This window comes from Paramagnetospirillum marisnigri (assembly GCF_001650715.1).
GTDB lineage: Bacteria > Pseudomonadota > Alphaproteobacteria > Rhodospirillales > Magnetospirillaceae > Phaeospirillum > Phaeospirillum marisnigri.
The window spans coordinates 1-50,567 of record NZ_LWQT01000050.1; the positions used below are offsets into that span (position 1 = coordinate 1).

At 65.2% G+C, this 50,567-nt stretch carries 45 protein-coding genes; 30 read left to right on the forward strand and 15 right to left on the reverse strand.

All coding sequences use genetic code 11. From position 1 onward, the window contains the following. Positions 1–371: 371 nt before the first annotated feature. A complete protein-coding gene (locus A6A04_RS08825) occupies positions 372–1,385 on the forward strand; it encodes a class 1 fructose-bisphosphatase (RefSeq protein WP_068492004.1) in 1,014 nt (337 codons plus the stop codon). 41 nt (positions 1,386–1,426) lie between these two features. Here A6A04_RS08825 and nudC read toward each other — a convergent pair whose 3' ends face one another. Continuing rightward, entirely contained in the window at positions 1,427–2,338 is a 912-nt protein-coding gene (gene nudC / locus A6A04_RS08830; RefSeq protein WP_245651136.1) for an NAD(+) diphosphatase, read from the reverse strand. Between the two features lie 196 nt (positions 2,339–2,534). Between nudC and A6A04_RS08835 the strand changes: the two genes are divergently transcribed. From A6A04_RS08835 to A6A04_RS08880, 10 genes are all read left to right on the forward strand, one after another. Then, on the forward strand, positions 2,535–4,196 hold the full coding sequence (locus A6A04_RS08835) for a putative bifunctional diguanylate cyclase/phosphodiesterase (RefSeq protein WP_068492006.1): 1,662 nt from the start codon (positions 2,535–2,537) through the stop codon (positions 4,194–4,196). Between the two features lie 162 nt (positions 4,197–4,358). Beyond that, positions 4,359–4,643: a 4Fe-4S binding protein gene (locus A6A04_RS21615; RefSeq protein ID WP_245651137.1), complete on the forward strand. Its 285-nt coding sequence runs from the start codon at positions 4,359–4,361 to the stop codon at positions 4,641–4,643. 10 nt (positions 4,644–4,653) lie between these two features. Further along, a complete protein-coding gene (locus A6A04_RS08845) occupies positions 4,654–4,962 on the forward strand; it encodes a chaperone NapD (RefSeq protein ID WP_068492007.1) in 309 nt (102 codons plus the stop codon). Beyond that, the gene (napA, locus tag A6A04_RS08850; RefSeq protein WP_068492009.1) at positions 4,959–7,442 is read left to right on the forward strand and encodes a nitrate reductase catalytic subunit NapA; all 2,484 of its coding nucleotides are present in this window, start codon (positions 4,959–4,961) and stop codon (positions 7,440–7,442) included. Before A6A04_RS08845 ends, napA begins: the two co-directional genes overlap by 4 nt. Positions 7,443–7,560: 118 nt before the next feature. Further along, a complete protein-coding gene (gene napG / locus A6A04_RS08855; protein ID WP_068492011.1) occupies positions 7,561–8,379 on the forward strand; it encodes a ferredoxin-type protein NapG in 819 nt (272 codons plus the stop codon). Further along, a complete protein-coding gene (napH, locus tag A6A04_RS08860; protein WP_068492013.1) occupies positions 8,376–9,314 on the forward strand; it encodes a quinol dehydrogenase ferredoxin subunit NapH in 939 nt (312 codons plus the stop codon). Before napG ends, napH begins: the two co-directional genes overlap by 4 nt. Positions 9,315–9,381: 67 nt before the next feature. Next, complete coding sequence (locus A6A04_RS08865) at positions 9,382–9,837, forward strand: nitrate reductase cytochrome c-type subunit (RefSeq protein ID WP_068492014.1); 456 nt, start codon at positions 9,382–9,384, stop codon at positions 9,835–9,837. A gap of 20 nt (positions 9,838–9,857) precedes the next feature. Continuing rightward, positions 9,858–10,502 (forward strand): NapC/NirT family cytochrome c, encoded by a 645-nt coding sequence (locus A6A04_RS08870; RefSeq protein WP_068492016.1) that lies wholly within the window; start codon positions 9,858–9,860, stop codon positions 10,500–10,502. A gap of 310 nt (positions 10,503–10,812) precedes the next feature. Further along, the gene (locus A6A04_RS08875) at positions 10,813–11,082 is read left to right on the forward strand and encodes a hypothetical protein (protein WP_068492017.1); all 270 of its coding nucleotides are present in this window, start codon (positions 10,813–10,815) and stop codon (positions 11,080–11,082) included. Positions 11,083–11,200: 118 nt separating this feature from the next. Continuing rightward, positions 11,201–12,880: a methyl-accepting chemotaxis protein gene (locus A6A04_RS08880; RefSeq protein ID WP_068492019.1), complete on the forward strand. Its 1,680-nt coding sequence runs from the start codon at positions 11,201–11,203 to the stop codon at positions 12,878–12,880. A 29-nt stretch (positions 12,881–12,909) separates the two neighbouring features. Here the strand turns inward: A6A04_RS08880 and A6A04_RS08885 are convergent, their stop codons facing one another. Beyond that, a complete protein-coding gene (locus A6A04_RS08885; RefSeq protein ID WP_068492021.1) occupies positions 12,910–18,285 on the reverse strand; it encodes a diguanylate cyclase in 5,376 nt (1,791 codons plus the stop codon). 148 nt (positions 18,286–18,433) lie between these two features. On the opposite strand from A6A04_RS08885, the gene A6A04_RS08890 reads away from it, so the two are divergent. The 3 genes from A6A04_RS08890 to A6A04_RS08900 are packed head-to-tail and all read left to right on the forward strand — an operon-like array spanning position 18,434 to position 21,473. Beyond that, positions 18,434–19,387, forward strand: coding sequence for an HlyD family secretion protein (locus A6A04_RS08890; protein ID WP_068492023.1), 954 nt, complete (start codon positions 18,434–18,436; stop codon positions 19,385–19,387). Beyond that, positions 19,384–20,337, forward strand: a complete 954-nt coding sequence (locus tag A6A04_RS08895; RefSeq protein WP_068492025.1) for an ABC transporter ATP-binding protein — start codon at positions 19,384–19,386, stop codon at positions 20,335–20,337. The genes A6A04_RS08890 and A6A04_RS08895 overlap by 4 nt, the downstream gene beginning before the upstream one ends. Then, a complete protein-coding gene (locus tag A6A04_RS08900) occupies positions 20,334–21,473 on the forward strand; it encodes an ABC transporter permease (RefSeq protein WP_068492026.1) in 1,140 nt (379 codons plus the stop codon). Before A6A04_RS08895 ends, A6A04_RS08900 begins: the two co-directional genes overlap by 4 nt. On the opposite strand, the gene A6A04_RS08905 is transcribed toward A6A04_RS08900, so the two are convergent. From A6A04_RS08905 to A6A04_RS08920, 4 genes are all read right to left on the reverse strand, one after another. Continuing rightward, positions 21,474–21,767, reverse strand: a complete 294-nt coding sequence (locus A6A04_RS08905; RefSeq protein ID WP_068492028.1) for a hypothetical protein — start codon at positions 21,765–21,767, stop codon at positions 21,474–21,476. 73 nt (positions 21,768–21,840) lie between these two features. After that, positions 21,841–22,257, reverse strand: coding sequence for a dihydroneopterin aldolase (locus A6A04_RS08910; RefSeq protein ID WP_322096816.1), 417 nt, complete (start codon positions 22,255–22,257; stop codon positions 21,841–21,843). A gap of 61 nt (positions 22,258–22,318) precedes the next feature. Next, the gene (folK, locus tag A6A04_RS08915; protein ID WP_068492030.1) at positions 22,319–22,804 is read right to left on the reverse strand and encodes a 2-amino-4-hydroxy-6-hydroxymethyldihydropteridine diphosphokinase; all 486 of its coding nucleotides are present in this window, start codon (positions 22,802–22,804) and stop codon (positions 22,319–22,321) included. Then, a complete protein-coding gene (locus tag A6A04_RS08920) occupies positions 22,804–23,010 on the reverse strand; it encodes a YdcH family protein (RefSeq protein ID WP_068492032.1) in 207 nt (68 codons plus the stop codon). The genes folK and A6A04_RS08920 overlap by 1 nt, the downstream gene beginning before the upstream one ends. 90 nt (positions 23,011–23,100) lie before the next feature. On the opposite strand from A6A04_RS08920, the gene A6A04_RS08925 reads away from it, so the two are divergent. From A6A04_RS08925 to A6A04_RS08945, 5 genes are all read left to right on the forward strand, one after another. Further along, the gene (locus A6A04_RS08925; RefSeq protein ID WP_156612538.1) at positions 23,101–24,186 is read left to right on the forward strand and encodes an ATP-dependent 6-phosphofructokinase; all 1,086 of its coding nucleotides are present in this window, start codon (positions 23,101–23,103) and stop codon (positions 24,184–24,186) included. A gap of 14 nt (positions 24,187–24,200) precedes the next feature. Then, a complete protein-coding gene (gene msrA, locus A6A04_RS08930; protein WP_068492036.1) occupies positions 24,201–24,836 on the forward strand; it encodes a peptide-methionine (S)-S-oxide reductase MsrA in 636 nt (211 codons plus the stop codon). Positions 24,837–24,936: 100 nt separating this feature from the next. Then, on the forward strand, positions 24,937–26,061 hold the full coding sequence (locus A6A04_RS08935; protein ID WP_068492038.1) for a patatin-like phospholipase family protein: 1,125 nt from the start codon (positions 24,937–24,939) through the stop codon (positions 26,059–26,061). A gap of 136 nt (positions 26,062–26,197) precedes the next feature. Next, on the forward strand, positions 26,198–27,898 hold the full coding sequence (locus tag A6A04_RS08940) for a methyl-accepting chemotaxis protein (RefSeq protein WP_082914817.1): 1,701 nt from the start codon (positions 26,198–26,200) through the stop codon (positions 27,896–27,898). 22 nt (positions 27,899–27,920) lie between these two features. Continuing rightward, positions 27,921–28,388: a cache domain-containing protein gene (locus A6A04_RS08945; RefSeq protein ID WP_068492041.1), complete on the forward strand. Its 468-nt coding sequence runs from the start codon at positions 27,921–27,923 to the stop codon at positions 28,386–28,388. 295 nt (positions 28,389–28,683) lie between these two features. On the opposite strand, the gene A6A04_RS08950 is transcribed toward A6A04_RS08945, so the two are convergent. The 5 genes from A6A04_RS08950 to purM form a co-directional block, all read right to left on the reverse strand. Next, a complete protein-coding gene (locus tag A6A04_RS08950; protein ID WP_068492044.1) occupies positions 28,684–30,693 on the reverse strand; it encodes a sensor histidine kinase in 2,010 nt (669 codons plus the stop codon). Between the two features lie 23 nt (positions 30,694–30,716). Then, positions 30,717–31,013: a type I phosphoribosyltransferase gene (locus tag A6A04_RS08955; RefSeq protein ID WP_068492045.1), complete on the reverse strand. Its 297-nt coding sequence runs from the start codon at positions 31,011–31,013 to the stop codon at positions 30,717–30,719. A gap of 55 nt (positions 31,014–31,068) precedes the next feature. After that, positions 31,069–32,010 (reverse strand): glycosyltransferase family 9 protein, encoded by a 942-nt coding sequence (locus A6A04_RS08960; protein ID WP_245651138.1) that lies wholly within the window; start codon positions 32,008–32,010, stop codon positions 31,069–31,071. A 118-nt stretch (positions 32,011–32,128) separates the two neighbouring features. After that, positions 32,129–32,743, reverse strand: a complete 615-nt coding sequence (gene purN / locus A6A04_RS08965; RefSeq protein WP_068492048.1) for a phosphoribosylglycinamide formyltransferase — start codon at positions 32,741–32,743, stop codon at positions 32,129–32,131. Beyond that, a complete protein-coding gene (gene purM, locus A6A04_RS08970; RefSeq protein WP_068492081.1) occupies positions 32,740–33,789 on the reverse strand; it encodes a phosphoribosylformylglycinamidine cyclo-ligase in 1,050 nt (349 codons plus the stop codon). Before purM ends, purN begins: the two co-directional genes overlap by 4 nt. 105 nt (positions 33,790–33,894) lie before the next feature. Between purM and A6A04_RS08975 the strand changes: the two genes are divergently transcribed. From A6A04_RS08975 to A6A04_RS08990, 4 genes are read left to right on the forward strand one after another with little or no spacing between them, the layout of a single operon-like run. After that, on the forward strand, positions 33,895–34,959 hold the full coding sequence (locus tag A6A04_RS08975) for a DUF2066 domain-containing protein (protein WP_068492050.1): 1,065 nt from the start codon (positions 33,895–33,897) through the stop codon (positions 34,957–34,959). After that, positions 34,956–36,047, forward strand: a complete 1,092-nt coding sequence (locus tag A6A04_RS08980) for an AI-2E family transporter (protein WP_245651140.1) — start codon at positions 34,956–34,958, stop codon at positions 36,045–36,047. The genes A6A04_RS08975 and A6A04_RS08980 overlap by 4 nt, the downstream gene beginning before the upstream one ends. Next, positions 36,044–36,742, forward strand: a complete 699-nt coding sequence (locus A6A04_RS08985) for an HdaA/DnaA family protein (protein WP_068492052.1) — start codon at positions 36,044–36,046, stop codon at positions 36,740–36,742. Before A6A04_RS08980 ends, A6A04_RS08985 begins: the two co-directional genes overlap by 4 nt. Then, complete coding sequence (locus A6A04_RS08990; RefSeq protein ID WP_068492053.1) at positions 36,717–37,496, forward strand: SDR family oxidoreductase; 780 nt, start codon at positions 36,717–36,719, stop codon at positions 37,494–37,496. The genes A6A04_RS08985 and A6A04_RS08990 overlap by 26 nt, the downstream gene beginning before the upstream one ends. Positions 37,497–37,778: 282 nt before the next feature. Here the strand turns inward: A6A04_RS08990 and A6A04_RS08995 are convergent, their stop codons facing one another. Beyond that, complete coding sequence (locus A6A04_RS08995) at positions 37,779–38,300, reverse strand: SixA phosphatase family protein (RefSeq protein WP_068492056.1); 522 nt, start codon at positions 38,298–38,300, stop codon at positions 37,779–37,781. Positions 38,301–38,389: 89 nt separating this feature from the next. Here A6A04_RS08995 and A6A04_RS09000 point away from each other — a divergent pair, with 89 nt between their 5' ends. The 4 genes from A6A04_RS09000 to A6A04_RS09015 all read left to right on the forward strand — a co-directional run bounded on the left by A6A04_RS09000 (position 38,390) and on the right by A6A04_RS09015 (position 43,528). Further along, on the forward strand, positions 38,390–40,534 hold the full coding sequence (locus A6A04_RS09000) for an RNA degradosome polyphosphate kinase (protein ID WP_068492057.1): 2,145 nt from the start codon (positions 38,390–38,392) through the stop codon (positions 40,532–40,534). 6 nt (positions 40,535–40,540) lie between these two features. Beyond that, the gene (locus A6A04_RS09005) at positions 40,541–42,025 is read left to right on the forward strand and encodes a Ppx/GppA family phosphatase (RefSeq protein WP_068492059.1); all 1,485 of its coding nucleotides are present in this window, start codon (positions 40,541–40,543) and stop codon (positions 42,023–42,025) included. Between the two features lie 2 nt (positions 42,026–42,027). Further along, the gene (locus A6A04_RS09010) at positions 42,028–42,480 is read left to right on the forward strand and encodes a YaiI/YqxD family protein (RefSeq protein ID WP_216636088.1); all 453 of its coding nucleotides are present in this window, start codon (positions 42,028–42,030) and stop codon (positions 42,478–42,480) included. Positions 42,481–42,712: 232 nt separating this feature from the next. Then, entirely contained in the window at positions 42,713–43,528 is an 816-nt protein-coding gene (locus tag A6A04_RS09015) for a YoaK family protein (RefSeq protein WP_068492061.1), read from the forward strand. On the opposite strand, the gene A6A04_RS09020 is transcribed toward A6A04_RS09015, so the two are convergent. Further along, the gene (locus tag A6A04_RS09020) at positions 43,500–44,831 is read right to left on the reverse strand and encodes a sensor histidine kinase (RefSeq protein WP_068492063.1); all 1,332 of its coding nucleotides are present in this window, start codon (positions 44,829–44,831) and stop codon (positions 43,500–43,502) included. The genes A6A04_RS09015 and A6A04_RS09020 overlap by 29 nt on opposite strands. 269 nt (positions 44,832–45,100) lie before the next feature. Then, on the reverse strand, positions 45,101–46,525 hold the full coding sequence (locus A6A04_RS09030) for a sigma-54-dependent transcriptional regulator (protein WP_068492067.1): 1,425 nt from the start codon (positions 46,523–46,525) through the stop codon (positions 45,101–45,103). 62 nt (positions 46,526–46,587) lie between these two features. Here A6A04_RS09030 and A6A04_RS09035 point away from each other — a divergent pair, with 62 nt between their 5' ends. The 3 genes from A6A04_RS09035 to A6A04_RS09045 all read left to right on the forward strand — a co-directional run bounded on the left by A6A04_RS09035 (position 46,588) and on the right by A6A04_RS09045 (position 49,870). Next, positions 46,588–47,379 (forward strand): MBL fold metallo-hydrolase, encoded by a 792-nt coding sequence (locus tag A6A04_RS09035; protein WP_068492069.1) that lies wholly within the window; start codon positions 46,588–46,590, stop codon positions 47,377–47,379. A 5-nt stretch (positions 47,380–47,384) separates the two neighbouring features. Next, a complete protein-coding gene (locus A6A04_RS09040; protein WP_068492071.1) occupies positions 47,385–48,497 on the forward strand; it encodes an alpha/beta hydrolase family protein in 1,113 nt (370 codons plus the stop codon). A gap of 260 nt (positions 48,498–48,757) precedes the next feature. Then, on the forward strand, positions 48,758–49,870 hold the full coding sequence (locus A6A04_RS09045; RefSeq protein WP_068492073.1) for a hypothetical protein: 1,113 nt from the start codon (positions 48,758–48,760) through the stop codon (positions 49,868–49,870). 318 nt (positions 49,871–50,188) lie between these two features. On the opposite strand, the gene A6A04_RS09050 is transcribed toward A6A04_RS09045, so the two are convergent. After that, on the reverse strand, positions 50,189–50,567 hold a 379-nt coding region (locus tag A6A04_RS09050), incomplete at its 5' end, for an integrase core domain-containing protein (RefSeq protein ID WP_156612540.1).

Consider the following 50,567-nt stretch of genomic DNA (forward strand, 5'->3'; position numbering starts at 1 on the left):
TGACGCCTCCGGGCGCTACGCACCCTACGCCATCATCCCCAGGCAAAAGCTGCTACACCACTCGACGGGACATGACCGCAACAGGGCAATCGGGTGAAGGAAACATATCCGCTTTCCCCCCTCTCCCGCTTGCGGGAGAGGGGGGGTGAGGGCTTGGTGGCCGCTCGAATAGATGTGGGTTGGCGCGCCGACGCGCGCGCCCTCACCCGTCTCGGCTTCGCCTCGCCACCCTCTCCCGCAAGCGGGAGAGGGAACATTCTCCTTCAAGCGATTGCCCTGCTCATTGCAATTCCATGTCGGGAGGACTAACACTTTCCCACCCATAATGACGGGAAAAATCCCGCCGCCGCCACGCCACCGAGAGGGACGACATGCCGTATACGAGGATAACGCTCACCCATTTCCTGTTGCAGGAACAGCGCCGCCTGGGCGGCTCGGGCTCGTTCACCGCGCTGATGACCGACATCATCTTCGCCTGCAAGATGATCTCCCACGAGGTCAACCGTGGCGCCCTGGCGGGCAATCTGGGGGTCGCCGGGTCCGAGAATGTCCAGGGCGAGGAGCAGAAGAAGCTCGACGTGCTGGCCAATGACATCTTCCTGCACATGAACGCCCTGGGCGGGTCCTATGCGGGCATGGCGTCCGAGGAGCTGGAGGACGTGCACGCGGTGCACGGCGCCGCCGACGGCAAGTATCTGCTGTTGTTCGATCCGCTGGACGGTTCGTCCAATATCGACGTCAACATCTCGGTGGGCAGCATCTTCTCCATCCTGAAGCTGCCCGATGGCGCCAATCCCCACCAGGAAGGCGCCTTCCTGCAGCCCGGCGTCAAGCAGGTGGCGGCGGGGTATGCGCTCTACGGCTCGTCCACCATGATGGTGCTGACCACCGGCAACGGGGTCAACGGCTTCACGCTCGACAACAATGTCGGCATGTTCCTGCTGACCCATCCCAACATGACCATTCCGGCCGAGACCAAGGAATTCGCCATCAATGCCAGCCGCGCCCGTTTCTGGGAACCGCCGGTCAGGCGCTATGTGGAGGAATGCCAGGCGGGCAAGGACGGCCCCCGGGGCAAGGACTTCAACATGCGCTGGGTCGCCTCCATGGTGGCCGAGGTCCATCGCATCCTGTGTCGCGGCGGCGTGTTCCTCTATCCGGCGGATTCCGAGAACATCAAGAAGGGCGGCAAGCTGCGGCTGATGTACGAGGCCAATCCCATGGCCTTCATCGTCGAGCAGGCGGGCGGCGCCGCCACCAGCGGTCGTGGCCGCACCATGGAGGTCCAGCCCACCAGCCTGCATCAGCGGGTGCCGGTGATCCTGGGCTCCAAGGCCGAAGTCGAGCGCATCGACGCCTATCACGCCGAATACGACGGCAAATAAGGCTCAGGCGGAGCGCGGGCGTCCTCGCCCGCCTCTTGCCGTCAGCCCTCCAGCCAGTGCTGGATCAGGGCACGGGAAATGGAATCGCGGCTGGGCAGGAACCGGCCGTGTTCCCCCGGCGCGCTGGCCTCGCCGAAGCGGCTCACCTCGGCGCGGGTGAACCAGCGGGCATCCTCGATCTCGGTGCGGTCTGGATTGGGCTCCTCGCCATCGGCCGTGGCCATGAAACCGATCATCAGCGATGACGGAAACGGCCAGGGCTGGCTGGCGACATAGCGGGCCGAGCGCACCCGGATGCCCGCTTCCTCCCAGACCTCGCGGGCCACCGCCTCCTCCAGGGTCTCGCCGGGCTCGACGAACCCCGCCAGGCAGGAATACATGCCGGGGGCCCAGACCGGCTGGCGCCCCAGCAGGGCGCGGCCCTGGGGGTCGGTCACCAGCACGATGATGGCGGAATCGGTGCGGGGGAAATGCGGGGCGCCGCAGGTGTCATCCGAGCATTTGCCGCAATGGCCGGCATCGGCGACGGTCAGGGGCTGGCCGCAGACCGAGCAAAAGCGGGTGCGCTCGCGCCAGATCAGGATGCCGCGGGCATAGGCCAGCAGGGCCGCATCCTGGCGGGGCAGGGTGCCGCCCGCCGAGCGCAGCATCACCCAGCGCCCCAGGCCCAGGTCGGGGCCATCCTCGGGGGCCTCCAGGCCGGAGATGTCGGCGGCGACCACCGGGGCCTCGCCATCCTGGCCCAGCAGCACCAGGGGCGCCGCCAAGCTGTCGATCAGGCTGCCGACGCTGGCCCAATCGGTCAGCGCGGCCACGGGCGGCTCGCCCGTCACCGGCTGGCGGCCTCGCCAGTACAGGCAGATGCGGGCACCTGGGTGTCGTGCCAGGGCCAGGGGATCGGAAGCGTGGCGGAGCCCATGGGCGCGGTCCAGCTCCAGTCCACCGTAAAGCATGGGATGTCTCATGGCGGGAACCATGACATAACCCCTTGTCCCAAGACCAGAAGAGGATTGCGCTTTGTGTCGCGATGGCGACAATGGCTCAGTGGTCCGATCCCGACGCTTGATTCCCCAAGCATCGGGTGAATCGGCCCACCAATGGATTGAATCGCGGAAACAAATCCAGGATTTGTTTCCACCAGGGTGATGAATGAGTGACGCGCAGTTCATAGTCGATAGCTTGCTGGAGTGCCTCCGCGACGCGGTGATCATCGCGTCGCCGGATGGGGGCGTGCTCCGTCTGGGCAAGGCTTTCGCGACCCTGACCTGTTTCGATGGCGTTGATCCCGATGGTGGGGCCGTTGCCCTGGCCGAGAGCTTGATGCGTGATGCCATGGCGCCAGGTTCGGGCGGGCGCTGGCAGGGCCATGTGCTCTGCGGTGACGGGCGCGAGCGGCCTCTGGAAGTGGTGGTCCTGGCCGTCAACGGGTCGAATGCTTTTCCCAGCCAGTATATCGGTCTGGTGCGCCCCGCCCTGTCCGATCCCATCCTGGCGCCCGCGGTGTCGGAAGCGGCATCCTTCGGCTATGACACGCTGACCGGATTGCCGAATCGCGACCTGTTCATTGATCGCGTGTCGCAGGCTGTTCTGATGGCCAATCGCGTCGGAGGCACCGTCGCCTTGATGCTGATGGGGCTGGATCGGTTTTCCCTGGTCAACGACGCCTTGGGCCATTCGGCGGGCGATCGCCTTCTGGTCGAGGTGGCGCGCCGTCTTCGGACCTGCGTGCGCGAAACCGACACGGCGGTGCGGCTGGACGGGGACAAATTCGCCCTGGTGATGTCCATCGCCGATGTGGATGACAGTGTCATCGTCGCCGAGAAGGTGCTGACTTCGGTCAAGGAGCCATTTCTGCTCGATGGCCAGGAGGTGGTCGCCACCTTCTCCATCGGCATCAGCGTCCTGCCGCTCGATGCCGAGAACGGCGCCCAGCTGACCAATCATGCCGAACATGCCCTGCACCACGCCAAGGTGTCGGGGCGCAACCAGTACCAGTTCTTCTCCAAGGACATGAACCGCAAGGCCAAGTCGCGGCTGGAGCTGGAAACCCGCATGCGCCGTGCCCTGGCCCAGGACGAATTCGTGGTCTACTACCAGCCCAAGGTCTCGGCGGATGCCGACACCATCGTGGGCGCCGAGGCCCTGATCCGCTGGATGGATCCCGAGCGCGGCATGGTCTCGCCCGGCGAATTCATTCCCGTCGCCGAGGAAAGCGGCCAGATCGAGGCCATCGGCAATTGGGTGTTGCTGCATTCCTGCCTGCAGAACAAGGCGTGGCAGGAAGCCGGGCTTACCCCCATCAAGGTGTCGGTCAACGTCTCGGCGCGGCAGTTCCATTCCCGCGCCCTGCTGGATTCGGTGGTCCAGGTGCTCGAACAAACCGGCCTTGACCCCAAATGGCTGGAGCTGGAAATCACCGAAAGCATGCTGATGAACGACGTGGACACGGCGGTGCGGAAAATGAAGGCACTGCGTGACCTGGGGATTGGCCTGTCCATCGACGATTTCGGTACCGGCTATTCGTCCTTGTCCTATCTGGGACGCTTTCCCATCACCACCTTGAAAATTGACCGCGCCTTCATCGCCGACGTTGACACCAACCCCAAGACCGCCGAGATCGCCCGGGCCATCATCGGCCTGTCACGCGGGCTCAATCTGGAAGTGGTGGCCGAGGGCGCCGAGATCGAGGCGCACATTTCCTTCTTGCGCGACAACGGATGTGATACGGTTCAGGGGTTCTATTACTCACGACCGGTTGCCGCCGGGGAGTTCGAGAAGATGATGCGCCAGAAGGTCATGGCGCACGCCTGAGAGCGAAAATACCCCTTGAAGCCAAGGGGCATTTGACCAACGTCAAAGTGACTTTTCATATGCAGTGACACCTTTCATGCCATGGATGACGACGGTGGGGGAGCCGGAGTCAGGCCAAGGAGGGCGTGTCCGATGTCTGGGCCTGTGTCCCGACGTGCATTGTTGACCGGTCGTTCGGCCAAGGCCGAACCCGCACCCGTCGGCGTATCCGAAGATGGAACTCCGCTGGCCCTGGTGGCCGAGCTTGGCGGGGCCTGCATCTCGGTGCAGGGCGTGACCTGCCGTTTGTGCGGCGATCCGTGCGAGCCCGACGCCATTCGCTTCCGCCCGCTGCTGGGGGGGCGCGCCTTGCCTGAGATTTCGAATGAACGCTGCACCGGCTGTGGTGTCTGCGTGTCCGCCTGTCCTGTCGGCGCCCTGTCCATGGCGCCCAGGCCGAGTGCGTGAGAGGAACACCATGCGACTTTCGACATTTGTGAATACCGAGCACGCCAAGCCCAGGGAGCAGATCGAGAACATCTGCGGCGTGCTGGTCCATGTCAAACCCGAGCGCCGACAGTCGGTTCATGACGCCCTTGCCGCCATTTCCGGCGTCGAGATTCACGCCATGACCGATGACGGCAGGATGGTTCTGACCGTCGAGGATGCCGAGGGCATCTGGGCGGGAGCGAAGATCACCAGTTTCCACGACATACCGGGCGTCCTCAGCGTCGCCCTTACCTATCACCATTTTGATTCTGATCTGGAAGGGGAGAGCGTTCCATGAGCCTTACCAGGCGCGACTTCATCAAGGCGAACGCCGTCGCGGCCACTGCCGCCGCCGCCGGTATCGCCATGCCGGCCGTGGCCCAACCAGCCAAGGCCAATATCCGTTGGGACAAGGGTGTCTGTCGCTTCTGCGGCACCGGCTGTGCCGTGCTGGTGGGCGTTCAGGACGGCCGGGTGGTTGCCACCCAGGGCGACCCCGACTCGCCGGTCAACCGTGGCCTCAACTGCATCAAGGGCTACTTCCTGTCCAAGATCATGTATGGCGAGGACCGGCTGACCAAGCCGCTGCTGCGCATGAAGAACGGCAAGTTCGACAAGAACGGCGAATTCACGCCGATCTCGTGGGACCAAGCCTTCGACATCATGGCGGAGAAGTGGAAGGAACAGTTGAAGAAGCCGGACGGCGTCACCCGCGTCGGCATGTTCGGCTCCGGCCAGTGGACCATCTGGGAGGGCTATGCCGCTTCCAAGCTGTACAAGGCCGGTTTCCGCTCCAACAACCTGGACCCCAACGCGCGCCATTGCATGGCCTCGGCGGTGACCGGCTTCATGCGGACCTTCGGCATCGACGAGCCCATGGGCTGCTACGACGATATCGAGCAGACCGACGCCTTCGTGCTGTGGGGCTCGAACATGGCGGAGATGCACCCGATCCTGTGGTCGCGCGTCACCGACCGCCGCCTGACCCACGAGGGTTGCAAGGTCGCGGTGCTGTCCACTTTCGAGCACCGCTCGTTCGAATTGGCCGACCTGCCGGTGGTGTTCACTCCCCAGGGCGATCTGGCGATCCTGAACTACATCTGCAACTACATCATCTCGAAGGGCGCCTATAACAAGGAGTTCATCGAGAAGCACGTGAACTTCAAGAAGGGCGTGACCGATGTGGGCTATGGCCTGCGTCCGACCCACGCGCTGGAAAAGGACCAGGCCAACGCCGCGACGCCGGACAAGTCCGACCCCATCACCTTCGACGAGTTCAAGTCCTTCGTTGCCGAGTACACCGCCGAAAAGGTGTCGAAGATTTCTGGCGTGCCGGTGGAGAAGCTGGAAGCCCTGGCCAAGATCTACGCCGATCCCAAGGTCAAGGTGGTCTCGTTCTGGACCATGGGCTTCAACCAGCACACGCGCGGCACCTGGGTCAATAACATGATCTACAACGTGCACCTGCTGATGGGGAAGATCTCCGAGCCGGGCAACAGCCCGTTCTCGCTGACCGGCCAGCCCTCGGCCTGCGGCACGGCGCGCGAGGTGGGCACCTTCGCCCATCGCCTGCCCGCCGACATGGTGGTCATGAACGACAAGCACCGCCAGATCACCGAGGAGATCTGGAAGGTTCCCGCCGGGACCATCAATCCCAAGATCGGCTATCACGCCGTGTTGCAGCACCGCATGCTGAAGGACGGCAAGCTCAACGCCTATTGGGTGATGTGCACCAACAACATGCAGACCGCCCCCAACATGAACGAGGAGGGATATCCGGGCTACCGCAATCCCGCCAATTTCGTGGTGGTGTCCGATCCCTATCCTACCGTCACCGCCTTGTCGGCAGACCTGATCCTGCCCACCGCCATGTGGATGGAAAAGGAAGGCGCCTATGGCAATGCCGAACGCCGGACCCAGTTCTGGCGCCAGCAGGTCAAGGCTCCGGGCGAGGCCCGCTCCGATCTGTGGCAGCTGATGGAATTCTCCAAGCGCTTCAAGATCGAGGAAGTGTGGCCGGAGGAACTGATCGCCAAGAAGCCGGAAGTCAGGGGCAAGACCCTGTTCGATGTGCTGTTCAAGAACGGCCAGGTGGACAAGTTCCCGCTGGCCGAGCTTCAGGCCGGGTTCGAGAACGACGAGTCCAAGGCCTTCGGCTTCTATGCCCAGAAGGGCCTGTTCGAGGAATACGCCGCCTTCGGCCGCGGCCATGCCCACGATCTGGCGCCGTTCGAAGTCTATCACAAGGCCCGCGGCTTGCGCTGGCCGGTGGTGGACGGCAAGGAGACCCTGTGGCGCTTCCGCGAGGGCTATGACCCCTATGTGAAGGCGGGCGAGGGCGTGAAGTTCTATGGCAAGCCCGATGGCAAGGCCTGGATTTTCGCGCTGCCCTACCAGCCCGCCGCCGAAAGCCCGGACAAGGACTACGACCTGTGGCTGTCCACCGGCCGTGTCCTGGAACACTGGCATTCCGGCTCCATGACCCGACGCGTGCCCGAACTGCACAAGTCGGTGCCTAACGCCGTGCTCTACATGCACCCCAATGACGCCGCCAAGCGTGGTCTGCGCAACGGCGACGTGGTCAAGGTGGCGAGCCGGCGCGGCGAGGTGACCACCCGCATCGACACCCGTGGCCGCAACAAGCCGCCGGAAGGGCTGGTGTTCATGCCGTTCTTCGACGAAAGCCAGTTGGTCAACAAGCTGACCCTCGACGCCACTTGCCCGATCTCGAAAGAGACCGACTACAAGAAGTGCGCCGTCAAGGTGATGAAGGCTTAAGGCAGCTCTCTCGTCTCGTCATTCCCGCGCAAGCGGGAATCCATGTCGGCCGCATTCCGGTGATGTCGACATGGACCCCCGCCTTCGCGGGGGTGACGAGGGAGGAAAGGGAATTTAGATGGCGACGCAACGCGACAGCGCACAGACACCGAACCGGCGGGCGATGCTCACCGGTGCGGTTCGGGGTGCCTGCGCGTTGGGCGTTTTGGGCAGCCTGTTGGCCTTGCCCTCGCGCAAGAAGGCCGAGGCGGTGGCGCTGCGCCCGCCCGGCGCCATCGCCGAGAAGGATTTCGCCGCCGCCTGCGTGCGCTGCGGCTTGTGCGTCAAGGATTGCCCCTATGACACGCTGAAATTGTCGGATAGGGGCGACGGCCCGACCCTGGGCACGCCGTTCTTCAACGCTCGGGCGGTGCCCTGCGAGATGTGCGAGCGGATTCCCTGTGTCGCCGCCTGCCCGACCGGGGCGCTGGACAAGGGCCTGACCGATATCAACAACGCCAAGATGGGCGTGGCGGTGCTGGTGGGCCAGGAGACCTGCCTGAACTTCCTCGGCCTGCGCTGCGATGTCTGCTACCGGGTCTGTCCGCGCATCGGCGAGGCCATCACCCTGGAGCTGTCCCACAACGCGCGCACCGCCAAGCACGCCTTTTTCATTCCCACCGTCCACTCGGCCAAATGCACCGGCTGCGGCAAGTGCGAGAAGGCCTGCGTGCTGGACGAGGCCGCCATCAAGGTGCTGCCCCATGCCCTGGCCTCCGGGCAGTTGGGCAAGCATTACCGGCTGGGCTGGGAAGAGAAGAAGAAGGCGGGCGGCTCGCTGGTGGAGCCCAGCCCCGAGGTCCAGGTGCGTGGCATGGAAGGGGTCGAGATGACCCCCGGCGGCACCTACAAGCTTGAAAAGCGTCCCGATGGCGGCTTGAAGGAGTTCAAGCCATGAGCCGCCCCGGCATCCATCATCCCGGCGCTTCCGCCGTGGCCGCCAAGGGCTGGGTCCAGGCCAACAAATGGCTGCTGGCCCGTCGGCTGTCCCAGGCGCTGGTGGTGGCGGTGTTCCTGACCGGGCCGCTGTGGGGCGTGTGGATCGCCAAGGGCACCCTGGCGTCGAGCCTGACCCTCGGCATCCTGCCGCTGACCGATCCGCTGATGGTGCTGCAGGGCCTGTTGGCGGGTCATCTCATGACCGCGACGGCCCTGCTGGGCGCCGCCATCGTGCTGGGCTTCTATGTCCTGGTGGGCGGGCGGGTCTATTGTTCCTGGGTCTGCCCGGTCAATGCCGTCACCGATCTCGCCCACTGGCTGCGCCTGCGCCTCGGCATCGAAAAGGGCCTCAACCTCAACCGCGACACCCGTTTCTGGCTGCTGGGCGGCGTGCTGGTCGCCGCGGCTGCCACCGGCACCATCGCCTGGGAGGCGATCAACCCGGTGACCGTGCTCCATCGCGGGCTGGTGACCGGTTCCATCCTCGGCCTGGGTTCTGCGGCGCTGGTGACGGCGGCGGTGTTCCTGTTCGACCTGGGCGTGGCCGCGCGCGGCTGGTGCACCCATCTCTGCCCGGTCGGCGCCTTCTATGGCCTGATCGGCCGTGCCGCCGTTTTGCGCGTCACTGCCGTGGACCGCGCCGCCTGTGACGATTGCATGGACTGCTTTTCCGTCTGCCCCGAACGCCATGTGATCGCCCCCGCCTTGCGCGGCGCGGCCAAGGGGGTGGGGCCGGTGATCCTGTCGGCGGACTGCACCAATTGCGGCCGCTGCATCGATGTGTGTTCCAAGACCGTGTTCCGGTTCGGCACCCGTTTCCGCAACGCTCCCACCGATGCCCCGACGGGCTCGGCCGAGGCGGATGCGGCGGCGCCCCCGGCCAAGGTCGCGTGATGATATCGACGAGCCGATGACGCGGCTTGCCGAATTGAAATTGAGTTCTGGAAGGGGAGTGACCGCAGTGAAGACAAAGATCAAGGCAATCGCCCTCGCGCTGGCCCTGGCGCTTGGATTTGGTGTCCTGGGATCGGCCGTGGTGGCCAGCGAGGTCAAGTCGCTGAGGCCGACCGAGGCCAGCCAGCCCGACGCGCCGCCCGCCATCTACAAGGTGATGGAGGGGACCAAGCACGACCGCGCCTATCGCCAGCAGCCGCCGCTGGTGCCGCATCAGACCGACAAATACGAGATCGACCTCAAGGTCAACCAGTGCCTGCGCTGCCACGAATGGCCCTATAGCGACCAGGAAAAGGCGCCGAAAATCTCCGACCTGCATTATCTCGACCGCAACGGCGTCCGCCAGGACACCGTCAACGGCAACCGCTATTTCTGCAAGCAGTGCCATGTGCCGCAGGCCGAAGCCAAGCCGTTGGTGGAAAACAAGTTCCAGCCCGCCACGCTGAACACCAATCTCCGCTAGAGGCAGGGAAGGAACGGGTCATGAGCAACGATAACTCGGCCGAGGGCAAAGGCCTGCTGCGCGGCTTGTGGGCGACGCTCTCCAAGCCCACGTCGAAATGGTCGCTGGGCGCGCTGCTGGTGGTGGGCTTCGTGGGCGGCGTCGTCTTCTGGGGCGGTTTCAATACCGTCCTGGAACTGACCAATACCGAGACCTTCTGCCTCAGCTGCCACGAGATGGAGCAGAACGTCTATCGCGAGTACCGGGGCACCATCCACGATTCCAACCGCTCGGGCGTGCGGGCCACCTGCCCGGATTGCCATGTGCCGCGTCCGTGGATCTACAAGATCCAGCGCAAGATCCAGGCCTCGAACGAGGTGTGGCACAAGCTGCTGGGCACCATCGACACCCGCGAGAAGTTCGAGGCCAAGCGCCTGGAACTGGCCAAGCACGAATGGGCCCGGATGAAGGAAACCGATTCCCGCGAGTGCCGCAACTGCCACAATTTCAGCGCCTTCGACCTGACCCGGCAGCAGGCCCGCGCCCGCAACCGCCATGCCGAAGCCGAGCAACAGGGCAAGACCTGCATCGATTGCCACAAGGGCATCGCGCACCAACTGCCCGCCGGGGCCTTCAAGGCCGAGCGCGAACTGAACGAATCCCTAGGGAGCCCGCCCAAGCCTTAGGGACCAAGGTTTGGGCAACCCTGCCACACTGGGCCTCCCGCGACTCCCCGGGAGGCCCATCTTTTTTCCGTGAAATATTTGTTGCGGCAGGCGCGTTCGCGATATCGTGGCGATATCGGATTTATTCAGCTATTTCATGGATGTCCCCGGTCCTGGGTCTTGGGAACCGACTGATTTCAAGGGGATTTTATCAAATATCCCAACAAATCCGGGCCGAACGTCATTTGACCTTCCTCCCGGGCGGTCGCATGATTCCGCCATCGCGAGCGTAGGGCGAACCGTCCTTCGCTTCATCGTCAGGAGGGATACCATGGACAGGCTCGCCAATACCGTGATTCCGTTTCCGGCCGGATCGCATCATGGGCTGCGCTGGCTGGCCCTCAGCCTCGGCAATGGAGCGCGGCTGGCCGAGGACGCCCTCAGCGGTGTTGCCCGCGACAGCAACGAGATTTCTGATCATGGCGAGAGCCTTGGCGGCCTTGCCGCCGATCTTGACGCGTTGGTCCAACGCATGGCCAGCCTGGAACATCGCATCGGTGTCGTCGCCGATCTGGCCGCGCGCATGGCCCTGGCTAAGTAGCACCGCCATGCTGCATCGCAGCAAATTCACTGTTTCTTAATCTCCTTCCGGGGGCGGGTTTGGCATCATGCCGGTTCCGGCTGTGTGCCGAAGCTTCACCCGCTCCCCGGAGGATGCGATGTTCACCCAGTTGCGTATCGGTCCCAGGCTTGCCGTTCTCGTCGCCACGATGATCCTGGTGCTGGTGGTTTGTGTCGGCATCGGCCACTGGGCCATGGGGCGGATCAACCACAGCCTCGGAACCGTCTATGACGACCGGACCGTGCCGCTGGTTCAGTTGGGGAATATCGAGCGTGCCCTGTTCACGATCCAGACCAGCCTTCCCAGGGCATGGCGGCAGGACGGGAGCGATATCGCCGGGCTCAAGCGTGAAATCGCTGAAAAGGACCAGGCCATCGACGCCGAGTGGAAGGCGTATATGGCCACCTATCTGACGCCCGAGGAAAAGGGTATTGCCGCGGATATCGAACACAGGCTGGCGACCTATCGCGGCGAGAAGCAGCGGGTGATGGCCATGATCGAGGCGGGCGACATGGCGGCGGCTCGGGCCCAGGCTATTGGCCCCGCCACCGAGGCCTTCAATCTGCTCGACAAGGCCCTGGTCGCGGATATCGCCCTGCAGGACAGGGTGGCCCGCGAGGAGCACGACAATGGCGAGCAACTGTTCATCGCCGCCTCCACGGCCAATCTGATCATCGCCGGCTTGGGCTTGGCTCTTTCCTTGGTTCTGGCCCTGTCCATCGTCCGCTCCATCACAGTCCCTGTCCGCACCATGGTCGCGGCGATGACGGAACTGGCTGGCGGCAATACCAATGTCGAGGTCCCGGGCAGCGACCGGGTCGACGAGATTGGCGACATGGCCAAGTCCGTCGATGTGTTCAAGCGCAACGCCATCGAGCGCAACCGGCTTGAAGCCGAGGAACTGGCTTCCCGCCGTCGCCGCGAGGCCAGGCAGGTCGCCATGGAGACCATGTCGCGGGATTTCGACAAGGCGGTTTCGGACCTGCTGAAGGATGTGTCCGAGGCAGCCCGACACATGCGCGACACCGCGCGGGCCATGACGGCGAATGCCGAGGAAACCCAGCGCCAGAGCGCGGCTGTCTCCGCCGCCACCGGGCAGGCCAGTGCCAATGTCAGCACCATCGCGGCCGCCAGCAACCAATTGGTGGCCTCCATCAACGAAATCAGCATTCAGGTCAGTCGGGCCGCCGCCATTTCCTCGACAGCTGCCTCGGATGCCACCGCCACCAACGACAAGATGTCGAGTCTGGCCGACGCCGCCAGCAGGATCGGAGAAGTGGTCCGTCTGATCTCCGATATCGCCAGCCAGACCAATCTGCTGGCCTTGAACGCCACCATCGAGGCGGCGCGGGCTGGGGATGCGGGCAAGGGCTTCGCGGTGGTGGCCAACGAGGTCAAGCACCTGGCCAATCAGACCGCCAAGGCCACGGAAGAGATTGCCAACCAGATCGGGGCGATCCAGACCGAAACCATCGAGGCGGTGGACTCCATTCGCCGGATTACATCGGTGATCGGCGAGATCAGTGAAATGTCCTCGGCCATCGCCGGGGCGGTGGAGGAACAGGGCGCGGCCATGCAGGAGGTGGTCCGCAATGTCGAGCAGGCCGCCATCGGCACTGAGGAAGTGGCTCGCAACATCACCCAGGTGGTCGATGCCGCCGACAATACCGGACGGATGGCGGCGGGGGTCGAGGCGGCCGCCGGAACACTGTCCGGTCAGAGCGAGACCCTGCGCGGCTCGGTCGAGACCTTCCTGTCCGGTGTCAAGGCCGCCTGATCAGATTCTGGGTCACTCGGCCCGGGGGGTCACTCGGCCCGGGTGACCCGGTCGCGCCCGGCATCCTTGGATGCGTATAGCGCGTGGTCGGCGCGGGCAAACAACTGGTCGATGGTTTCGTCGCCACGACACTCGGCCACGCCGAAACTGGCGCTCAGGTGAATGTCTTGGCCACCCATCCGTGGCGGCCGCAGGGCGGCCACGGCCTGGCGCAAGCGCTCGGCCAGCGCCAGCGCGGCGGTGAGGCCGGTTTCGGGCAGCAGGATGCCGAATTCCTCTCCGCCCATGCGGCCGATCATGTCCTCGGACCTGACCATTTCGGCGCAGGCCTTGGCCGTCAGCCGCAGGACCTCGTCGCCCATGGCGTGCCCATGGCGGTCGTTGACCGCCTTGAAATGGTCGATATCCATCATGATCAGCGAAAAGACGGTGCCATGCCGGCGCATGCGGGCCAGTTCAGCCTCGCACCGGGTCATGAACTGGCGGCGGTTGGCGACACCGGTCAAATAATCGGTGGTGGCCATATGCGCCAGGGTGATCTCCAGATCCTTGCGCGCGGTGATGTCGACGATGGTGGCGAGGTCCGACGGGTCGCCGTTATAGGTGACGGGTACCATGGATACCAGGACCCACAGGATACGGCCGTCGCGGGTCCGCAACCGGACTTCATGATCCTTCAGGGTTCCCTGGGCGTGATAGGCCTCCTGCAGGCGGGTGCGTTCGGCGGGGTCGGCGTAGAAATCGAGGGCGGGGGCGCCGATCATGTGCTCGACATCGTCCCCCATCAGCAGCCCCGCCGGTGGGTTGACATAGACGATCAACGCATCGGAACGCCGGGTCAGCGACATGGGAACCGGGGCGTTGTCGAGGATGACCCGCAGCCGTTCCTCGCTGTCGCGCAGTTCTCGGGTGCGTTGCGTCACCCGCTGTTCCAGATTGGCGGCCAGGGTACGCAGTTCGTCGTTCAACCTGGCGCTTTCCACCGCGTTGACGATGCTGGCCGACAGCAGCTCGACGAAATGGACCCGCTCGGGGGTGAAGATGCCGGCGGCGGCATCGTTTTCCAGAAATACCGCGCCCACCACCTGCCCCTGACGTTTCAGGGCCGCGCAGAGGAGGGAACGCGCCTGGGTCGCGGCCACATACGATTCCGAGCCCCATTCGGGGTCGAGATGGGCATCGTCGAGCAGCAGGCTTTGGCCGGTGGCCAGCACGGTGCGGATCAGCCCGGTCGGCACCCGCGTTCCGGCGCTGTCGAGGGCGATGCCCGTGGTGGTGCCAGGGGTTCCATCCTCGGCGGCGGTTTCGGCCGCCAGACGCCAGCCGTTTCCATCCGCCAGGATGACCACGGCGCGGCGCGCCCCGGCATTCTCGTTCATGACCCGGACCAGTCCGTCCAGCAGCCGCATCAGGCTGGTTTCGGCGGTGATGGTTTCAACGGCCTTCATCAGGCTGGCCAGATCGACCACATTGCCGCCCAAGGACTTGCTGCCCGGCCGCAAGCTCTGGGTTTCCACTGTCACCGGCAAGACGGTGTCGGCAATGGCCGGAGCCCCCCAGTGCAGGAAATGCAAGCGGGCCTCGGCCAGGGTCTGCGACACCAGCGGCAAGCGTTGCTCCTGGCGGAAAGTGCCGTGCAGCCAGGCGGCGATGCCCGCGTCGAGATGCAGGCCCGCCTCGCCCCCGGCGGCAAGCTCGGCCTGACGATACAGGGCGCAGACGGCATCGGCGGGTTCGCCCCGGAACCGGGCGATCTCGGCCATCAGAATCAGGCGCTTGGCGGCGAAGGCCGTGGGGTTGACCTCGTAGACCCGAGTCACATGCTCCAATGCCCGTCCGGCGTCGGCCAGGGCCACTTCGGGGGGCAGGGGGGGCGTTTGGCGCAGTTCGGATACGGCGCGGCAGAACACCACCCAGGGCACAACATGCATGCCGGGACCGCCAGGGAACAGCTTTTCCGCCGCCAGCCCCCAGTCGCTCGCCTGGGAGAACCGTCCGGCCAGGAAGTGCATCAGGCAGCGCCAGGCATTGAGGAACAGCAGCCCGGTCATGTCCTTGCGCTTCTCGCAGGTTTCGGCCAGGGCGCGGGCGGAGAAGCGGGCACTTTCCAGCGGTTCGTCGGGCAGCGATTCCTGCTGAAGTTCCACCGTCATCTCCAGCAGGGCCTCGACCCATTCCCGGGCCACGGGCTGACGGATGCGCTTCAGGATGACGGCGTGTTCGCTGAACTGGGCCGTCAGTTGTGGCACGGCCACGCCCGCCAGCAAGGCATGATAGTCATGGATGAAGAGGCTGAGCCCGGCATGGCGCAGATTGCCGAATTCCAGGCCGTTGCGGTGTGCCTCCATCAGCGCGGGCAAAGTGACGGCCACGGACTCTCGCCAGTGGCGCACGAAGGTGTTGAAGGTGAAGGCGGTATGGGCGAACACATGGTGCCAGCCATGCCGTTCCACCAGTTGCAGCGACATATGCCCCAGCCGGGAGGCGAAATCGTATTCGCCCAGAAGTTCCTGGCACATCATGCCGAACACGGAATAGGCGGGGATCGATGCCGCCACGGGGCCGGCGCTCATCATCATGCGCACGGGCAGAACCGTGAGCTGCGGCACCAGCGAGGGCCGCACGATATAGGCGGCCGCGGTCATCTTGGTGATGATGGACAACTGCGGCGCCGAGGCGGGATCGAGCATGGGCGGGCGCTCGGCCAGGGTGTCCAGGCCCATGGCGTCCATATCTGTCTTCAACTCGCGTACCATCCGGGCCACGTCGTCGGGTCCGTTGATCGGGGGCAGCTTCACCTCGATCATGGCCAGGATCTCAAGGCCAAGATCCACGGTCTCGACCAACTGGCCCGATGTGTAGAAGGCCTCGATGCGGACTTCCAGCAGCCTGGCCTTTTCCTGGGGGGTGACGGCATGGGACAGTCCGGTTTCCACCAGCAGGTTCATGCGCTCGGTCCGGCCCGCCAGATAGGCCATGCGGGCGCCGTGGACATGCAGCGCCATCACCTGGGTGGGATGGTCCCGCCAGCGGGAGTCGGGCAACAGCCGCAACGCCTGGTCGGCGTAGTCGGCCGCCAGGTCGAAGGCCGCCGCCGCCGAGGCCAGGTGGGATGCGTGGGAATTCATTTCAGCGAGGCGCGAACGCTCGTGCCGGTCAATCATGAAGGCAATGCCCGCGTTCAGGTGGTTGACCACCTCGAACGGCACCGGCTCGTCCTGGGGCACCCGCGACAGCAGCAGGCGACCGATGCGCAGATGGCGCCGGGGACGGTCCGCCACGTCAATCAGGCCATAGGCGGCTTCCTGGACCCGGTCATGGGCGAAGACATAGGCGATCCCGGCATCCGGCGAGACTGTCTGGCCGAGACGGGCGGCATAGCGATAGCTGGAACTGGCGGGATAGATCAACCGCGCCTCAAGGGCGGGGCGCAGCGACAGCGCCACCTCGTCGGCGGGCCAGTCCAGGGCGGTTACCAGGGAGTCCAGGTCAAATCCGGCCCCCAGCATGGCGGCGGTGGTCAGGGTCTCGCGGGTCGCCTCGGGCAGCCGGCGTAGTTGGGCCAGCATCAGCGTGACCACATTGTCGGCCATGCCCTGCTTGCCGATTTCCTCGGTCGACCATGTCCAGGCCTGCATCGCCGCATCGAAGCGCAGCAGGTTGCGCTGGTACAGATCCTCGATGAAACGGCGCAGGAAGAATGGATTGCCGCCGGTCTTGGCGTGGCACAGGGCGGCCAGTTCCTCCAGCACCGGCCCAGTGCCGCAGGCCAGGGAATCGGCCAGCATCGCGGCGGCATCCGCCTGGGACAGGGGGCCGACCGCCAGATGGTGGTGACGCTCTCCCAGCTCCGCGAAGTCGGCCAGGTCCTGGGCAAAGGGATGGCCGGGGGGAACCTCGTTGTCGCGATAGGCCACCACCACCAGCACATGGCGCATGGCGGTGTCGAAGGCCAGTTCCTTGAGCAGGCGGCGCGAGGCACGGTCGGCCCATTGCACGTCGTCCAGGAACAGAGTCAGCGGTTCGGCTTCGTCGGCCAGCGCCGCCAGGGCGAGAACCATGGTCCGCAGGAAGCGGTTCTCGGATTCCAGCGGTCCCAGTGTGGCGACGGGGCTGGTTTCCCCCAGGACGCGGCCCAATTCGGGAACGGCATCGGCCACCAGCCGGGCATTGCCTTCCAGCCCCCGGGCCAGTCGCTTGCGCCAGCGTAGGCGAGCGGGGCCGGGCAGGGCCAGGATCTGGCGCCCGCGCTGCCCCATGGCGGCGATGAAGGCGCCATAGGGAATGTGCTGGCCGTATTGATTGAACTTGCCCCGGATGAAGCTGCCGCGCTGGGCCAGCAGCGACCGCTGGGCCTGATGCACCAGGGCGGTCTTGCCGATGCCCGAAAAGCCGCCGATGGTGAGCAGCCGCGACAATCCGGTGGCGGCCGCCTCGAACTGGTTGGCGATGACCTCTGCCTCGGCCTCGCGGCCATAGAGATGGCCGGACAGATGGAACTGGCGCTGGGAATCGCCGTCACCGGGAATGAAACCGGCCAGCGAGCCGCCATGGGCCAGGGCATCGCGGCAGGCTTCCAGGTCGCGCGCCAGCGACTCATGGGTCTGATAGCGGCTTTCCGGCTCCTTGGACAGCAGACGGGCGATGATCCGCGACACGGCGGGCAGCAGGTCGGTGCGATAGCTCAGGGCATCGGGGGGGTGGCGGGCGAGATGGGCGTGGACCGCCTCGGCGGCGTCGATGAAGCTGAAAGGGGCGCGGCCGGTGACCATTTCGAACAGGACGGCGCCCAAACCGTAGAAATCGGCGCGGTAGTCCACGTCACGATTCATGCGTCCGGTCTGTTCTGGCGCCATATAGGCCAGAGTGCCTTCCAGTTCCTCGGGACGGACCAGCGCCTGGCGCTCGGATTCCATCTCGGAAGAAATTCCGAAATCGATCAGCTTCACCACGCCATCGGCGGTGATCAGGATATTGCCCGGGGCGACGTCCTTGTGGATCAGATGCGCCCCATGCACGGCTCGCAGGGCGTCGAGAACCGCCAGGGCGATTTCCAGGCTGCGCTCCTGGGCCAGGGGACCGGACCGAAGCAGATGCCGCAAGGAGGTGGCGCCTTCGTCGGGCATGGTGATGAACAGGCGGCCGCCGATGCCGTCCAGGTTCTGCGGATGGACGATGTGGGGATGGCGCAGGCGGCGGGCCAGATCGTACTCATGACGGAAGCGGCCAATTTCGCGCGCGCTGGGGCGTTCGGTCCGGAGCAGCTTCAGCACCACCCGGCGCTGGTCGGACTGGACGGCGCGGACCACCCAGGATCGGGAATTGGCGTGCAGACATTCGGTGACCGTGGCTCCGGCGACCTGATCGCCCGGTTCCCACCCTCGCTCCGTATCGGTGACGCTCACACCCGGTCCTCTGACTTTAGACAACAACGGACAGTATTCCGTGCCTTGCGACGATTGTCCATGAACCACAGCGAGTGACAGGGCGGATCGGAGAGGGATTGACTTCCCCCATGGGTGTGGTGGATTCGATGTCCCGGAGGGACCAACCATGAAGCGCCTGTTCCTGTTCGGCCTGCTGGCTCTGGCGGCCTGCGGCGACGAGCCCGCCCCTATCTACGGCTATGTCGAGGGCGATTTCGTTCGGGTCGGCCTGCCCGTGGCCGGGCGGGTGACGGAGGTCGCGGTGGAAAGGGGACGCCAGGTCCGGGCGGGCGAGCGCCTGTTCGCCCTGGAGGATCGGGCCGAACAGGCGGCGGTGGCCGAGGCCATGGCCCGGCTGGACCAGGCCCGCGCCGTCCGCGACAACCTGCTGACCGGCAAGCGCGTCCTGGAAATCCAGGCCATGGAGGCGCAGAAGGCCCAGGCCGAGGCCGATTTGCGCCTGTCCGAGGTTCAGTGGCGCCGCCAGAGCGACCTGATCCGCACCGAGACCACTTCGCGCTCGGCCCTGGACAATGCCCGCTCGGTTCTGGAGCGCAATCGGGCGCGGGTGGCGGAATTGACCGCGCAGTTGGGATTCGCCAGGGAAGGCGGGCGCTCGGCCGAGATCGCCGCCGCCGATGCGTCCGTCGAGGCCGCCGCTGCCGCCCTGGCCCAGGCGGAATGGCGCCTGTCCAAGCGGGTGGCCGAGGCCCCGGTGGCGGCACTGGTGGAGGATGTGCTGTTCCGTGTCGGCGAGGATGTGGGGCCGGGCCAGCCGGTGGTGAGCCTGCTGCCGCCGGGTAATGTGGTGCTGCGCTTCTATCTGGGGCCGGAACGGCTGGGCCGACTGGCGCCCGGCGCCCGGCTGAATGTGTCGTGCGATGGCTGCCCGGCGGGTTTGGTCGCCACGGTCAGCTTCGTCGCGCGCGAGGCGGCCTATGCCCCGCCGGTGATCTATTCCCGCGACAACAAGGACAAGCTGGTCTTCCTGGTGGAGGCCAGGCCGGTGGAGCCCAGCGACCGCCTGCGCCCGGGTCAGCCCGTTACCCTGGCCATCGCCCCCGCACAGGCGGCGCCATGACCCCGGACATCGCCATCCAGGTCAGGGGCCTGACCAAGGCCTTCGATAGCAGGGTGGTGGTGGATGACCTGTCGCTGTCGGTGCCGGGCGGGCGCATCATGGGCTTTCTCGGCCCCAACGGCTCGGGCAAGACCACCACCATCCGCATGCTGTGCGGCTTGCTGACCCCCGATGGCGGCGGCGGCACCTGTCTTGGCCTCGACATCGTCACCCAGGCCCATGCCATCAAGCGGCAGGTGGGCTATATGACCCAGCGCTTTTCGTTCTACGAGGATCTGTCCATCCTCGAGAACCTGGACTTCGTCGCCCGCATCTACGGGATCGACGACCGCAAGCGGCGCATCGCCGAATCGCTGGAACGGCTGGGGCTGGCCGAGCGCAGGAAGCAGCTGGCCGGGGAATTGTCGGGCGGCTGGAAGCAGCGCCTCGCCCTGGCCGCCTGCATCCTGCACCAGCCGCGGCTGCTGCTGCTGGACGAGCCCACCGCCGGGGTCGACCCCAAGGCCCGGCGCGAGTTCTGGGAGCAGATTCACACCCTGGCCGCCGACGGGCTGACGGTGCTGGTCTCTACCCATTACATGGACGAGGCCGAGCGCTGCCACGAGATCGCCTATATCGCCTATGGCAAGCTGCTGGCCACCGGCACGGTGGAGCAGGTGGTGGCGGGGGCGGGGTTGACCACCTTCACCGCCCAGCCCAATGCTCCGGGCGCCCTGGTGACCGATCTGGCCCGCCAGTTGGCCGGTTTGCCGGGGGTGGAACTGATCGCGCCCTTTGGCGCCGCCCTGCATGTGGGCGGGGCTGACCGTGCCGCCCTCACCGCCAGTCTGGCGCCGTTCCTGACCGGGCGGGGCTTCGCCTGGAACGAGGACGTCGCCACCTTGGAGGATGTCTTCATCCACCTGATGGGGCGTTCGCGCGACAATTTCGGACGCGGGGGAGCGGAATGACGTCGCTGGGTTTCTCGTGGCGGCGCACCTTCGCCATGATGATCAAGGAATTCGTCCAGATGCGCCGCGACCAGCTGACCTTCGCCATGATGGTCGGCATACCGCTGCTGCAACTGGTGCTGTTCGGCTTCGCCATCAACTCCGATCCCAGGCGGCTGCCCACGGCGGTGCTGGACGCCGATCACGGCACTTTCGGACGCGCCATACTGGCCGCCATGCAGGCCTCCAACTATTTCGAGATCACCGGCACCGTGGCGGGCGAGGCCGAGGCGGAGCAATTGCTGGCCGAGGGCAAGGTGCAGTTCGTCATCAGCATTCCCGCCGATTTCAGCCGTAAGGTGGCGCGCGGCGATCGTCCGGCGCTGCTGGTGGAGGCAGACGCCACCGATCCCGCCGCCACTTCCGGCGCCCTGGCGGCGCTGGCCGAGGTGTCGCGCCACGCCCTGGACCGCGACCTGTCCGGCCCGCTGGCCAGCCTGAAGCCGCCGCCGCCGCCGGTGGATCTCCGGCTGCACCGCCGCTACAACCAGGAGGGCAATACCCAATACAACATCGTTCCGGGCCTGATGGGGGTGGTGCTGACCATGACCATGGCCATGATGACGGCCCTGGCGGTCACGCGCGAGCGCGAGCGCGGCACCATGGAGAACCTGCTGGTGATGCCGGTCCGGCCCATGGAGGTGATGCTGGGCAAGATCGCGCCCTATGTCGTGGTGGGATATATCCAGGTGGCGGTGATCCTGGTTTCGGCCCGCCTGATCTTCCAGGTGCCCATCGTCGGCAGCCTGACCCTGCTGACCTCGGCCAGCGTGGTGTTCATCGCCGCCAATCTGGCCATCGGCTTCACCTTCTCCACCATCGCGAAGAATCAGATGCAGGCCATGCAGATGAGTTTCTTCTTCTTCCTGCCCTCGATCCTGCTGTCGGGCTTCATGTTCCCGTTCCGGGGCATGCCCGGCTGGGCCCAGACCCTGGGCGAACTGCTGCCGTTGACCCATTTTCTGCGGGTGGTGCGCGGCATCATGCTCAAGGGCAACGGCCCGGCCGAGATCGCGGGCGAGGTTGGCGCCATGGCGCTGATCCTGGTGGTGGTCAGCATCATCGCCATGGTGCGATACCGGGAAACCCTGGACTGATCAGGCGGCGGCGGCGACCGTGATGCCCCATTTCGGCGAGGCGATCTCCCAGCCGGGGCCGACCGGCTTGTAGCCGTGTTCCAGGTAGTAGTGGGCGGAGGCCTTGTTGATCATGAACATCAGGAACAGGTTGCTGAGGCCGAAGGTCACGACGCTCAGAACCAGCCAGATGAGTCCGTGCACCGGCATGCCGCGGAAGAAATAGACGAAGCCACCGAAAAAGAAAGCGGTCCAGGAAAAGCCGACCTTGACCTGACGGGTCAGGCCAGCATCGTTCTGCATGCTGACAATCATGTCTTACCCCCTGAGGTATGAAACAGGGGGAAGACTATGTCACCTTTGGAAGGGCGAGTCGAGTTGTCGGCACTCAGGCCCGGCCGCGCTCGATCTCGATGCCCACCGAGGCCGCCTCGGCGTAGACATCCAGCTTCTCGACCCGGATACGGGTGGTTTCCACCCGTTCGTCGGACAGGCAGAGCTCGGCGATCTTTTCCGCCAGGGTCTCAACCAGATTGATGTGACCATCGGCCAGCAGGGTCTTGATGCCGTCGATGACATCCTCGTAGGACACCACATTGGCGATGTCGTCGCACAGCGGCCCGGCCTGTTCCAGCACGCTCATATCCACGTTGATGCGCACCCGCTGGGGCGCCAGCAGTTCATGGGCATGGATGCCGATGGAGCATTTCAGCACCAGATCGCGCACCAGGATGCGATAAAGGCGGCCAGCCGGGGCCTCGCCCGAGCCGGTTTCCATTTGCTTGCGCTGCACGAACACGATCATCTGATCCTTGAGGCGAGGACGACGGCAGGTCATAGCGCGCCGCTTGCGTCGGGCGCAAGGGCTATAGCGGTCCCAGCAACCGGATATCGCCGTCATCGGGTAGGGCGGCCAGAAGTTGGGTGACGTTGCGTCCCAGCAGGGGATGGACGATCCCGCCCGCGATCTCGGCCAGGGGGGCCAGGGCGAAGCGCCGCTCGGCCAGCCGGGGGTGGGGCAGGGTAAGTTCGTCCGTATCCATCACCACCTCGCCATGGAACAGGATGTCCAGGTCGATCAGGCGCGGGCCATAGCGGACCGAGGCCACCCGGCCCAACTCGTCCTCCAGCCGCTTCAGGGCGCGCAGCAGCTCCAGCGGCGCCAGGGTCGTGGTGCCCCCCACCGCCATGTTGAGGAAGGCGGGCTGGTCGGTGACGTAAAGCGGCGCCGTCTCCCACAGGCTGGAGACGGCGGTGATCTCCATCACGCCCTTGAGGGCGGCGATGGCGGCGCGCAGATTGGCGGCCCGATCGCCCAGATTGGTGCCGAGCCCGAGATAGACGGTATGCATCAGGCGATGATGTCGGGGATCAACTGGTTTTCCAGCCGGGCGATCTCGTCCTTCAGCGACAGCTTGCGCTTCTTCAGGCGCTGCAGGCGCAACTGGTCGAACGGCAGTTCTTCCGAGACGCGCGATATCACGTCGTCGAGATCGCGGTGCTCGGTCTTGAGCAGGGCGAGTTGACGGCGCACATCTTCAAGGGTGTCATCGATCATGGCGGGACAAGAACATCAAAGGAGGTTAGACGGTAGCAGAACTCGGCCGGAAACGGTATGGATAAGGTAGGGATGACTGGAGAAGATCATATGTCGGCAAAGCGCATCGGTATTCTGACCAGTGGCGGCGACTGCGCCGGTCTCAACGCGGCCTTGCGCGCGGTGGTGCATCGCGCCATCCGCAATTACGGCTGGCGGGTGTTCGGCATCCGCGACGGCAGCATGGGACTGATGGACCGGCCGCTCAATTTCGTGGAATTCGACCTGTCGCTGGTGACCGGGGACATGTTGCGTCTGGGTGGTACCATCCTGGGGACCATCAACAAGGGTGATCCCTTCGCCTATCCCATGCCCGACGGCAGCGTGAAGGACCGCTCGCAGGACTTCGTCGACGGCTACAAGGAGCTTGGCATCGAGGCCTTGATCGTCATCGGCGGCGACGGTTCCATGCGCATCCTCAACAATCTGTGCCGCAAGGGCGGCATTCCCATGGTCGGCATTCCCAAGACCATCGACAACGACGTCGCCCATACCGACTACGCCATCGGCTTCGCCACCGCGCTGAACGTGGCGGGCGAGGCCATCGACCGCCTGGCCCCCACGGCGGCCAGCCATCATCGCGTCATGATCCTGGAGGTCATGGGGCGCGACGTGGGGCACATCGCCATCAATGCCGGCATCGCCGGAGGCGCCGACGTGGTGCTGATTCCGGAAATTCCGTATACGTTGGAAGGCATCGCCAAGAAGATCGCCGAGGTCAGCGACGAGGGCCGCAACCATGCCCTGCTGGTGGTGGCCGAGGGCTGCAAGACCGAGACCGGCCAGTCGGTGACCACCGTCCAGACCGGCGGCGAGGCCCGTTATGGCGGCATCGGCCAGTATCTGGCCGCCCGCCTGGGCGATCTGGTCAAGGCCGAGACCCGCGTCACCGTGCTGGGCCATGTCCAGCGCGGCGGCATGCCCTCCATGCGCGACCGCATCATCGCCTCGGCCTTCGGCGTCTATGCCGTCGATCTGATCGCCCAGGGCAAGCTGGGACGCATGGTGGCGTGGCAGCATGGTCAGGTCACCGATGTTCCCATCTCCGACGTGGCGGGGCTGACCCGGGCCATCGACCCCTACGGCACCCTGGCCGAAACCGCGCGCGGTCTCGGCATCTATATCGGCGAGATGTAGGAAAGGGCACGGCCATGTCGCTGTGGGGACCCAGCAAGACGGTGATGGTGACGGCGGATCAGGCCTTGCCCGGCCGCGATGCGGACATGCCGGTGCCTGAACGCCATCACGTGCTGGAGACCTTCCTGAAGCCGCCCTTTCCCGAAGGGGTCGAGGTGGCGGTGTTCGGCATGGGCTGTTTCTGGGGGGCGGAACGGCTGTTCTGGAAGGCGCCCGGTGTCTATTCCACCTCGGTGGGCTATGCCGGGGGCTTCACTCCCAATCCGACCTACGAGGAGGTCTGCACCGCGCGGACCGGCCATACCGAGGCGGTGATGGTGGCGTTCCATGCCGATGCCACCAATTTCTCCGCCATGCTCAAGCTGTTCTGGGAGGGGCACAACCCCACCCAGGGCATGCGCCAGGGCAATGACGTGGGGACCCAGTACCGTTCCGCCATCCTGACCACTTCCGATGAGCAGAGCCGACTGGCCCAGGAAAGCCGCGACGCCTTCCAGGCGGTCCTGGCCAAGGCGCGCTTTGGGGCCATCACCACCGAGATCGCGCCTCTGGGGCGGTTCTTCTGGGCCGAGGGCTACCATCAGCAGTATCTTGCCAAGAATCCCGGCGGATATTGCGGCCTTGGTGGGACCGGCCTTCGCCTCGGATGATCTTTCTATAATTTAACTTACTATTGCGTGTTGTTGCGCCGCGAGATATCCTCTTGTCCTTGCCGTCGTGCCCGGCGGCCAGTGCTAGGGGGGATATGCCATGAAGCGTGCCATCTGCTTGGCCGGAGGCGGTCCCGCCGTCGGCCTGTCCATCGGTGCCCTGGATCGCCTGCACCGTGAAAAGGATATCCGGTTCGAAGTTTGGAGCACCGCCTGCATCGGCGCCTGGCTGGGCATCGCCTGGAACCAGTCGCCACGCGGTCAGGAGGTCGGTTGGGTCTCCGATTTCTTCAAGAAGATCTTCCGTCCCGACGATGTCTATCATCGCTTCCCCATCGCCGCCGCCTTCGCGCCCGACTTCGCCGGTTGCGCCGAGAATGCCCTGAACTTCGTCCTGGATTCGCGCAATTACGAGAAACTGGTGGTGCCCGAGGCCATCAAGCAGGCCAGCGACGATCTCGTCGACTTCATGACCAAGCCGCAACGCTGGTCCAATGCAAACCTCAATGCGGTGATGCTCAACGATGTGCTGGCGGTCAATCCGGCCAGTCGGTTCCTCACCAGTTGGATGTATCTGTCCGCCACCAAGGGCCTGAGCCGCATCTTCTATTCCGACAGCGCCTTCCTGCAGGAACTGGATTTCACCAAGCTGTACGACGAGGGTCGCCCCGCACTCTACCACAATGCCTATAATCTGAGCGCCGGACGGCTGGAATTGTTCAGCAATCGCAAGAAAAGCGTCTTCCGCGACACCCGCAGCCCGGATGACGCCCCGAAATACCTGCCCTGCCCAAGCATTTCCGCCCAGACGCTGTGCGCCTGCTCGGCCCTGCCCTATATCGAGGAGCCGGTCACCATCGGCAACGAGACCTATTGCGAAGGCGCCACCGTCGATACCGTCAACTTCCAGGACCTGCTGACCAATCATCCCGACCTGGACGAGGTCTGGGTCAGCCGCATTCTGGATCGCAAGCAGATCCGCCGCCCTCATAACCTTTACGACGCCCTCAACAATCTGGTGATGCTGTTCGCCGCGACCACCAGCGAGGATGATGTGAAGTTGTTCAAGTATCACCTCATGGAAACAAAATCGAAAGTGACGGTGATCGAGATCCCGGTGGACCATCACATCAATTACGACTGGAGTTGGTCCAATCTGGACCGGTCCATCAGGGACGGTTACGCCGCGGCGGACAGGGCGATACGAAAGTATCGGGGCGGGTGACCAGGATGCGATTCTCCTTGATAAGTCGATCGGCGACGCACTGTGCCTTTGCCGGGTGTATATGACAAATGTATCGCTCGCTGGGGGCCATCTCGCATGATATCAATAACTATTGAGCGTGCCTGAGGGGGAAGCGATGCGGTTTCTCGATGACGTGAAGATTTGGGCCAAGATCGCCATCGTGCCCGTCGTCGCCACCATCGGTCTGGTCGTTATCGCCGTTCTCGGCATGCAGGGGCTGCGAACCCAGCAGGCCGCCCTGGACCACATCGCCGACGTCTCCTTCGCCAAATCGGTGCGGATCGGCGATTTCAGCGACATCCTGCAAGACGCCCATTCCGATCTCTACCGTCTGCTGACATGGAACGCGGCCGGAGTGGAGGAGGCCAAGGTCGCCAAGGTCGAGGTCGGCTTCAACGATGCCATGGTGAAGGCGCGGAAATTCATTGGCGAGTACCGCGCCCAGTTCGCGCTGGAACCGGAAGAAGACCGTCTTCTCAAATCCCTGGACGTGGCCCTGGCCACCTACAAGCAGAATACCGACCAGGTGATTTCCATGCAGAAGATGGATTTCACCGCCGCCGTCTCCTTCATGTGGACAGCGCAGGACTCGTTTCAGGCCCTGATGGGCGAAACCCGCAGCTTCGTCGAGCTGGAAGCCAGACTGGTGGACAGCAGCCGCAAGGCGGCCGAGGTGGCGGCCTCATCGGCGCGGAGCTGGTTCATCACTGTCGCCTTGGTGGTGCTGGCCCTGTTGGCGGTGATCTCCATCTTGCTGGTGCGCGGCATTTCCAGCGCGGTGGGGGGTATGACCAAGGCCATGGAACGACTGGCCGATGGCGATCTTTCGGTGCAAGTCCCGGCCATCGGCCGCAAGGACGAGATTGGTGCCATGGCCGCCACTGTCCAGGTGTTCAAGGACAATGCCCAGCGGGTGCGCAAGCTGACCGAGGAGCAGGAAACCCTGCAGAATCAGGCGGAACAGGCCAAGCGCCAGGCCATGTCGGATCTGGCCGCCGAGATCGAGAGCTCGGTGCGCTCGGCGGTGGACGGCGCGTCCAAGGCCGCCGATTCCATCCGGGGCGAGGCCGAGGTGCTGGCGGCCAATGCCGAAACCGCCATCAGCCAGACCGCCCAGGTGGCCGATTCCTCGGAACAGGCCAACGGCAATGTGGAAACCGTGGCCCAGGCGGCCGAGCGTCTGGTGGGCTCCATTTCAGAGATCAACCGGCAGGTGGCGGAATCCTCGCGGGTGGCGGGCGAGGCGGTGGCGGAAGCCGCCAGGACCGACGAGACCGTCAAGACCCTGACCGCCGCTTCCGGCAAGATCGGCGTGGTGGTCGGCCTGATCAACGATATCGCGTCCCAGACCAATCTGCTGGCGCTCAATGCCACCATCGAGGCGGCAAGGGCGGGCGATGCCGGCAAGGGCTTCGCGGTGGTCGCCAACGAGGTCAAGACCCTGGCCAGCCAGACGGCGCGCGCCACCGAGGAAATCACCGGCGAGATCACCGCCATGAAGGCCGCCACCGATCAGGCTGTGCAGGCCATCGACGGCATCGTCGCCACCATCGGCCGGGTCAACGAGGCGCTGGAGGCCATTTCCGGCGCCGTCGCCGAGCAGGGCCGCGCCACCACGGAGATTTCTTCCTCGGTGGGGCAGGCGGCCGAGGGCACCCGAACGGTGTCGTCGGGCATCGGCGAGGTTCGCCGGGTTGCCGATCAGGTGGGGGCGGCGGCCGCGTCGGTTCATGTCACCACCGAGACCCTGGTGGGCGAGTTCGGCCGGTTGCAGTCCCAGGTGGACGGGCTGGTGGCTCGTCTGCGCTCCGCATAACCAAACAAGGAGGAATGTCGTGATGAAATTCGCCAAACTGGCCGTATTGGCCGCCTTTGCCGTGGGAATGGGGGCATCGCAGGCCCAGGCCGCCGACGAATGCCCCGCCGCCCAGGCGCTGGTGGACAAGGCTATCGCCCATTACAAGGCGGTGGGCCAGGAAAAGTCCTATGCCGATTTCATGAACAAGGACAACAAGGACTGGGTCAATGGCGAGCTTTACGTCATCGTCTCGACCATGGACGGCATCTTCAAGGCCCATGCCATCAATCCCAAGTTGATCGACAATCAGCAGTTGCCGATGTTGAAGGATACCAATGGCGTCCTGATCATCCAGGAGATGATCAAGGCGGGCAAGTCCGGTCCCGGCGGCGCCTGGGCCAAATACACCTGGACCCATCCCGAAACCAAGAAACTGGCGCCCAAGCACACCTGGGTGAAGCCCAACGGCGACCTGCTGTTCATGGCCGGATGCTATCCGCCGGCGTAAGCGAAGTGCCAGGCTCTCACTGGGTTTGAGAGCATCGCCTTGGGGGATTTACCACCAAGGCACCAAGAGTGCGGAGCAAGCCGCCCCTTTTTCGTCATGGCCGGGCTCGTCCCGGCCATCCACGCGGTTCGGTCCGAGCGCCGTTGGGCATATTGGTTCTAGCGGATGGGCACGACGCTTTAGCCCGCGCATGACGGAAAAGGGAAATCCCCTTTGTGTTGCGATTCTTGGCCGCCAGGGGATCGCGCCGCCAAAATAAACCGCGCAGCCGTGGACTTGAACCGATCTCCCAGGATCAGATATCGGCGGCCGCCAGATCGTTGTGCAATACCCGCGAAGCCGGGAAGGTGACGATGGCGCTGGTACCCCGGCCGATGGCGCTGTCGAGCAGCAACTGCCCGCCATGGGCGTTGACCAGGGCCTTGGTGAGGGGCAGTCCCAGGCCGCTGCCCTCGTATTTGCGTGACAGCCGGGTGTCGGCCTGCACGAAGGGCTCCATCACCCGGGTCAGGTCCTCGGGCGTCATGCCGATGCCGTTGTCGGTGATGGTGATCTGGTAATCGTCGAATTGGGTCAGGTGGGCACTGATCTCGACCCGGCCGCCGTCATCGGTGAACTTGACGGCATTGGACAGCAGATTCAGCATCACCTGCCGAATCCGGCGCTCGTCGGCCAGCAGCAGTGGCAGGCGGTCGGGCAGGGAATCGACGATCTGAATGCCGGAATTGCTGGCACGTCGGGTCATCAGCCGGATGGATGTGCGAATGACCTCGATCACGTCGACCGGTGATTCCTGAAGATCGGTCATCCCGGCCTCGGCCTTGGACATGTCCAGGATATCGTTGATCAGTTCCAGCAGATGCATGCCGCTGTCGTGGATATCGTCCACATAGGTGCGGTAGTTGGCGGGCTCCAGCGGCCCGAAGATCTCGTGTTTCATCATCTCGGAAAAGCCGATGATGGCGTTGAGCGGCGTGCGCAGCTCGTGGCTGATATTGGCCAGGAAGGTGTTCTTTGCCCGATTGCCACGCTCGGCCTCATCCTTGGCATGGCGCAGGGTCTGTTCCGTGTGCTTGCGGTCGGTGACGTCGGTGAAGCTGAGGATCAGGCCGCCGCCCGGCATGGATGACGAGCGCACTTCCATCACCATGCCGGAATCGGCGGCATGCTCGAAGACCATTTCGGGCCGCTCGCGGATGCTTTCGGCCAGGTCGCTGGTGATTCTGACCGCGTCCTCGCCCGCCGGGCGGTCGCTGACCGCCAGCAAGGTGATGAACAGGGAAATGTCGATGGCGCCGGGCTTGATCTCGCCGCCGGGCAGGCTGAGCATGCGCAGCGCCGCCCGGTTGAGCGCGATCAGGGTGTCGTCGCCGTCGAACACCGCGATGCCCTGGGCCATGTTGTCGATGATGGCCTGCAGGCGGTTGGCCTGGGCGCGGAAGCGCGCCTCGCCCTGGATCAGGGCATCTTCCACCCGCTTGCGCTGGGTGATATCGCGCACCACGCCGATGAAGGTGAGCATGTTGCCGTCGCGCATCTCGGTGATGGCGAGGTCCAGGGGGAAGGTGGTGCCGTCGCGGCGCAGCCCCACGACCTCGCGGCCCGATCCGATGATGCGTTTCAGGCCCGAGCCGAGATAGCTGCTGATATAGCCGTCATGCTGGCTGTGGTAAGGCTCGGGCATTAGCATATTCACATTGCGCCCCACCACTTCGTCGGCGCCGTAGCCAAATATCCTCTGGGCCGCCGGATTGAACGACAGCACCGTTCCGGTCTCGTCGATGGTGATGATGCCGTCCACCACCGTATCCATGACACCCTTCAGCCAACCAACGGTGTTTTCCAGCGAGGTCTGGGCCTGCTTGCGGATGGTGATGTCGCGCAGGATGCGCAGCCAGCCGCCGTCATGGGTCGGGTAGGCATTGGCCAGCACCCACAAACCATTGCGGAACTGTTCCTCGATGCCGGTGCTGGTGCGGGTGGAAAGCTTGAGGTCGATCCAGCCCTGGTCAAGTCCTTCGATCCGGGCGAATGCCCGAACCAGGTCGTCGAAGCGGATGCCGGGTTGAAGCATGTCGCGCACCGGGGCCAGCAGCGCGCGATAGCGTTCGTTGCAGATGATCAGGCGATGCTCGGAATCATACAGCGCCACGCCATCGGTGCCGTTGCTTAGCGCTTCCACCAGCAGGCGCTGGGCGGCGGCGGCCTTGTCGGGCTGTCGTCTGGCGCGACGGCGGGTCCAGGCCAGCGTTGCCGCCGAACCCACCAAAGCTCCGAACAGGGCTGCCGCTGCCGCGACCTCCATGGTGCTCCTGAGAAAATGCAGCCTTAGTCGTCGTAGGCGGCGAGGCTGACGAAGGGAACGTCCAATTCCTGCAGGCGCTGGCGCCCAGGCAGGAAGGACAACTCGATGATGGAGGCGGCGCCGGTAACGTGGGCGCCGATCTTGCGCAGCAGCTCGATGCCGGCCAGCACGTCGGGCTGAAACTGGCGGACCTCGCGGGCGAGGCGGCCCATGGCCACGGCCCAGGCGTCGGCATGGGCCAGCAGGGTCGAAATGTCGTAGAACAGGATGCCCGGCTTGGGGAAGTCGGGGACGCCGCGAATGTGGTCTTTGATGTTCATGGCCGCGCTCGATGTTGCGAATTCTGACGTATGGTAACGGCAGGGGCAGGCCCGGTCAAAGCAAACACTCGGTGATGGCGCGCTCTACCGCCGCCACCGGAATGGTGGCCATGTCGCTGCCGCCATAATCCTGGGCCCTCACCACTGTCAGCCGTTGGGCATTGGGGGCGAATTTCTCGGGCGGGGTCGGGCCGAACAGCGACACCAGCGGGATGTCGCCGCAGGCCAGCATGTGGCCGGTGCCGCTGTCATTGGCCAGGGCGCAGGCCATGCGGCGGGCCAGGGCGATGGTCAGCATGGGCGAAGGGGCGGCGGCTTCCTGCAGCGGCAACAAGGCGCCGGGAAGCAGGCGTCGTACCGGCTCGATCCAATCGGCCTCGGCCGGTCCCAGCAGGACCACCGGAGTCATGCCCCGTCGCGCCAGGGTATTCCCCAACTCGCAGAACCGCTCCAGCGGCCAGCATTTGTGCTTGCCGCCCGCGCCGGGCGCCAGCCCCACATAGCACGGCCCGGCGGGCAGCAGGCGGTCGGCCTCGGCCTCCACTCCGGCGTCATGGGGCAGCGGCGCCATGTCACGGGGACGATGGGGGGCGGCGAGGTCCAGCAGCACCGTCATCTGCTTGGCCAGCGAGGCCGGGCGGCGGTGATCGGCGGGCCGGGCGGCCGACAGGCGGAATCCGGCGGCGGCCGAGATGAAGCGGCCATGGCGGATGCGCCTGAGGATCAGGGTGGTGAGCAGGCGGCGCTGGGTGTCGATGATCAGGTCGAAGCGGCGGCTGGGCAGGGGATTGGCGAAAAGCTCGCTGACCCGGCTGCCGATTCCGGCATCGTCCAGCACCTCGTCCACCAGCCCGGCCACCAGCGGCGCCAGGATACCGGCGAAGACGGTATGGCCCTTCCCCGCCATCCAGGTGATGCGAGCCTGGGGGAAGGCGGCGCGCAGGGACCGCAGGAAAGGCAGCTTGATCAGCCCGTCGCCGACCGCATCCAGGCCCACATAGACGAGAATGGAAGAGTTTTCCCCCTCCCCTCGGCCGTGCCGGGGGGAGGCCGGGAGGGGGGCGCCCCCACCCCGACCCTCCCCCACCGGGGGTGGGGGAGGGGGGGGATTCGGCTCAGCCATCGTCGCGGATGAAGGCGCGCGGACCCTTGACGGTGACGCGGCCCTCGGCCACCAGCTTCAGAGCCGCCGGATAGGCCTGGTGTTCCTGTTCCAGAACCCGGGCGGCGAGGCTGTCCTCGGTGTCGGAGTCCAGCACCGGCACCGCCGCCTGGATCAGGATCGGCCCGTCGTCCAGGTCGGGGGTGACCAGATGGACGGTGCAGCCGTGCAGCTTCACCCCGGCCTCGATGGCGCGCTGGTGGGTGTGCAGTCCCTTGAACGAGGGCAGCAGCGAGGGATGGATGTTGATCATGCGCTCGCGCCAGGACTCGACGAACCCGGCCGACAGCAGCCGCATGAAACCGGCCAGGCAGACGATCTCGATCCCGGCGGCGCGCAGGGCTGAGTCCATTTCGGCGTCGAAGGCTTCGCGCGTGGCGAAGCCCTTGTGCGGAATCACCAGGGTGGGCACCCCGGCCTTCTCCGCCCGCTCCAGGGCATAGACGCCGGGAATGTTGGAGATCACCAAAGCGATCTCGGCCGGAAAAGCGGGATCGGCGCAGGCATCCAGCAGGGCCTGGAGATTGCTGCCCCGGCCGGAGACCAGGACGCCGACCTTCTTCCTCACGCCCAGCCGTCCTGGTTGAGCACCTGGCTCTGCGCCTCGTCGCCCACCCGCTGGCGGATGCGGCCGATGCGATACACGGTCTCGCCGCCCGCCGTCAGGATGCGTTCGGCCTCGTCGGCCTTGTCGGCGGCGCAAATCACCACCATGCCGATGCCGCAGTTGAAGGTCCGCGCCATCTCGTGGGGGACCACGCCGCCCTCCTTGGCCAGCCACTTGAACACCGGGGCCAGGGTCCAGGCGGAGCCGTCGATCTCCGCCACCACGCCCTCGGGCAGGACGCGCGGCACATTCTCGATCAGGCCGCCGCCGGTGATGTGGGCCAGGGCCTTGACGGTTCCGGCGCGGATGGCGGCCAGACAGCTTTTCACATAGATGCGGGTGGGTTCCAGCAGCGCCTCGCCCAGTTTGGCGCCCGGCGCGAAGGGGGCGGCGGCGTCATAGGACAGGCCGCCCTTTTCGACGATGCGGCGCACCAGGGAATAGCCGTTGGAATGGACGCCCGACGAGGCGAGACCCAGCAGCACGTCGCCCTCGGCCACGTCCTCGACCGGCAGCAGTTGGCCCCGTTCGGCGGCGCCCACCGAGAATCCGGCCAGATCATAGTCGCCCTTGGCATACATGCCCGGCATCTCGGCGGTCTCGCCGCCCACCAGGGCGCAGCCCGCCTGACGGCAGCCCTCGGCGATGCCGGCGACGATGGCCGTTCCGGCGGTCACGTCCAGCTTGCCGGTGGCGTAATAGTCGAGGAAGAACAGGGGCTCGGCGCCCTGGACCACCAGATCGTTGACGCACATGGCCACCAGGTCGATACCGACGGTATCGTGCTTGTTCGCCTCGATGGCGACCTTCAGCTTTGTGCCGACGCCATCGGTGGAGGACACCAGGATCGGGTCGGTGAACCCGGCGGCCTTGAGGTCGAATAGCGCGCCGAATCCGCCGAGACCGGCGGCGCCGCCCGAACGGGCGGTGGACTTGGCGAGCGGCTTGATGGCCTCGACCAATGCCTCGCCCGCGTCGATGTCGACGCCGGCGTCGCGATAGGTCAGGCCCTGCTTGTCGGTATGCACGGGAATGGGCTTCCTCGGGGGCTTCGGTGTGGTATGGTCGGCACGAAAATCTGGTGGAAGATACTTCATCCCATGTGGTTTGCAATGGCTTCTCTCCGCCGTCTCGGCGCAGCCCTCATCCTCGGAATTCTCCTGGCCGCGCCCGGCGCGGCGCGGGCGGCCGACGCCTTTGCCGTGCGCGGAATCGAGATGGACGTGACCGCCCAATCGGTGGCCGCCGCCCGTGAGCAGGCCTTCGCCGAGGCTCAGCGCATCGGCTTCCGCCGTCTGCTGGAACGCCTGACCATGCCCGCCGATCACGGCCGCCTGCCCACCGCCGACGCGGTCCAGTATGTGCGCGATGTCGGCATCGAGCAGGAACGCTCGTCCTCGGTGCGCTATATCGCCACCCTGGCGGTGCGTTACAACCCGGCGGCGGTCAGGAAACTGCTGCGCGATGCCGGGCTGAAATACGCCGAGCCCCGGCCCCGGCCGGTGGTGGTGATTCCGGTGTTCAAGGCGCAAGGCGCGGGCCGCGCCGTGCTGTGGGACGACCCCAATCCGTGGCGGTCCGTCTGGAACCTGCTGGGCACGGGCGCCCTGGTGCCGCTGGCGGTGCCCAGCGGCGATACCACCGACATGGCCACGCTGGGGGCCGACAAGGCCTTGGCCGGGGATATGGCGGGGTTGTCGGCGTTCGGTGCCCGCTACCGGACTTCGGATGTGCTGGTGGCGGCCGCGGCCGTCAACGCGGCGGGCAGCGCGCTGGATGTGTCCCTGGGCGGCATTCCCGGCGTTCTGAAGCCCTTCGATGTCAAAAGCTATCCCATGGGTGATGCCGGAGTGGATGTGGCGCTACGCGCCGCCGCCCTGGATATCGCCAACGGCCTGGATGCCGCCTACAAGCAGCAGAACCTGCTGTCCTTCGACCGGGCCTCCACCATGGCGGCCATGGCGCCGCTGAAGGGGCTGGAGGACTGGCTGGCCATTCGTGAGCGTTTGGCCCGGGTGCCCATGGTGCGGCGCTGGGAAATCGTGTCGCTGTCGCGCGAGGAAGCCGCCCTGATGCTGTATGTGGCGGGCGATCCGGAACAGGTCAAGGCTGCCCTGGGCGGGGCGGGTCTGGCGTTGGACTGGGCCGAGGGCTACTGGACCATGAAGCCCAAATGACGGAGGAACGGCAGATGAAACCGGCCATGACGCCGGGCCAGCGCATCAGGATCTGGGCCATGGGCGCCGTGGCCTTCCTGGTCATGCTTTACCTGCTCCGCAGCGTGCTGCTGCCCTTCGTGGCGGGCATGGCCATCGCCTATTTCCTCGATCCCCTGGCCGACCGGCTGGAGCGGGCGGGACTGTCGCGCATCCTGGCGACCGCCATCATCACCTTGTTCTTCTTCTCGCTGTTCGGGGCGCTCCTGTTCCTGCTGATACCGGTGCTGGAGCAGCAGGTGGTGACCTTCGTGCAGAGGCTGCCCGGCTATGTGGCGACCCTGAACGAGCGGGCTCGGCCGCTGCTGCACGAGTTCTACAGCCATCTGTCTCCCGCCGAGGTGGAAAAGCTGCAAAGCTCGGTGGGGGCCTATGCCGGGACCGCCGTCGGCTGGGTGGTGGAGGTGGGCAAGGGCGTGCTGACCGGTGGCATCGCCATCCTCTCCATCCTGTCGCTGCTGTTCATCACCCCGGTGGTGACCTTCTATCTGCTACGCGACTGGGACCACATGGTCGACACCATCGACGGCTGGCTGCCCCGCCACCGCGCCGAGACCATCCGGGGCGAGTTGAAGACCATCGACCGGACCCTGGCCGGTTTCGTGCGCGGCCAGGCCACGGTCTGCCTCACGCTCGCGGTGTTCTACGGTGCCGGATTGACCCTGACCGGCCTCGATCTGGGGCTGATGATCGGCATCGGCACCGGTCTTGGCGCCTTTGTTCCCTATGTGGGGATGTTGATCGGCCTGATCGCCAGCATGGGCCTCGCCATCGCCCAGGGCGCCGAGCTGCACCTGATCGGCGGTGTCGGCGTGGTGTTCATCATCGGCAACATCCTGGAAGGCAATATCCTGACGCCCAAGCTGGTGGGCGACCGGGTCGGGCTGCATCCGGTCTGGATCATCTTCTCGCTGCTGGCGGGTGGCGCCCTGTTCGGCTTCGTCGGTATCCTGCTGGCGGTTCCGGCGGCGGCGGTGATCGGGGTGGTGGTGCGATTCACCCTGAACAACTACCTGACCAGTTCGCTCTATCACGGCGGAGAGACGTGAACGGAGCCCAGCTTCCCCTCGATCTCGGACATGTCACCGCCCTGGCCGAGGATGATTTCCTTCCGGCTCCCTGCAATGCCGAGGCCCTGGCCTGGCTGGAGCGCTGGCCCCACTGGAGCGGCAGGGTTCTGGCGATCCACGGGCCGGAAGGCTGCGGCAAGACCCATCTCGCCCATCTGTTCGCCGCCCGCACCGGCGGGGTGATCCTGCCCGCCCACCGGCTGGCGGTGGACATGGCGCCGCGCCTGCTGGAGGCAGCGCCCACCCTGGCGCTGGAGGATTGCGATGGCGGGGAACTGGACGAAGACGCCCTGTTCCACCTGATCAATCTGGTGCGCGAACAGCGCGCCTTCCTGCTGCTGAGCGGGCGTCTGGCGCCCGCCCGCTGGCCGGTGGTCCTTCCCGACCTGCGCTCCCGTCTCAATGCCCTGCCGGTGGCTTCCATCGGCGCCCCCGACGATGCCGTGCTGGCGGCGGTGCTGGTCAAGCAGTTCGCCGATCGCCAGATCAAGGTGGGGGAAGGGGTGGTGAGCTATCTGCTGGGGCGGATGGATCGCAGCTTCGCCGCCTGCGCCCGGCTGGTGGAGCGCCTGGACAAGGCATCCCTGGCCGAGCATCGCGCCGTGACGGTGGCGCTGGTCCGCAAGGTTCTGGAACGGGAGGTGGAGCATGGATCTGGGACTGGCGGGCCGTAGGGCCATTGTCTGCGGCGCCTCCCGCGGCCTGGGCCGCGCCGCGGCCGAATCCCTGGCCCGCGAGGGTGTCCATGTGGTGATGGCGGCGCGCCGTTCCGATATTCTGGAGGCGGCCTGCGCCGATCTGCGGAACCGGTTGGGCGCCTCGGTGGAGGCGGTGGCGGTGGACGTCACCACGCCCGAGGGCCGCGCCGCCCTGCTGGCCCGGCTGCCCGATCCCGACATCCTGGTGACCAATGCGGGCGGGCCACCGCCCGGCGATTTCCGCGATTGGAGTCGCGACGACTGGATCAAGGCGCTGGACGCCAACATGCTGACCCCCATCGAACTGATCAAGGCCACGGTGGACGGCATGATGGCGCGTAGCTTCGGCCGCATCGTCAACATCACCTCGGGGGCGGTCAAGGCGCCCATCGACATCCTGGGCCTGTCCAACGGTGCCCGCGCCGGACTGACCGGCTTCGTCGCCGGTCTGGCCCGGAAGACGGTGGCCCGCAATGTCACCATCAACAACCTGTTGCCTGGCGCCTTCGACACCGACCGGCTGCGGGCCACGATGGCGGGCCAGGCCAAGGCCCAGGGGATCGGGCTGGAAGAGGCCCTGGCCCGGCGGGCGAGCGGGATTCCGGCCGGGCGCTTCGGCGATCCTGCGGAATTCGGCGATGCCTGCGCCTGGCTGTGCTCGGCCCAGGCGGGCTATGTCACCGGCCAGAACATCTTGCTGGATGGCGGCGCCTATCCCGGGGTGATGTAGGGCGGGCTGAAGGACCGCCGCCACGAGCGCAAGGCGCCCGCGCCGCCCATGCGGCGAGAGCCAAGCCGCCGGAGGCGGCGCCCGGCGATTGAGGGCAAACGAGTCGGCGCCTATCCCGGGGTGATGTAGGGCGGGCTGGGCTGCATTGTCATCCCGACGCCCCTTTGGGGGCGGAGGGATCTCCGCCTGGAATGGCTGTGCCCAATTGGGAGACATCGGTCCAGGATGGGATCCCTCGCGTCGCTTGGGATGACGCGACCATCAGAATCGGGCTCGTGATGCCTATTCCGATCCGATATCCTTGGGCCGCACGAAGCGGACCAGCGAGCCGCTGCCCGCCTCCAGCTCGCCCCAATGGGTGATGCGCAGTTCGATCTCGGCCAGGGCGCCGGTAGAGAATTTCTCGTGCAGCTTGGCCAAGGCCTCGGGCTCGCCGTTATGGCCGACCAGGGTCTCGGCCAGGCGGCCGATGCCGGGATTGTGGCCGATCAGCAGTACCGAGCCCACATGATCGTCCAGGCGGCGCAGCCGGTGCAGCAGATCGCCCCGGCTGGCCTCGTAGATCTCGTCCTCGATGGAGACCGGCACGCCTTCCAGCCGGGGCTCGATGCGGTCCCAGGTGGCCCGGGTGCGCAAGGCCGACGACACCAGCGCCAGGGCCGGTCGGATGGCGTTGCGTTCCAGGTAATGGCCCATCACTCCGGCGGCGGCATGGCCGCGTTCCGACAGGGGGCGGTCGCGGTCGTCCTGGCCGGGAACGTCCCAGCTGGACTTGGCATGGCGCAGGAGAAAGAGTTTTCGCATATCCGTAACAGCCCGAACCATGACAGTGAGGTTTCCAGGATATATAAATAACTGCGGCAACGCCAAGCCTGCCCACTCGGAGTGATGACGTGACCAGTTCCACCCCCGTCGATCTGCCTGCCATCGATATCGAATCCAAGGACCGCTTCATCAACCGGGAGCAGTCCTGGCTGGCCTTCAACGGCCGGGTCATCGACGAGGCCTTCAATCCTCATCACCCGCTGCTGGAGCGCCTGCGCTTCCTGTCCATCTCGGCCGCCAACCTGGACGAGTTCTACATGGTTCGCGTGGCGGGCCTGAAGGGGCAGGTGGAAGCCGGAGTGATGACCACCAGCCAGGACGGCCTGACCCCGGCGCAGCAGCTGGTCGCCATCAATGCTCGGGCGACCGAGCTGCTGACGGCGCAAATGCGGTGCTGGCGCGAGTTGAAGGATGCCCTGCGCGACGCGGGCATCGCGGTGGTTGATCGTACCGAGCTGACCAAGTCAGACATGAAGTGGCTGGAAGACCGCTTCATGGAGCATGTCTTTCCGGTGCTGACGCCGCTGGCCATCGATCCGGCCCATCCGTTCCCCTTCCTGCCCAATGCCGGTTTCGCGGTGGTGCTGCACCTGTTCCGCCTGGACGATGGCGAGGTGCTGCGCGCCCTGCTGCCGCTGCCCAGCCAGGTGGAACGCTTCACCCGCCTGCCCGGCGACGCCATCCGGTTCCTGCCGCTGGAAGAACTGGTTCTCCTGTTCATCGGCCATATCTTCCCCGGCTTCCGCATGGAGGCCTATGGCATGTTCCGGGTCATCCGCGATTCGGAAATGGATATCGACGAAGAGGCCGAAGACCTGGTGCGGGTGTTCGAATCCGCCCTGAAGCGACGCCGCCGCGGCAATGTGATCCGTCTGTCCTTCAACGAGGGCATCCCCGAGGACCTGAAGAATCTGGTCATCGCCGAAATGCATGTCGATCCCGATGACGTGTTCGAGATCGACGGCGTGCTGGGACTGGTGGATACCAAGCGGCTGATCGTCGACGAGCGCCCGGACCTGCTGTTCGCGCCCTATAATGCCCGATTTCCCGAACGGGTGAGGGATTTCGGCGGCGACTGCTTCGCCGCCATCCGCAAGAAGGATATCGTGGTCCACCACCCCTTCGAAAGCTTCGACGTGGTGGTGCAGTTCATCCGCCAGGCCGCCCGCGACCCGCAGGTGGTGGCCATCAAGCAGACGCTGTACCGCACCAGCGCCGATTCCCCCATCGTCAAGGCGCTGGTGGAAGCCGCCGAGGCGGGCAAGTCGGTCACCTGCATGGTGGAGTTGAAGGCCCGCTTCGACGAGGAGGCCAATATCCGCTGGGCCCGCGACCTGGAACGGGCCGGCGCCCAGGTGGTGTTCGGCTTCCTGGAACTGAAGACCCACGCCAAGATTTCCCTGGTGGTGCGCCGCGAGGGCGGCAATCTGGTGTCCTATGTCCATTTCGGCACCGGCAACTACCACCCCATCACCGCCAAGATCTATACCGACCTGTCCTTCTTCACCTGCGACCCGGCGCTGTGCCGCGACGCGGCCAAGACCTTCAACTACATGACCGGCTACGCCACGCCGGACAAGCTGGAAAGCCTGTCCATCGCGCCCATGTTCCTGCGCAAGAACATCGCCGCCCTGATCGAGAACGAGATCGAGAACGTCAAGGCGGGCAAGCCCGGCGCCATGTGGCTGAAGATGAACTCCCTGGTCTGCCCGCAACAGATCGACGCCCTGTACCGCGCCTCCCAGGCGGGGGTGAAGATCGATCTGGTGGTGCGCGGCATCTGCTGCCTGCGTCCTGGCGTTCCGGGGCTGTCGGAAAATATCCGGGTGAAAAGCATCGTCGGTCGCTTCCTGGAACATTCCCGAATCTTCTGCTTCGGCAACGGCCACCGGCTGCCGTCGCGCCACGCCAAGGTGTTCATCTCCTCGGCCGACTGGATGCCGCGCAACATGGACTGGCGGGTGGAAAGCTTCGTTCCCATCGAGAATCCCACGGTGCATCGCCAGATCCTCGACCAGATCATGGTGGCCAATCTCAAGGATCAGGCCCAGACCTGGATTCTGCGCGCCGATGGGGTATATGAGCGCTTCATGGCCGAGGAAGGCGCCTTCAACGCCCATACCTATTTCATGACCAATCCATCACTGTCGGGACGGGGCAGCGCCGGAGAGCGGGGCAGGCGGCCCAAGCTCCAGATCGACTCGCCGGTCTAGCCCGCCATGAAGATCAAGCTGCGCCAGGACCCCATCGGCATCGTCGATATCGGGTCCAATTCCATCCGCCTGTGCGTCTATGACATCGCGCATCGGGTGCCCGTGCCGCTGTTCAACGAAAAGGCGGTGTGCGGTCTTGGCCAGGGCTTGGGGCAGAGCGGCAGACTCAATCCCGAGGGGGTGGAAGCCGCCCTGGCCGGAGTCGGGCGCTTCGTCGCCCTGTGCCGGGCCATGGAGGTGTCGCGCCTCGACATCCTGGCCACGGCGGCGGTGCGCGATGCCAGCGATGGCGACGCCTTCGTGCGCGAGGTGGAACGGCGCTTCGACGTGGAGGTCAAGGTTCTGTCCGGCGGCCAGGAAGCCAAGATGGCGGCCATGGGCGTGCTGTGCGGCACGCCCGACGCCAATGGCATCGTCGCCGATCTGGGCGGCGGCTCGTTGGAACTGGTGACGGTACAGGACCGGGATTTCGGCCGTTACCAGACCATGCCGCTGGGCCTGCTGCGTCTGGCCGAGGCTTCGGGCGACGACCGCACCAAGGCCAGCGTCATCGTCGATGGCCACCTGAAGGCCATCACTTGGCTGGAGGAAGGCAAGGGCCGCAATCTCTATGCGGTCGGCGGCGCCTGGCGCGCCATCGCCCGCATCTGTATCGCCCAGACCCAGCATCCGCTGACGGTGCTGGACAATTTCTCGCTGGATGCCCGCGAGGCGCTGCGCATCCTGGATCTGGTCTCGGCCCAAAGCCGCAAGTCGCTGGAAAAGGTCCCCGGCGTGTCCCGGAAGCGGGTGGGGGGGCTGCCGCTGGCCGCCCTGATCCTGGAACGGGTGGTCCGCGCCGTCCAGCCCGCCCGGCTGGTGTTCTCCATCTATGGCATGCGGGAAGGCCAATTCTTCAAGCGCCTGCCCGACAAGATGAAGTCCGAGGACCCCTTGCTGGCGGTGTGCCGCCAGATGGCGGTGTTGAATTCCCGCTTCCCCGAGCATGGCGATGAGCTGCGCGCCTGGATGGCGCCGCTGTTCCCCGACGAGACCCCGCGCGAGAAGCAGCTGCGCCACGCCGCCTGCCTGCTGTCCGACATCTTCTGGAACGAGCATCCCGATTACCGGGCGGAGCAGGCCTTCCTGCGCATCCTGCGGCTGCCCTTCATGGGGGTCGGCCACCGCCACCGCGCCGCCATCGCCTTCGCCATCTATTGCCGCTATCAGGGCGACGAGGATTCTCCGCTGGTGGCCCGCGCCATCGGATTGGTCGAGGAAGACTGGCTGCGGCGCTCCCGCATTATCGGCCTGGCCCTGCGCCTGGCCCAGACCCTGTCTGGCGGCGCTCCCAATCTGCTGCGCCAGACCCGGTTGATGGCCGAGGACGGCTATCTGGTGCTGGAGGTTCCCGCCAACAATCCGGCCTTCGGCATCGAGATCGACCGCAGCTTCGACCGGCTGGCCAAGGCCATGGGCTGCGAGGCCCTGGTGGTGAGGCGGGTGGCGTGACGATTCGCATCTACATCGACGGTGACGCCTGTCCGGTCAAGGACGAGGTCTTCAAGGTGGCCGGGCGCTATGACCTGCCGGTGACGGTGGTGGGCAATGCCTGGTTGCGGCTGCCCAATGATCCCAGCCTGACCATGGTGGTGGTGCCGGAAGGGGCCGATGCCGCCGATGATCGCATCGTCGAGTTGATCGAGGCCGCCGATATCTGCGTCACCAACGATATCCCCCTGGGGGGGCGCTGCCTGGCCAAGGGGGCGCTGGCCATCCGGCCCAACGGCAAGCCCTTCACCGAAGCCTCCATCGGCGACGCCCTGGCGACGCGGGAGTTGATGAACGCGCTGCGCGAGACCGGCGCCATCACCGGTGGTCCGGCCCCCTTCGCCAAGGCCGACCGCTCCCGCTTCCTGTCGGCGCTGGACACATTGGTCCATCAGGCCAGGCGCCTGAAGCGGTAAGGCTGTCCGAGTTTGGTGGGAACGGAGTTCTCTTTCGTCACCCCTGGCCCCCGGATCACCCGCAGACTTGATCCGGGGGTCCATGGATGGCCGGGTCGAGCCCGGCCATGACGAGGTGAGAGGGGGCTTCCACCTAAACCGGGCAAACTCTAGGACTCGTCATCTCCTTCCTTTATTCCCGGTAGGCGAGCGCCTATGCTGCGTCGCAGCAAGATTCTCGGACCCGATCCCCATGCCCATCTATTATCTGCGCAGGCTGTCCGGCGACAAGCGGACATCCTCGGCCAACAAGCATCTCGGCTATTCCCTGGCCTTCATCGCCGGGGCGATCAACGCGGGCGGCTTCCTGGCGGTGGACCGCTATACCTCACATATGACCGGCATGGTTTCGTCCATGGCCGACAGCCTGATTCTCGGTCATTTGGGCGTGGTGGTGATCTGCCTGGGGTCGTTGGCCGCGTTCGTGGCGGGATCGGCCTATTCTGCCATTCTGATCAACTGGGGACTTCACCACCGCACCCACAGCAAATATGCCTATCCGCTATTGTGGGAAGCCCTGCTGCTGCTGTGCTTCGGTCTGATGGGCGGCTGGCTGGAACTGCACGAAAGCGGCTTCATTCCGGTCACCGTGATGCTGCTCTGCTTCATCATGGGGCTGCAGAACGCCATCATCACCAAGATTTCCAATTCGGAAATCCGGACCACCCATATGACAGGCATCGTCACTGATATCGGTATCGAATTGGGCAAGGCCTTCTATATCAATTCACAGGCCGAGACCGCCCACTACAAGCCGGTGCGAGCCAACAAGGCGCGACTGGCGCTGCTGTCTTGCCTGTTGCTCTCATTCTTCTGCGGCGGCGTGATCGGGGCCTTCGGTTTCAACCATATCGGCTATTCCTCGACCATCCCCCTGGCGGCTTTCCTGGTGGTGCTGGCCATCGTCCCCTTGGTCGACGATGTACGGACCCGGCGCCGGGTATTCCTGCGCCATCGCCTGCAAGACCGCTCCAGACGCCTCAGAAGGCCGCCGGCAGACGCAGAGTGAAGCGGGCGCCGCCGCCGGGCAGGTTGTCGGCATCCAGGCTGCCGCCATGGTCGCGGGCGATGCCATAGGAAATCCACAGCCCCAAGCCCGTGCCCTTGCCAACCGGCTTGGTGGTGAAGAAGGGGTCGAACACCTTGGTCAGGATGTCCTCGGCGATGCCGGGGCCATTATCTTCCACCGTCAGCACCGCCTCGCCCTTGTCCATGTGGCCCTGGACCGAGATGCGGCCGCCACTGATTCCGGCCACCGCGTCCAGGGCGTTTTCCACCAGATTGACGATGACCTGGTGCAATTGCCCGGCATTGCCGCGAATGGGCAGTGGCGCGGAGAGATCCACGCCCACCGCGGCGCTGCCCCGGCTGCCCGATGACGACCATTGCACCGCCTTGGCCGCGACTTCCGACAGATTGAAGCTTTCCGGCCCGCCCGCGCTGGAAAAGGACAGGCGTTTCAGGCTGCGCACGATATCGGCCACCCGCTGGGCGCCCTCGGTGGTGCCGCCGATCAGGGCCGGGAGGTCGGCCAGGGTATTGTCGATGCGCAGTTCCTGGCGCAGGCGCTGGCGCAACTCGTCGGAGCAGCCGCCGTGGATGGCGTCGAGATAGGCGCCGATGCGCTCGGAATACTTGGCCAGGGCGTGGACATTGCCGTAGACGAAGCTGATGGGGTTGTTGAGCTCGTGGGCGACACCCGCGATCAGGCGTCCCAGCGAGGCCATCTTCTCCTGCTGCACCAGTTGCGCCTGGGCGGTCTTCAGCGCCTCGTAGGCGCGGCGCAACTCGCCCACCGGCCGCCCGGTCAGCACGATCCCGGCGGGCAGGCCGCGATGGTCGAGGCGGGTGGCGCAGTTGAGCGCCACCGGCTCGGTCTGGCCGCCATCGGCGGAGCGGAAGCGGACCTCGCGCTCGAGGCCGGGCTGGGCATCGATCCAGCTATAGAGGCGCAACTCGCCGGTGGTTTCGGCCAGCAGCTCGTCCAGCGGCCGTTCGAACAGGTCGACCTCGGCATGGCCGGTCAGGCGCAGGAAGGCGAGATTGACCTGGAGGATATGGCCGCGCTGGTCGCAGACGATCAGGATGTCGGACACCGCCGACAGCACCGAATTGATGAAACGCTGGGCCTCCTCCAGGGCGGTGTTCTTTTCCTCCAGTTCCACCTCGTACTGGATCAGGTCGGAATAGACCTCCTCCATCTTGCGGATGACCTCGATCCAGGCGGTCTCCTGGGCGGTGGCGGCATCGGGTTCGGCGGCTCCGGCGAAGTCATAGGCGGACGAGGGGCGGGGATCGGCATAGGTGGCCATCTTAGGGCGTAAACCCATAAATGGCGTGGTCGCGACACTGGCGATTTTTGCTTCCGGACAGGCGCCCGGCCTTCCGTGGACTGGCGGTCCACCAGGGGCGGGCAACGCAGCCGGGGGCCAAAATCGCCGTGTCCGTTCCGGCTGCGGACAAAATGGTGGACTGGTGCGTCGAAACGCTCGTCCATAGCCCCACTATGCTCATCGCGTTTCTCCTGCCATTCCGCCATTTTCTCCAGCAGCGCGTCTAGCGCCATTTATGGGTTTATGCCCTAGCCCTCCCGTTCCAATCCATAGCGCCGCAGCTTGGCCCGCAAGCCGACGCGCGACAGGCCGGTTTCCTCGGCCACCCGGGTGATATTGCCATGATGGCGGCCAAGCGCCTCGGCCAGGATGCGGGCTTCCAACGCTTCCACCTGATCCTTCAGGCTGCCCGGGCGGCCGGGGCCGCAAATGGCGCCCTGGCGCCTGAGGCGCGGGCTGATCAGGTCGGGGCCGAGGCGCTTGCCATCGGCCAGGGCGGCCATGCGCTGAATCTCGTTTTGCAGCTCGCGGACATTGCCGGGCCAGTCATGGACCGCCAGCAGCTCCAGCGCCTCGGGGGCGAAGGCCAGGTCGGGCCGGGCGAAGCCCTTGCGGGTTTCCGCCAGCAACCGCTCCGCCAGCAGCGGAATATCCATGGGCCGTTCGCGCAGCGGCGGCAAATGGATGGGAAAGGCGGCCAGCCGGTAGAACAGGTCGCGGCGGAAGTGTTTTTCCCGCACATCCTCTTCCAGGTTGCGGTTGGTGGCCGCGATGACGCGCACATCGACCCTGCGGGTCAGGCGGGCACCCAGGGGGCGGATTTCGCCCTCCTGCAACACGCGCAGCAGCTTGACCTGGAAGGCGGGTGAGGTTTCTCCGATCTCGTCCAGGAAGATGGTGCCGCCATTGGCCTGTTCGAACAGGCCGATGCGGTCCTCATAGGCGCCGGTGAAGGCGCCCTTCTTGCAGCCGAACAGTTCCGATTCCAGCAACTGGTCGGGCAGGGCGCCGCAGTTCTCCACCACAAAGGGCTTGTTGCCGCGCGGGCTGGAATAATGGATGGCGCGGGCCAGCAGTTCCTTGCCGGTGCCGGACTCGCCGGTGATCAGCACCGAGATGTCGAAACCCGACGCCCGCCGCGCCATGTGGATGGCCTCGGCCAGCGGCGAATTGGCGGCATGGGTGATGCCGTCGAAATGGTGGTGGCGCTTCAAGGTGCCGGTCTTGGCGACGATGGCCTTTTCCAGCATGGCCGGAGCCACCTTGAGGTCCAGGCTGGCCTGGGCGCTTTCCCGCTGCAGCTGATAGAGCCGAAGGGCGCCGTGCAGGGTCTGGACCAGGGCGTCGGGTTCCCACGGCTTGGTGATGTACTGGTAGATGCCCGCCTCGTTGACGCCCGCGATGATATCCTCGGCGTCGGAATAGCCCGAAATGATCATGCGCACCGGATCGGGCCAGCGGGCGCGAACCGTCTTCAGGAATTCCACGCCCTGGACTCCGGGCATGCGCTGGTCGCACAGGATGGCATGGACCATTTCCTGCTCCAGCAGTGTCTCGGCTTCCTCGGCGGTGGAGGCGGTCAGGACTTGGAACTCATCCGACAGCACCCGGCGCAGCGCTTCCTGCGACTGCCGTTCGTCGTCCACCACCAGGATGATCGGAAGATTGGTCATGAGGGCATTGTTCGCAGTATCCTGCTGCAGGTCAACACCAACCCAAGGCGATCGAGGATGACATGTCGGAACTGATGACGGAAATCCGCGATAGCCGGGTCGAGGTGGGAAGCTTGGCCCTGTGGTTCCTGGGCCAGAACGGCTGGATGGTGAAATCGCCCGAGGGCGTGGTGGTGGCGGTGGACCCCTATCTCTCCAATTCCTGCCATCCGTCGCGGCGCGGGCTCGACCTGGATCGGCTTGTGCCGGTGCAACTGGCCCCCGAGGCGCTGGAAGCCGATCTGCTGATCTGCACCCATTCCCACAAGGATCACGCCGATCCCGAGACCCTGTGTCCCTGCGCCCGGTCAGGCAAGGTGAAGCGGTTCATGGGGCCCGGCGATACCCAGGCGGTATTCGATCTCGCCGAAATCGCTGAAAGCGACCGTCTGCTGTCCTGGCCCAATCAGGTCACGGAATTGGGGGATCTCACCCTTACCGGGACCTTCGCCCTGCCCACCGACGCGGGCGACCTGACCCATATGGGTGTCATGGTCCAGGCGGGGACCGGCCCGAAGCTTTGGATCACCGGCGATACCGCCTGGTGCGACCTGCTGGCCGAAGCTGGGCTGAAGCATTTGCCCGACGTGGTCTGCCTGCCCATCAATGGCGGCTATGCTAACCTGTCTCACTGGGAGGCGGCGGAACTGGTGCGCCGGGTCGATCCGGCCCAGGCGATACCCTGTCACTGGGACATGTTCGCCGATAACTCCTGTGATCCTCGCATGTTCCAGGCTTCGCTGACCGTCAAGGGCATGGGCGAGAAGTACCGCATGCCGCAACATGGGGTCCGCATGGTGATTGAGAAGGGGTGACGCGAATGTGGATACGGGGTCTGGCCAGGACGGGAGTCTTCCTTGCTGTCGTCTTGCTGTTGGCTGGTCCGGCCGGGGCCAGCGGGCTGATCGAGGAAGGCATCACTCTGTCGGCACGGTTCGATGGCGATGCGCTCGATCTCGAGGCGTTGGTGGTCAGGCCCGATGACGGCGGCCGCCATCCCCTGGTCCTGCTGAGCCATGGCGCGCCGCGCCGGGCCGAGGACCGCGAGGGCATGCACGCCAGCGCCCAATTATCGAAGGCCCGTGAATTCGCCCGTCGCGGATGGGTGGCGGTGGCGGTGATGCGCCGGGGCTATGGCAATTCCGAGGGGGACTACGTGGAAAGCTCGGGGCGCTGCGACAATCCCGATTATGTGGGATCGGGGCGACGATCGGCGGAAGATCTGCGCCAGGCCATCCGGGCCATGGCCGCCAAGCCCTATGTGGATGCCTCAAAGGTGGTCGCGGTGGGGCAGTCGGCGGGAGGCTTCGCCAGCGTGGCCCTGGCCGCCGATCCCCCTCCGGGCCTGGCGGCGGTGATCAATTTCGCGGGCGGCCGTGGGTCCACCAAGCCGGACGAGGTCTGCGTCGCCGACCGGCTGGTGGCGGCTTTCGCCACCTTCGGCCGCACCGCGCGGGTGCCCATGCTTTGGGTCTATACCGAAAACGACCACTATTTCGGACCGCGACTCGCCAACCGCTTTCATACCGCCTTCACCGAGGCCGGCGGTCGGGCGCAACTCATCCGGGCCCCGGCATTCGGCGACGATGGCCATCTGCTGTTTTCCACCAAGGGCATCGGCCTGTGGACTTCCTATGTGGATGACTTCCTGGCCGCCCAGGGGCTGACCCAGTTCGCCCGGCCGCTGCCGCCGCGCGACGTCTCGGCGATTTCCTATCCCAGCGGCCTGTCGGACAAGGGACGGGCGGCCTATGCCCAGTTCCTCGATGCCGGGCGCCACAAGGCCTTTGCCATGTCGAAAACCGGGGCCTACGGTTGGCGTTCCGGGCGGTCAAGCACTGACGAGGCCATGGAAGAGGCATTGGAAAAGTGCACCAATTTTTCGACCAAGCGATGTTTCCTGGTGATGGTCGATGATGAAGCAATACAGTAAGACTATCGATCGATAATTACTGAATGCCGAGTTTCGGTTTCATGTTGCTTCATTCCGGAAAGCATCATCTTGTTTGCACGTATTAATGCGTTCAAATCGTGCGCCCATGGCTTCACTTGTGTGTCGGGGCGATGATGGGTAGGGTCTCTGAATCTGACAGCAGGCGGGGCTGTCGTGCAGAGTGACGCCAAGGCACGTCTTTGGTGATGGATGGAGGCGACGTCTTGCCAGGCTCTCCGCCACAAGCCGAGGAGGGGTGAATGTTCTTCAAGACCTGGTCTGACCTGGGCGCGGAAAAACAGCGGCTCGTTACCTACATGGCTGCCCTCGTGGCGGTGGTGTATGGCTCCCTGATCTGGATCAGCGCCTCGAACATGGCCGACAATCGCATGCGCGCCAGCCATAACCATCAGGTGCGCATGACCGCCGACGTGGTCGAACGCGGCCACACGCCGCCGGAGGCCCTTCCTGCCGATGGCAATTTCGCCACTGTCACGGTGGGAACCTATCTGGACAATATCGATACCTTCTCGATCAAGGATTCGAGCTGGTCGGCCAATTTCTACATATGGTTCAACTGGACGGGGCCAAAGACGCTGGACCCCGGCGGCAAGATGGTGGTGGTGGATGGCATCATCAGCAAGAAGGACCTGCTTGAGGAATATCACGGGGACAATGACAGCCATTACCAGAAGTATCGGGTATCGGCGAAATTCCTGAAGTTCTTCGACACGTCGCGGGTTCCTATCGAAAGCCACATGCTGAACATCTATATCGAGGATGGTGCCCGCGACGGGACCAAGCTGCGCTATGTGGCGGATAAGTCCGCCAATATCAGCTCTCGGGTCCAGATTCCCGGCTATAAGGTGGCCAGCCACGCCAATGTGGTGAAGCCCCACACCTACCGCTCGGCCTATGGCGATCCCCGCCTGCCCGCGGGTGACAAGAAGACCTTCACCCAGTACATCGTCGGCATCGACATCGTTCGGGCCAATATGGGCGTCTACGGCAAGATCTTCCTGTCGCTGTTCGCGGCCCTGGCCCTGGCCCTGTCCAACTTCTTCGTCAAACCCTCGGATGTGGGGCCGCGCTTCTCGCTGCCCACCGCCGCCTATTTCGGCGCCGTGGCCAATTCCTATGTCGCCAATTCCATCCTGCCGCCGTCAGGGTCGTTCGGATTGGTGGATTATGTGGCGGCCTTCGGCCTGGGAACCATTTTCCTCACGATCGCCCTGGCCCTGTTGTCCAACTACATCTTCGTCAAGAAGGATGACAAGGCGCTGTCCTATGTGCTGGACCGCACCATGTTCTTCGTGCTGCTGGCCTGCTGCCTGATCGGCAATATCGTCATTCCGTGGAGCGCCATGGGCTGACCCGGTCGGTTCAAGATGCCCCCATCCCGGCTTGTCGGTCGGAATGGGGGCGCTGGCTGGGGGGCTGGAAATAGGGGTCCTGCCATGGAAAGGCGTGAGTCCTGTTGATTGTCCTGTGAATTCATGGCGTTGTCTAAAAATAGCGGCGATTGGAGGGGGATGATCGGCTGGACGTCTGGAAAAGCCGGTTGCCGCACGGGCATTTCCGTATTTCCTTGATGTGCCCCCGGAGTTTGGATCGCCGGAGGCTGGAGTTTCCGGCGTTCTGATGTGCCCCCGGAGTTTGGATCGCCGGAGGCTGGAGTTTCCGGCGTTCTATCACTGTGGCCGGCTGGATGAGCCATCGTGATTTTGCAACGAAATCGGGACCTTGTACCCGATGGCGCCATGGGGGCGCTGCTCGTTGTAGTAAGTACGCCAAGCCTCTAATTTTTCCCGGGCGTCGTCAAGGCTGAGAAACCAGTGGGCGTTCAGGCACTCGGCTCGGAAGCGCCCATTGAATGCCTCGATGAAGGCGTTGTCGGTGGGCTTGCCGGGACGCGAGAAGTCCAGAACCACGTCATGGACATAGGCCCAGAGGTCCAGGTCCCGGGAGATGAATTCCGAGCCCTGATCGACCCGGATCGTCCTTGGATAGCCAACTTGGCGGCAGACCTGCTCTAGCGTCTGGACCACATTCTCGGCCCGGTAGCTGAAA

Bases quoted from the DNA above. Each gene is read 5' to 3' on its own strand.
- A6A04_RS08825 (WP_068492004.1), top strand. From the start codon at position 372: ATGCCGTATACGAGGATAACGCTCACCCATTTCCTGTTGCAGGAACAG.
- nudC (WP_245651136.1), bottom strand. From the start codon at position 2,338: ATGCTTTACGGTGGACTGGAGCTGGACCGCGCCCATGGGCTCCGCCAC.
- A6A04_RS08835 (WP_068492006.1), top strand. From the start codon at position 2,535: ATGAGTGACGCGCAGTTCATAGTCGATAGCTTGCTGGAGTGCCTCCGC.
- A6A04_RS08845 (WP_068492007.1), top strand. From the start codon at position 4,654: ATGCGACTTTCGACATTTGTGAATACCGAGCACGCCAAGCCCAGGGAG.
- napA (WP_068492009.1), top strand. From the start codon at position 4,959: ATGAGCCTTACCAGGCGCGACTTCATCAAGGCGAACGCCGTCGCGGCC.
- napG (WP_068492011.1), top strand. From the start codon at position 7,561: ATGGCGACGCAACGCGACAGCGCACAGACACCGAACCGGCGGGCGATG.
- napH (WP_068492013.1), top strand. From the start codon at position 8,376: ATGAGCCGCCCCGGCATCCATCATCCCGGCGCTTCCGCCGTGGCCGCC.
- A6A04_RS08870 (WP_068492016.1), top strand. From the start codon at position 9,858: ATGAGCAACGATAACTCGGCCGAGGGCAAAGGCCTGCTGCGCGGCTTG.
- A6A04_RS08875 (WP_068492017.1), top strand. From the start codon at position 10,813: ATGGACAGGCTCGCCAATACCGTGATTCCGTTTCCGGCCGGATCGCAT.
- A6A04_RS08880 (WP_068492019.1), top strand. From the start codon at position 11,201: ATGTTCACCCAGTTGCGTATCGGTCCCAGGCTTGCCGTTCTCGTCGCC.
- A6A04_RS08890 (WP_068492023.1), top strand. From the start codon at position 18,434: ATGAAGCGCCTGTTCCTGTTCGGCCTGCTGGCTCTGGCGGCCTGCGGC.
- A6A04_RS08895 (WP_068492025.1), top strand. From the start codon at position 19,384: ATGACCCCGGACATCGCCATCCAGGTCAGGGGCCTGACCAAGGCCTTC.
- A6A04_RS08900 (WP_068492026.1), top strand. From the start codon at position 20,334: ATGACGTCGCTGGGTTTCTCGTGGCGGCGCACCTTCGCCATGATGATC.
- A6A04_RS08905 (WP_068492028.1), bottom strand. From the start codon at position 21,767: ATGATTGTCAGCATGCAGAACGATGCTGGCCTGACCCGTCAGGTCAAG.
- A6A04_RS08910 (WP_322096816.1), bottom strand. From the start codon at position 22,257: ATGATCGTGTTCGTGCAGCGCAAGCAAATGGAAACCGGCTCGGGCGAG.
- folK (WP_068492030.1), bottom strand. From the start codon at position 22,804: ATGCATACCGTCTATCTCGGGCTCGGCACCAATCTGGGCGATCGGGCC.
- A6A04_RS08920 (WP_068492032.1), bottom strand. From the start codon at position 23,010: ATGATCGATGACACCCTTGAAGATGTGCGCCGTCAACTCGCCCTGCTC.
- A6A04_RS08925 (WP_156612538.1), top strand. From the start codon at position 23,101: ATGTCGGCAAAGCGCATCGGTATTCTGACCAGTGGCGGCGACTGCGCC.
- msrA (WP_068492036.1), top strand. From the start codon at position 24,201: ATGTCGCTGTGGGGACCCAGCAAGACGGTGATGGTGACGGCGGATCAG.
- A6A04_RS08935 (WP_068492038.1), top strand. From the start codon at position 24,937: ATGAAGCGTGCCATCTGCTTGGCCGGAGGCGGTCCCGCCGTCGGCCTG.
- A6A04_RS08940 (WP_082914817.1), top strand. From the start codon at position 26,198: ATGCGGTTTCTCGATGACGTGAAGATTTGGGCCAAGATCGCCATCGTG.
- A6A04_RS08945 (WP_068492041.1), top strand. From the start codon at position 27,921: ATGAAATTCGCCAAACTGGCCGTATTGGCCGCCTTTGCCGTGGGAATG.
- A6A04_RS08950 (WP_068492044.1), bottom strand. From the start codon at position 30,693: ATGGAGGTCGCGGCAGCGGCAGCCCTGTTCGGAGCTTTGGTGGGTTCG.
- A6A04_RS08955 (WP_068492045.1), bottom strand. From the start codon at position 31,013: ATGAACATCAAAGACCACATTCGCGGCGTCCCCGACTTCCCCAAGCCG.
- A6A04_RS08975 (WP_068492050.1), top strand. From the start codon at position 33,895: ATGGCTTCTCTCCGCCGTCTCGGCGCAGCCCTCATCCTCGGAATTCTC.
- A6A04_RS08980 (WP_245651140.1), top strand. From the start codon at position 34,956: ATGACGGAGGAACGGCAGATGAAACCGGCCATGACGCCGGGCCAGCGC.
- A6A04_RS08990 (WP_068492053.1), top strand. From the start codon at position 36,717: ATGGATCTGGGACTGGCGGGCCGTAGGGCCATTGTCTGCGGCGCCTCC.
- A6A04_RS08995 (WP_068492056.1), bottom strand. From the start codon at position 38,300: ATGCGAAAACTCTTTCTCCTGCGCCATGCCAAGTCCAGCTGGGACGTT.
- A6A04_RS09005 (WP_068492059.1), top strand. From the start codon at position 40,541: ATGAAGATCAAGCTGCGCCAGGACCCCATCGGCATCGTCGATATCGGG.
- A6A04_RS09015 (WP_068492061.1), top strand. From the start codon at position 42,713: ATGCCCATCTATTATCTGCGCAGGCTGTCCGGCGACAAGCGGACATCC.
- A6A04_RS09020 (WP_068492063.1), bottom strand. From the start codon at position 44,831: ATGGCCACCTATGCCGATCCCCGCCCCTCGTCCGCCTATGACTTCGCC.
- A6A04_RS09030 (WP_068492067.1), bottom strand. From the start codon at position 46,525: ATGACCAATCTTCCGATCATCCTGGTGGTGGACGACGAACGGCAGTCG.
- A6A04_RS09035 (WP_068492069.1), top strand. From the start codon at position 46,588: ATGTCGGAACTGATGACGGAAATCCGCGATAGCCGGGTCGAGGTGGGA.
- A6A04_RS09040 (WP_068492071.1), top strand. From the start codon at position 47,385: ATGTGGATACGGGGTCTGGCCAGGACGGGAGTCTTCCTTGCTGTCGTC.
- A6A04_RS09045 (WP_068492073.1), top strand. From the start codon at position 48,758: ATGTTCTTCAAGACCTGGTCTGACCTGGGCGCGGAAAAACAGCGGCTC.